The sequence below is a fragment of the Streptomyces sp. NPDC060049 genome, from assembly GCF_042736715.1.
Lineage (GTDB): Bacteria > Actinomycetota > Actinomycetes > Streptomycetales > Streptomycetaceae > Streptomyces.
Genome location: NZ_JBHWVV010000001.1, coordinates 1 through 57671, shown reverse-complemented (window position 1 = coordinate 57671; position 57671 = coordinate 1). Strand labels below are relative to the sequence as shown.

At 72.5% G+C, this 57671-nt stretch carries 48 protein-coding genes (1 of these 48 running past the window's edge); 32 read left to right on the top strand and 16 right to left on the bottom strand.

What is annotated here, in order from left to right; genetic code table 11:
* The 7 genes from ACFWBY_RS00240 to ACFWBY_RS00210 form a co-directional block, all read left to right on the top strand.
* Positions 1-276: the 3' end of an allantoate amidohydrolase gene (locus ACFWBY_RS00240; RefSeq protein WP_385338041.1), read on the top strand. The gene continues 951 nt to the left of window position 1, outside the view; the window shows 276 of its 1227 coding nt (coding positions 952-1227); its start codon lies beyond the left edge, outside the window; it ends in the stop codon at positions 274-276.
* Positions 267-1631, top strand: coding sequence for a formimidoylglutamate deiminase (locus tag ACFWBY_RS00235; RefSeq protein WP_385337911.1), 1365 nt, complete (start codon positions 267-269; stop codon positions 1629-1631). Before ACFWBY_RS00240 ends, ACFWBY_RS00235 begins: the two co-directional genes overlap by 10 nt.
* 125 nt (positions 1632-1756) lie before the next feature.
* Entirely contained in the window at positions 1757-2935 is a 1179-nt protein-coding gene (gene hutI / locus ACFWBY_RS00230; RefSeq protein WP_385337913.1) for an imidazolonepropionase, read from the top strand.
* Between the two features lie 175 nt (positions 2936-3110).
* Positions 3111-3788 (top strand): LPXTG cell wall anchor domain-containing protein, encoded by a 678-nt coding sequence (locus ACFWBY_RS00225; RefSeq protein WP_385337916.1) that lies wholly within the window; start codon positions 3111-3113, stop codon positions 3786-3788.
* A 17-nt stretch (positions 3789-3805) separates the two neighbouring features.
* Positions 3806-4861: a hypothetical protein gene (locus tag ACFWBY_RS00220; RefSeq protein ID WP_385337919.1), complete on the top strand. Its 1056-nt coding sequence runs from the start codon at positions 3806-3808 to the stop codon at positions 4859-4861.
* Positions 4858-6075 (top strand): hypothetical protein, encoded by a 1218-nt coding sequence (locus ACFWBY_RS00215; protein ID WP_385337921.1) that lies wholly within the window; start codon positions 4858-4860, stop codon positions 6073-6075. Before ACFWBY_RS00220 ends, ACFWBY_RS00215 begins: the two co-directional genes overlap by 4 nt.
* Positions 6076-6089: 14 nt before the next feature.
* Positions 6090-7313 carry a hypothetical protein gene (locus tag ACFWBY_RS00210; protein ID WP_385337924.1) on the top strand — a complete coding sequence of 408 codons (1224 nt, stop codon included), beginning with the start codon at positions 6090-6092 and terminating at the stop codon, positions 7311-7313.
* 75 nt (positions 7314-7388) lie between these two features.
* On the opposite strand, the gene ACFWBY_RS00205 is transcribed toward ACFWBY_RS00210, so the two are convergent.
* Positions 7389-8885, bottom strand: a complete 1497-nt coding sequence (locus tag ACFWBY_RS00205) for a peptide MFS transporter (RefSeq protein WP_385337927.1) — start codon at positions 8883-8885, stop codon at positions 7389-7391.
* Positions 8886-9375: 490 nt separating this feature from the next.
* On the opposite strand from ACFWBY_RS00205, the gene ACFWBY_RS00200 reads away from it, so the two are divergent.
* Together ACFWBY_RS00200 and ACFWBY_RS00195 are read left to right on the top strand one after the other, a co-directional pair.
* A complete protein-coding gene (locus ACFWBY_RS00200) occupies positions 9376-10053 on the top strand; it encodes a response regulator transcription factor (RefSeq protein ID WP_385226684.1) in 678 nt (225 codons plus the stop codon).
* 38 nt (positions 10054-10091) lie between these two features.
* A complete protein-coding gene (locus ACFWBY_RS00195; RefSeq protein WP_385337930.1) occupies positions 10092-11357 on the top strand; it encodes an ATP-binding protein in 1266 nt (421 codons plus the stop codon).
* 13 nt (positions 11358-11370) lie between these two features.
* Here ACFWBY_RS00195 and ACFWBY_RS00190 read toward each other — a convergent pair whose 3' ends face one another.
* Positions 11371-11904, bottom strand: a complete 534-nt coding sequence (locus ACFWBY_RS00190) for a GtrA family protein (protein WP_385337933.1) — start codon at positions 11902-11904, stop codon at positions 11371-11373.
* A 220-nt stretch (positions 11905-12124) separates the two neighbouring features.
* Here ACFWBY_RS00190 and ACFWBY_RS00185 point away from each other — a divergent pair, with 220 nt between their 5' ends.
* The 4 genes from ACFWBY_RS00185 (at position 12125) to ACFWBY_RS00170 (ending at position 16202) form a co-directional block, all read left to right on the top strand.
* Positions 12125-13243 (top strand): 5-(carboxyamino)imidazole ribonucleotide synthase, encoded by a 1119-nt coding sequence (locus ACFWBY_RS00185; RefSeq protein ID WP_385338043.1) that lies wholly within the window; start codon positions 12125-12127, stop codon positions 13241-13243.
* Positions 13240-13776 (top strand): 5-(carboxyamino)imidazole ribonucleotide mutase, encoded by a 537-nt coding sequence (purE, locus tag ACFWBY_RS00180; protein WP_385337936.1) that lies wholly within the window; start codon positions 13240-13242, stop codon positions 13774-13776. Before ACFWBY_RS00185 ends, purE begins: the two co-directional genes overlap by 4 nt.
* Positions 13773-14975 (top strand): dipeptidase, encoded by a 1203-nt coding sequence (locus ACFWBY_RS00175; RefSeq protein WP_385337938.1) that lies wholly within the window; start codon positions 13773-13775, stop codon positions 14973-14975. The genes purE and ACFWBY_RS00175 overlap by 4 nt, the downstream gene beginning before the upstream one ends.
* Positions 14976-15122: 147 nt before the next feature.
* Positions 15123-16202: a membrane dipeptidase gene (locus ACFWBY_RS00170; RefSeq protein WP_385337941.1), complete on the top strand. Its 1080-nt coding sequence runs from the start codon at positions 15123-15125 to the stop codon at positions 16200-16202.
* Between the two features lie 29 nt (positions 16203-16231).
* Here the strand turns inward: ACFWBY_RS00170 and ACFWBY_RS00165 are convergent, their stop codons facing one another.
* Both ACFWBY_RS00165 and ACFWBY_RS00160 read right to left on the bottom strand, forming a co-directional pair.
* Positions 16232-17560, bottom strand: coding sequence for a glycosyltransferase 87 family protein (locus ACFWBY_RS00165; RefSeq protein ID WP_385337944.1), 1329 nt, complete (start codon positions 17558-17560; stop codon positions 16232-16234).
* Between the two features lie 173 nt (positions 17561-17733).
* The gene (locus ACFWBY_RS00160; protein ID WP_385337947.1) at positions 17734-19077 is read right to left on the bottom strand and encodes a UDP-glucose dehydrogenase family protein; all 1344 of its coding nucleotides are present in this window, start codon (positions 19075-19077) and stop codon (positions 17734-17736) included.
* A gap of 226 nt (positions 19078-19303) precedes the next feature.
* Here ACFWBY_RS00160 and ACFWBY_RS00155 point away from each other — a divergent pair, with 226 nt between their 5' ends.
* Positions 19304-20476 (top strand): acyl-CoA dehydrogenase family protein, encoded by a 1173-nt coding sequence (locus tag ACFWBY_RS00155; protein WP_385337950.1) that lies wholly within the window; start codon positions 19304-19306, stop codon positions 20474-20476.
* A gap of 113 nt (positions 20477-20589) precedes the next feature.
* Positions 20590-21672, top strand: a complete 1083-nt coding sequence (locus tag ACFWBY_RS00150; RefSeq protein WP_385337953.1) for a sugar phosphate nucleotidyltransferase — start codon at positions 20590-20592, stop codon at positions 21670-21672.
* Positions 21673-21765: 93 nt separating this feature from the next.
* On the opposite strand, the gene ACFWBY_RS00145 is transcribed toward ACFWBY_RS00150, so the two are convergent.
* Positions 21766-23124 carry an LCP family protein gene (locus tag ACFWBY_RS00145; protein WP_385337956.1) on the bottom strand — a complete coding sequence of 453 codons (1359 nt, stop codon included), beginning with the start codon at positions 23122-23124 and terminating at the stop codon, positions 21766-21768.
* A 151-nt stretch (positions 23125-23275) separates the two neighbouring features.
* Between ACFWBY_RS00145 and ACFWBY_RS00140 the strand changes: the two genes are divergently transcribed.
* Positions 23276-23815, top strand: a complete 540-nt coding sequence (locus ACFWBY_RS00140) for an acyl-CoA thioesterase (protein ID WP_385337959.1) — start codon at positions 23276-23278, stop codon at positions 23813-23815.
* Positions 23816-23840: 25 nt separating this feature from the next.
* On the opposite strand, the gene ACFWBY_RS00135 is transcribed toward ACFWBY_RS00140, so the two are convergent.
* Positions 23841-25340: an LCP family protein gene (locus ACFWBY_RS00135; protein ID WP_385337962.1), complete on the bottom strand. Its 1500-nt coding sequence runs from the start codon at positions 25338-25340 to the stop codon at positions 23841-23843.
* A 175-nt stretch (positions 25341-25515) separates the two neighbouring features.
* Between ACFWBY_RS00135 and ACFWBY_RS00130 the strand changes: the two genes are divergently transcribed.
* A complete protein-coding gene (locus ACFWBY_RS00130; RefSeq protein WP_385337965.1) occupies positions 25516-26556 on the top strand; it encodes a glycosyltransferase family 2 protein in 1041 nt (346 codons plus the stop codon).
* Positions 26557-26644: 88 nt separating this feature from the next.
* Here the strand turns inward: ACFWBY_RS00130 and ACFWBY_RS00125 are convergent, their stop codons facing one another.
* The 4 genes from ACFWBY_RS00125 to ACFWBY_RS00110 all read right to left on the bottom strand — a co-directional run bounded on the left by ACFWBY_RS00125 (position 26645) and on the right by ACFWBY_RS00110 (position 32514).
* The gene (locus ACFWBY_RS00125) at positions 26645-28321 is read right to left on the bottom strand and encodes an LCP family protein (RefSeq protein ID WP_385337968.1); all 1677 of its coding nucleotides are present in this window, start codon (positions 28319-28321) and stop codon (positions 26645-26647) included.
* A 96-nt stretch (positions 28322-28417) separates the two neighbouring features.
* Positions 28418-30151 (bottom strand): LCP family protein, encoded by a 1734-nt coding sequence (locus ACFWBY_RS00120; protein WP_385337971.1) that lies wholly within the window; start codon positions 30149-30151, stop codon positions 28418-28420.
* A 222-nt stretch (positions 30152-30373) separates the two neighbouring features.
* Positions 30374-31603 (bottom strand): LCP family protein, encoded by a 1230-nt coding sequence (locus ACFWBY_RS00115; protein WP_385337974.1) that lies wholly within the window; start codon positions 31601-31603, stop codon positions 30374-30376.
* A gap of 161 nt (positions 31604-31764) precedes the next feature.
* Positions 31765-32514, bottom strand: coding sequence for a TIGR03089 family protein (locus tag ACFWBY_RS00110; RefSeq protein ID WP_385337977.1), 750 nt, complete (start codon positions 32512-32514; stop codon positions 31765-31767).
* A 139-nt stretch (positions 32515-32653) separates the two neighbouring features.
* Here ACFWBY_RS00110 and ACFWBY_RS00105 point away from each other — a divergent pair, with 139 nt between their 5' ends.
* Complete coding sequence (locus ACFWBY_RS00105; RefSeq protein ID WP_385337980.1) at positions 32654-34042, top strand: peptidoglycan recognition protein; 1389 nt, start codon at positions 32654-32656, stop codon at positions 34040-34042.
* 334 nt (positions 34043-34376) lie between these two features.
* Positions 34377-35441 carry a DNA-3-methyladenine glycosylase family protein gene (locus ACFWBY_RS00100; RefSeq protein WP_385337983.1) on the top strand — a complete coding sequence of 355 codons (1065 nt, stop codon included), beginning with the start codon at positions 34377-34379 and terminating at the stop codon, positions 35439-35441.
* Between the two features lie 52 nt (positions 35442-35493).
* Here ACFWBY_RS00100 and ACFWBY_RS00095 read toward each other — a convergent pair whose 3' ends face one another.
* From ACFWBY_RS00095 to ACFWBY_RS00085, 3 genes are read right to left on the bottom strand one after another with little or no spacing between them, the layout of a single operon-like run.
* Positions 35494-36813, bottom strand: coding sequence for a coenzyme F420-0:L-glutamate ligase (locus tag ACFWBY_RS00095; protein ID WP_385337986.1), 1320 nt, complete (start codon positions 36811-36813; stop codon positions 35494-35496).
* Positions 36810-37769 (bottom strand): 2-phospho-L-lactate transferase, encoded by a 960-nt coding sequence (gene cofD, locus ACFWBY_RS00090; RefSeq protein WP_385337989.1) that lies wholly within the window; start codon positions 37767-37769, stop codon positions 36810-36812. The genes ACFWBY_RS00095 and cofD overlap by 4 nt, the downstream gene beginning before the upstream one ends.
* Positions 37770-37812: 43 nt before the next feature.
* Positions 37813-38352: a cysteine dioxygenase gene (locus ACFWBY_RS00085; protein ID WP_385337992.1), complete on the bottom strand. Its 540-nt coding sequence runs from the start codon at positions 38350-38352 to the stop codon at positions 37813-37815.
* A 658-nt stretch (positions 38353-39010) separates the two neighbouring features.
* On the opposite strand from ACFWBY_RS00085, the gene ACFWBY_RS00080 reads away from it, so the two are divergent.
* From ACFWBY_RS00080 to ACFWBY_RS00065, 4 genes are all read left to right on the top strand, one after another.
* A complete protein-coding gene (locus ACFWBY_RS00080; RefSeq protein WP_112450237.1) occupies positions 39011-39274 on the top strand; it encodes a WhiB family transcriptional regulator in 264 nt (87 codons plus the stop codon).
* Between the two features lie 288 nt (positions 39275-39562).
* Positions 39563-43264, top strand: a complete 3702-nt coding sequence (locus ACFWBY_RS00075) for a glycosyltransferase family 2 protein (protein WP_385337996.1) — start codon at positions 39563-39565, stop codon at positions 43262-43264.
* Complete coding sequence (locus ACFWBY_RS00070) at positions 43261-44748, top strand: DUF5719 family protein (protein WP_385337999.1); 1488 nt, start codon at positions 43261-43263, stop codon at positions 44746-44748. Before ACFWBY_RS00075 ends, ACFWBY_RS00070 begins: the two co-directional genes overlap by 4 nt.
* Positions 44749-44841: 93 nt before the next feature.
* Positions 44842-45255 (top strand): hypothetical protein, encoded by a 414-nt coding sequence (locus tag ACFWBY_RS00065; protein WP_385338002.1) that lies wholly within the window; start codon positions 44842-44844, stop codon positions 45253-45255.
* 12 nt (positions 45256-45267) lie between these two features.
* Here the strand turns inward: ACFWBY_RS00065 and ACFWBY_RS00060 are convergent, their stop codons facing one another.
* On the bottom strand, positions 45268-45765 hold the full coding sequence (locus ACFWBY_RS00060; protein ID WP_385338005.1) for a metallopeptidase family protein: 498 nt from the start codon (positions 45763-45765) through the stop codon (positions 45268-45270).
* A 70-nt stretch (positions 45766-45835) separates the two neighbouring features.
* On the opposite strand from ACFWBY_RS00060, the gene ACFWBY_RS00055 reads away from it, so the two are divergent.
* The 6 genes from ACFWBY_RS00055 (at position 45836) to ACFWBY_RS00030 (ending at position 51611) form a co-directional block, all read left to right on the top strand.
* A complete protein-coding gene (locus tag ACFWBY_RS00055; RefSeq protein ID WP_385338008.1) occupies positions 45836-46258 on the top strand; it encodes a DUF3499 domain-containing protein in 423 nt (140 codons plus the stop codon).
* A 78-nt stretch (positions 46259-46336) separates the two neighbouring features.
* A complete protein-coding gene (locus ACFWBY_RS00050; RefSeq protein ID WP_385338011.1) occupies positions 46337-47707 on the top strand; it encodes a phosphomannomutase/phosphoglucomutase in 1371 nt (456 codons plus the stop codon).
* Between the two features lie 250 nt (positions 47708-47957).
* Positions 47958-48146, top strand: coding sequence for a Trm112 family protein (locus tag ACFWBY_RS00045; RefSeq protein ID WP_385338014.1), 189 nt, complete (start codon positions 47958-47960; stop codon positions 48144-48146).
* An 81-nt stretch (positions 48147-48227) separates the two neighbouring features.
* Entirely contained in the window at positions 48228-49361 is a 1134-nt protein-coding gene (locus tag ACFWBY_RS00040) for an SIS domain-containing protein (protein ID WP_385338017.1), read from the top strand.
* Between the two features lie 39 nt (positions 49362-49400).
* A complete protein-coding gene (manA, locus tag ACFWBY_RS00035; protein WP_385338020.1) occupies positions 49401-50573 on the top strand; it encodes a mannose-6-phosphate isomerase, class I in 1173 nt (390 codons plus the stop codon).
* Positions 50574-50666: 93 nt separating this feature from the next.
* Positions 50667-51611, top strand: a complete 945-nt coding sequence (locus tag ACFWBY_RS00030) for a cation diffusion facilitator family transporter (protein ID WP_385338023.1) — start codon at positions 50667-50669, stop codon at positions 51609-51611.
* A 68-nt stretch (positions 51612-51679) separates the two neighbouring features.
* Here ACFWBY_RS00030 and lepB read toward each other — a convergent pair whose 3' ends face one another.
* Entirely contained in the window at positions 51680-52360 is a 681-nt protein-coding gene (gene lepB / locus ACFWBY_RS00025) for a signal peptidase I (protein ID WP_385338026.1), read from the bottom strand.
* Positions 52361-52796: 436 nt separating this feature from the next.
* Here lepB and ahcY point away from each other — a divergent pair, with 436 nt between their 5' ends.
* Positions 52797-54248, top strand: a complete 1452-nt coding sequence (ahcY, locus tag ACFWBY_RS00020) for an adenosylhomocysteinase (protein ID WP_385409605.1) — start codon at positions 52797-52799, stop codon at positions 54246-54248.
* Positions 54249-54338: 90 nt separating this feature from the next.
* Complete coding sequence (locus ACFWBY_RS00015) at positions 54339-54962, top strand: hypothetical protein (RefSeq protein ID WP_385345182.1); 624 nt, start codon at positions 54339-54341, stop codon at positions 54960-54962.
* 193 nt (positions 54963-55155) lie between these two features.
* Here ACFWBY_RS00015 and ACFWBY_RS00010 read toward each other — a convergent pair whose 3' ends face one another.
* The gene (locus ACFWBY_RS00010) at positions 55156-56070 is read right to left on the bottom strand and encodes an RDD family protein (protein ID WP_385345184.1); all 915 of its coding nucleotides are present in this window, start codon (positions 56068-56070) and stop codon (positions 55156-55158) included.
* A 125-nt stretch (positions 56071-56195) separates the two neighbouring features.
* Here ACFWBY_RS00010 and ACFWBY_RS00005 point away from each other — a divergent pair, with 125 nt between their 5' ends.
* The gene (locus ACFWBY_RS00005) at positions 56196-57203 is read left to right on the top strand and encodes a stage II sporulation protein M (protein ID WP_385345187.1); all 1008 of its coding nucleotides are present in this window, start codon (positions 56196-56198) and stop codon (positions 57201-57203) included.
* Positions 57204-57671: the final 468 nt, after the last annotated feature.

Below are 57671 nucleotides of genomic sequence, written 5' to 3'. Positions count from 1 at the left end.
CTGGACATCGTCCGGGAGTCCTTCACCCCGGTCGTGGAGTTCGAGCACGCCCTGCGGGACGAGCTGAACCGGATCCTGGGCGGGGAGCTCCCCGTCCTCGGCACCGGCGCGGGACACGACGCCGGAATCCTCTCGGCGGCCGTCCCGACCGCGATGCTGTTCGTACGGAACCCCACCGGCGTCTCCCACTCCCCGCGGGAGTCCGCCGACGAGGACGACTGCGTCGCAGGCGTCCTCGCCCTCGCCGACGTACTGGAAGGCCTCGCGTGCCGCTGAAGACGTACTGGCTGGAGCACGCCTGGCTCGGCACCCATGTCGAGCCGGGCGTCGCCCTGGACGTGTCCACGAGCGGCTCCGCCGCGGGAGCGAACGACGGGCGGATCGCCGCCCTGCGGACCGGGACCCCCACCCCGCCCCCGGGCGCGGAGGTCCTGCGGGGCCTGACCGTCCCCGGCCTCGCCAACGCGCACAGCCACGCCTTCCACCGGGCCCTGCGCTCCACCGTGCAGGTCGGCTCCGGGACGTTCTGGACCTGGCGCGACTTCATGTACAAGGTCGCCCAAAACCTCACCCCCGAGAGCTACTTCGACCTCGCCCGCGCCGTCTACGCCGAAATGGCCCTGGCCGGCGTCACGGCCGTCGGAGAGTTCCACTACGTCCACCACGCCCCCGGCGGAGTCCCCTACGCCGATCCCAACGCCATGGGCGAGGCCCTGATCGAGGCCGCCGCCGCGGCCGGCATCCGGATCACGCTCCTGGACACGGCGTACCTCTCGGCGGGCTTCGGCGAGGCGCCCAACCCCCACCAGCTCCGCTTCTCCGACGGCACCGCGGACGCCTGGGCCGAGCGGGTGTCCGCCCTCAAGCCCCGCGAACACGCCCTGATCGGCGCCGCGATCCACTCCGTCCGCGCCGTGCCCGCCGGACAGCTCGCCACCGTGGCCGGCTGGGCCGAGGAGCGCCGGGCCCCGCTGCACGTCCACCTCTCGGAGCAGACCGCCGAGAACGACGCCTGCCAGGCCGCCCACGGGCGTACGCCGACGCAGCTGCTCGCCGACCACGGCGTGCTCGGCCCGCGCACCACCGGCGTGCACAACACGCACCTGACCGACGCCGACATCGCCCTCCTCGGCTCCACCACCACCGGCACCTGCATGTGCCCCACCACCGAACGCGACCTCGCCGACGGCATCGGCCCGGCCACCCGCCTCCAGCGCGCGGGCAGCCCCCTCTCGCTGGGCAGCGACAGCCACGCCGTCATCGACCTGCTCGAAGAGGCCCGCGCGATGGAGCTCAACGAGCGGCTCCGCAGCCGTACGCGCGGCCACTGGACGGCGAACGCCCTGCTGAGCGCGGCCACCGCCGACGGCCACGCGGCCCTGGGCCGACCCGACGCGGGGCGGCTGGAGGCGGGCGCGCTCGCGGACTTCACCACGATCGCCCTGGACTCCGTACGCACGGCCGGTCCGCTGCCGAGGCTCGGTGCCGAGACGGCCGTCTTCGCCGCCACGGCGTCGGACATCCGCCACACCGTGGTCGGCGGCCGCCACATCGTCCGAGACGGCCACCACACCCTCGTCCCGGACGTGCCGTCGGCCCTGGCAGAGTCCATCGAGGCCCTCCGCGCCTGACGTTGCCCTTCCCCCACCCCGAAAGATCCAGCCCCGCCGGCGTTCGAGGCGCGGGGTCTGGGGCTGAGCCCCAGGAAACGGCGAAAGGGCGGGGTGGGGCAAGGAACCCTCTGAGAGGAACCCCCATGACCACCACCGTCATCACCAACATCGGCAGCCTCGTCACCAACGACCCCGCCCTCGGCGACGGCACCCCCCTCGGCCTGATCGGGAACGCGGCTGTCGTCGTCGAGGACGACAAGATTGCCTGGGTCGGCCCCGCCGACAAGGCCCCCGCCGCCGACGCCGCGTACGACGCGCACGGCCGCGCCGTCATCCCCGGCTTCGTCGACTCCCACTCCCACCTGGTCTTCGCGGGTGACCGCACCGCCGAGTTCAACGCGCGCATGTCCGGCCGCGCCTACTCCGCCGGCGGCATCCGCACCACCGTCGCCGCCACCCGCGCCGCCTCCGACGCCGAGCTGGAGGCCAACCTGGTGCGCCACCTCGACGAGGCCCGCCGCCAGGGCACCACCACCTTCGAGACCAAGTCGGGCTACGGCCTGACCGTCGCCGACGAGGCCCGCGCCCTGCGCATCGCCGCCGCGCACACCGAGGAGGTCACCTACCTCGGTGCGCACATCGTCTCCCCGGACTACGCGGACGACCCGGCCGGCTACGTGGACCTGGTCACCGGCGAGATGCTGGCCGCCTGCGCCCCGTACGCCCGCTGGGTGGACGTCTTCTGCGAGAAGGGCGCCTTCGACGGGGAGCAGGCCCGCGCGATCCTGACGGCCGGCGCGGCCGCCGGGCTGATCCCGCGCGTCCACGCCAACCAGCTCTCCCACGGCCCCGGCGTGCAGCTCGCCGTGGAGCTGGAGGCCGCTTCCGCCGACCACTGCACCCACCTCACCGACGCCGACGTGGACGCCCTCGCGCAGGCCGCGTCGACCACGGTGGCCACCCTGCTGCCCGGCGCCGAGTTCTCCACGCGCGCCCAGTGGCCCGACGCGCGCAGGCTCATCGACGCGGGCGCGACCGTCGCCCTGTCCACGGACTGCAACCCGGGCTCCTCCTACACGAGTTCGATGCCGTTCTGCATCGCGCTCGCCGTCCGCGACATGCGGATGACCCCCGACGAGGCCCTGTGGTCCGCCACCGCCGGCGGCGCCCGCGCGCTGCGCCGCGGCGACATCGGCGCCGTCACCGCCGGGGCCCGCGCGGACCTGGTCCTGCTCGACGCCCCCAGCCACGTCCACCTCGCCTACCGGCCCGGCGTCCCGCTGGTCTCCGCCGTCTGGCAGAAGGGCCGCAAGACGCTCTGAACCCCCCGGGCCACCGGGGAACGGGACAGCGCCGGCGTGATCCGCGGCCCCTCGGCGGGCCGCCGATCCGGCGCTGTCCTTTGTCTTCCCTCCGTAAGGCCCCGGGCGTACCTTGACCCCCAAATCTGATGTGCCGTCAGTAACTTGTGGCCCAAGGTTCGAGGGGAAGACGAAGGTGTCCGACCGGAAACGCTCCACCGCGCTCGCGCTGGCCTCCGCGCTGGCGGGAACGGCGGTCCTGCTGGCCGCCCCCGCGGCCCAAGCCGCCGTGATCGACGTCCAGTACGACTGCAAGACCCCCATCGGGGACAAGTCGGCGGTCTCGCCCATCGACATCAAGGCCGTCAAGGAGGGCAGCGGCTACAAGCTGACGATGACCTTCCAGAAGGGCGTCTCCTCCAGCCCCATCGAGCTCGGCAAGGGCGCGATGACCCCCAGTGCCGTCATCCTCGTCGACGGCGCGGAGAAGGCTTCCGTCCCGGTCTCCGGCCCGCCCAACCCCGAGGCCGTGCCCGCCGAGACGCCCATCAAGATCACCGACCTGTCGGGCACCTACACGCCCAAGAAGAGCGGCAAGGTCACCTTCACCGCGGGTGTCCTCACGATCAAGGCCATGGGCACGACGACCACCTGCACGCCCGGCAACAGCCCCAAGGCATCCCTCGAGATGGACGTGGAGGGCCCCGCGGGCGCCGCCGCGCAGTCCGGCTCCGCCCCCACCGACGGCACGCTCCCGCAGACCGGCCCCGAGGACTCCGCCATCGCGCTGGGCACCCTCGGCGCCACCGTGCTGCTCTCCGGCGCCGCCGGCGTGCTCTGGCTGACCCGGCGCGGCCAGCGGGCCCGGTCCTGAACGGAGCACCCCCGGTCATGTGCGCGCTCAGCGCTCCCGGCGCCCCCGGCCGGCCCACCCGCCGCGGCCCCGGCGCGCCCCGGCGGTCCGGCGCGCTCCTGCTCGCCGCCGTCGCCGCCACCCTGCTCCACGGAGCGGCGGCCTCCCCGGCCGCCGCCGACGAGCCCGGCTGGACGGCCGCGCCCGTCGCCGGCGGCGCGCCCGCGGCGGCGTCCCGGCCCGGGGCCCGCCCGTACTTCTACCTCGCGGGCACCTCCGGCACGGTGCTGGAGGACCGCCTCGCCCTGGACAACACCAGCGACCAGGAGCACACCGTCACCCTGCGCGGGGCCGACGCCTACAACACGGCGGGCGGTGCCTTCGCGGTGCGCCCCGCCAAGGAGTCCACGGGCGCGGGCCTGTGGATCGCCTTCGGCCCGGGCGCCACGGTCAAGGTCCCGGCGCACACCCGCGCGGTGGTCCCCTTCACCGTCACCGTGCCGGCCGGCTCGCCGCCCGGCGACCACCCGGCCGCCGTCGTCGCCACCGAGGCCGGACGCGAGGTGGGCGTACGGGTCCACCTGCGGGTCGGCGGCCCGGCGCTGGCGGCGCTCACCGTCGAGGACGTCGCCGTACGCGGCAAGGGCGCGTCCGCGCGGGTGGCCTACACCCTGGTCAACCGGGGCAACGTGGCCCTCGCACCCGAGCTCTCCCTCCGCGCGGAGGGCACCTTCGGCGAGGTCGCGGGCCGCAGCGCCCGCACCCTGCCCGTCGAGGTGCTGCCCGGCCAGCGGGTGGAGCTGAGCGAACCCTGGCCCGGCGCACCGGTCTTCGACCGGGTCGCCCTGACCCTCACCGTCACCGCCCCCGGCGGCGCCCGCGCCACGGGGAGCACCTCGGCGTGGTTCGTGCCCTGGGGGATCGCGGGCCGGACCGGGGTGGGGCTGCTCGGCCTTGGCGCAACCGCGGGCATCGCGCTGCTGCTCGTACGCAAACGGCGGATACGGGCCGACGACCGGCACGGGCCGCCGAAGCACGGGAGCCCCGAACACGCCGCAGCACCGGACCACGAGTTGACGGGAGCATCCAGGTGAGCGCCAGAGCCGGTGGGAGTCGCGGCGGCAAGGTCAGGGCCCTCGCCGCGGCGGGACGCGCGGCGCTGGCAGGACTCGCGGTGTGCGCCCTGGCGCTGTCCGCGGCGCCCCCGGCCGCCGCGGACGACGCCAAGCCCGCCGTGGCGCTCTCGCTGAAGGAGGCCGTCAAGGGCACCGAGCTGTCCGTCACCGGTACAGGTTGGCGGCCCAAGACCATGGTGATGCTGCTGGTCTGCGGTCAGAACATGATCGGCGGCACCAACAGCTGCGCCAACGCCGACGGCATCGCCGTCTCGGTCGCCGACGACGGGCACTTCTCCGCCCAGCTCCCGGTGGTCGCCCCGCCCAAGCCCTGCCCCTGCGTCGTCAACGTCACCTCCGTCAACGGGGACCAGTCCACCGTCGCCGCCCCGCTGAAGATCACCGACCACCCGGTGGCCGAGCTGCCCGCCGAGGGCGGCACCGCCCGCCTCGCGATGCTCACCGGTGTCCGGCTCAAGGGCGAGGACGGGGTGCTGACCTGGTTCGGAGCCCCGCCGGAGCGCACGTTCACGGTGACCGTCGGCAATCTGGGCTCCGCGCCGGTCAAGGACCCGGTCTTCCAGCTCGGCACCGCCCACGGGGTGTTCGCGCCGATCTGGGAGGAGGTCCGCTGGAAGGGCACGATCGCGCCCGGCGGCAAGGCGGAGATCGCCCTTCCCGCAGCCCTGTCCGCGGGCGCCCACGGCGACTACACGCTCTCCCTCAAGTACGGCGAGACGGTCGTGGCCACGCAGCCCTGGGGCGTGGACCGCCCGTACGGGGTGCTGCTGTTCTGGGGCCTGCTCCTCGTCGTGATCCCGGCCGCGGTCTTCCGGATCGGCATGGCCGTCGTCGACAAGGTCCGCCCGCGCGAGCCCGCCGGCGGCCGCCACCGGGGCCCCCGGCTGCCCGACGCGGCGGCGGTGACCGCCCGGCTGCCCAGGATCCCGGCCGTACGGGGTCCCGCGCGCGGTTCCCTGCGAGGTCCCGGCCCGGCCCGGCCCGAGCCGGCGGGCGAACCCCCTCAGACCACCACGGCGGTACTGCCGTGGTTCACCCCGGACAGCGCGCCGGGGACCACCGCACCATCCGAATCACCAGCACCAGAGGCACCAGAGGCACCACAGGCACGACAGGCACCACAGGCGTCCGCACCGTCTGAGAACAGTCCGACGACGAAAGGACCATCGTGAGGACCCAACGGAGGGTGAGCGCGGCCGCGGTCGCGCTGCTGTTCGGCGGCGCGGGCATCCTGCTGGCGGCTGGCCCCGCCCAGGCGGCCGACGTCTCCTACAAGGTGGAATGCGTTCCGCCGGCGGGCGGTGGCGGCCCGGTCCAGGGCACGACCACGGCCTCGGTCACGGCCCCGGCCACGGCCAAGGTGGGTGACGAGATAGAGGTGGTCTGGAAGACCGTCAAGCCGGCCTCCAACAACACCGACCTGATGGACCTGCCCAAGGACAGCATCAAGCCGATCGGCTACGCGAAGGTCGCCGGCGCGCAGAGCGGCGAGCTGAAGATGGAGGGGACGCGGACCAACCCGCCGATCCCCAAGAAGTCGCCGATGACCATCTCCGACATGAAGGCCAAGCTCAAGCTGACCAAAGCCGGGGACGTCACCATCTCACCCGGCAAGTACGACGTGGACTTCAGCGGCCTGCTCACCCACTGCACTCCGCAGGAGCCCGCCGGAGTCGGCGTCACCATCAAGGTCACCGAGGGCGGCGGCTCCACCACCGGTACCCCGTCGACCACGGGCAGCACCACCAGCGGTGGCGGCGGCGGCCAGAGCGACTTCCCGGGCAAGCCCGTCGAGGTCGCCTACGACTGCGGCAGCTTCCTTCCCGGGGGCATCAAGACGCCGGTGACGATCAACGCCAAGAAGAACGGCGGCACCTACGACCTGACGGTCAAGACCGCGAAGGGCGCGATGAAGAGCCCGGCGCCGCTGCCGGCGGGGGCCCTCAAGCCCTCGATGAACATCAAGATCGGTGGTGGTGACAGCGGCATGGTCAAGGTCTCCGGCCCTGCCAACGCGGCGCCGATCGGAGCGGGCGACCCGGTCACGCTCAGCGACATGACCGGTACCTACAAGCCGGGCAAGACCGGAAAGGCGACGCTGAGCCCGGACCAGCTGACGATCGACGTCGTCATGGCCCCCGGAGCCACCCCGATCGTGGTGCCCTGCACCGCGACCACCACCGGCGTCTCCCTGGAGCTCGACACCACCGCCCAGGAGGGCGGCGCCGGCTCGCCCGGCGCCACGGGCAACACCTCCACGGGCAGCGCCTCCTCGGGCAACCTCGCCGAGACCGGCGCCGAGGACGAGGGCGGCATCAAGGCCCTGGCCCTGATCGCCGGCACGGTGATCCTGCTCGGCGCGGCCGTGTTCACCTTCACCCCTTGGCGCCGCCTGCGCGGCACGAGGTAACGGTTACCCGGACGAACGGCAGCGGCCCGGCACACCGTGCGGTGTGCCGGGCCGCTGCCCGCGTCAGGGGGTGCGTCAGTGCACGCCACCCATGAGCGGCTGGACCTTCTTGCGGTACATGTAGATCGCGATGCCGGCGAGGACGGCGAGCACGCCCTGGGTGGCGAACCAGCCCTGGGTGTCCGTCGGGGCGCCGAGCAGCTGGAGCAGCGCGATGGTCGAGTCACCCGCGGTGACCGCGAGGAAGAAGACACCCATCATCTGGGAGGCGTACTTCTGCGGCGCCAGCTTGGTGGTCAGCGACAGGCCGACGGGGGAGAGGGTGAGCTCACCGACGGTCTGGATGAAGTAGACGCCGACCAGCCACATCGGGCTGACCTTCGTGTCGCCGGTGGCCAGACCCTGGGCCATCATCATGACGCCGAAGGAGACACCGATCATGACCAGCGCGAAGGAGAACTTCGCGAGGGTGGTGGGCTCCTTGGAGCGGCGGGCCAGGGCGATCCACAGCATGGCGAACAGGGGCGCGAGCGCCATCACGAACAGCGGGTTCAGCGACTGGAACCAGCTCTCCGGGAAGTTGAAGCCGAACAGCGTGCTGTCCGTGCTGTCCTTCGCGAACAGGGCCAGCGTGGAGCCGGTCTGGTCGTAGATCGCCCAGAAGATCGCGGCGGCGGCGAAGAACCAGACGTACGCCGACATGCGGGAGCGCTCGACGCTGGAGAGGTCCTTGTCGCGCTTGATCCGCAGGATCGCCCAGGCCGGAAGGATCAGGCCGGCGATGGTCAGCGGCCACAGGGCGTAGTTGATCGTGAAGATTCCGGCCAGGCCGATGATCGCGTAGGCGGCGGCGGCGACGCCGAGCCAGATCAGGCCCTTCTTGAGGACGGAGGACTTCTCGGCGGCGCTCAGCGGGCTCGGAACCGTGTTCGAGACCGGGTTCAGGTGGCGGAAGCCGAAGAAGTAGAAGGCGAGGCCCACGGCCATGCCGACACCGGCCATGGCGAAGCCCAGGTGCCAGTTGACCTTCTGGCCGACCCAGCCGATGGTCAGCGGGGCGAAGAAGGCACCGAGGTTGATGCCCATGTAGAAGATCGTGAAGCCACCGTCACGACGGGGGTCGTTCTTGTCGGTGTACAGCTGGCCGACCATCGTGGAGATGTTGGCCTTGAGCACACCGGAACCGGCGGCGATGAGCGCCAGGCCGATGAAGAACGAGACGGTCGAGGGCACGGCCAGCAGGAAGTGACCCGTCATGATCACGACGCCGGCGACGGCCACGGCCTTGCGGGCACCCAACACGCGGTCGCCGAGCCAGCCGCCCGGGAGGGCGAGCAGGTAGACCATCGCGTTGTAGACGGAGTAGATCGCGACCGCGGTCGCGTCGTTCATCCCGAGACCGCCGTCGGCCACGTTGGTGGCCAGGAAGAGCACGAGGAGCGCGCGCATGCCGTAGAAGCTGTAGCGCTCCCACATCTCCGTCATGAAGAGGAAGGCGAGGCCGCTGGGGTGGCCGAGGAAGGTCTTCTCGGTAGACGGGTCCGCCGAGTCCTTCGTCAGGCTGGAAGCCATGGTCGATCCTTGCTTGCTCGGGACGCGCGGCTTCGTGAGCTCAACGGCGCCCGGTGAGGAGTGGCCGGTACCGGCGGAGGCTGTCCCGACCCCACGCCCGGGGGTCTCGCTCCGTCGGAGCGGGACGAGGGAACATCCGTCACCGGGATCCACGCCCCGTCGCGCTTCTTCGCGCGCAGGGCCCGGCCCATAGGTCATTCACTGTCATCCGGCCCGGAACGGGCGTGCGATAACAATGCCTGTCCGATCAGGACAGAAATAGAGACTTTCGGCTTGTTCTGGCGCGAAAGTCCCTGAGGTAGTGCATGGGGCGTCTCGACACCATACGACACGACAGTGCCGCATATGAAAGTACTTGAGAGATGGATCACAAGGTGAGGGTGGAACCATCTGGGTACATTCGAAGGTGGGTAGTAGTTTATAAGCCCAGTTCGGAAGGGGTCTGCAGGCAGGCCTCTTCTTTCCCCCCGTGCGGACTACCATCACCCACATGACGCGTGTACTGCTCGCCGAGGACGACGCATCCATCTCGGAACCCCTGGCCCGCGCCCTGCGCCGGGAAGGGTACGAGGTCGAGGTCCGGGAAGACGGCCCCACGGCCCTGGACGCGGGACTGCAGGGCGGCGTCGACCTCGTCGTCCTGGACCTGGGCCTGCCGGGCATGGACGGCCTGGAGGTCGCCCGCCGCCTGCGCGCCGAGGGCCACGGCTTCCCCATCCTGGTCCTGACCGCCCGCGCCGACGAGGTCGACACGGTCGTCGGCCTGGACGCGGGCGCCGACGACTACGTGACCAAGCCCTTCCGCCTCGCCGAACTGCTCGCCCGGGTCCGGGCCCTGCTGCGCCGCGGCGCCACCGAGGCCGCCCAGGCCCCCGCCACCCACGGGGTGCGGATCGACGTCGAGTCGCACCGCGCGTGGATGGGCGAGGAGGAGCTCCAGCTCACGGCCAAGGAGTTCGACCTCCTGCGGGTCCTCGTCCGCGACGCGGGCCGGGTCGTCACCCGCGACCAGCTGATGCGCGAGGTCTGGGACACCACCTGGTGGTCCTCCACCAAAACCCTCGACATGCACATCTCCTGGCTCCGCAAGAAGCTCGGCGACGACGCCGCCAACCCCCGCTACATCGCCACCGTCCGGGGCGTCGGCTTCCGCTTCGAGAAGAGCTGAGCCGCTTTCCCCGCCCCCTCTGGGGCATCCTCTAAGCCATGCGCCGCCGTCTGATCAACTCCACGCTCGCCGTGGTGCTCGTCGTCATCGCCGTCTTCGGCGTCTCCCTCGTCATCGTGGAGACCCGCACCATCACCAGCAGCGCCCAGGACCGCATCGAGTCCGAGGCGCTGCGGCTGGTGGGCATCGTCGAGGGCAGCGTCCTCGAGAAGCGGCCCGTCGACGCCGAGGCACTCGCCGAGCAGCTCGACAGCGGCCGGTACGCGCGGATCACGATCCCCGGCCGCCCGACCGTCGAGATCGGCCCGAGGACCGACGACAGCGTCATCCGGGGCACGGCGCGCGGCGAACAGGGCGAGGTCGTGGTCGTCGAGGAACCCCGCTCCACCGTCACCAAGGAGGTCGGGCGGACCCTGGCCGTGGTCGGCGCCGTCGCGCTGCTCGCCGTCGTGGCGGCCGTCCTGCTCGCCGTACGCCAGGCCAACCGCCTCGCCTCCCCGCTCACCGACCTCGCCGAGACGGCCGAGCGCCTGGGATCGGGCGACCCGCGCCCCCGGCACAAGCGGTACGGGGTCCCCGAGCTGGACCGGGTCGCGGACGTACTGGACTCCAGCGCCGAGCGGATCGGGCGGATGCTCACCGCCGAGCGGCGCCTGGCCGCGGACGCCTCGCACCAGCTGCGGACCCCGCTGACGGCCCTGTCGATGCGGCTGGAGGAGATCACGGTCACCGACGACCTGGAGACCGTCCGGGAAGAGGCCACGATCGCCCTCACCCAGGTGGAGCGGCTCACCGACGTCGTGGAGCGGCTCCTGACGAACTCCCGCGACCCCCGTACGGGCTCGGCGGTCCCCTTCGACCTCGACGAGGTCGTCAAACAGCAGCTGGAGGAGTGGCGCCCCGCCTACCGCAGCGCCGGCCGGGCCGTCGTGCGCTCCGGCAAGACCGGGATCCGGGCCGTCGGTACCCCGGGCGCGGTCTCGCAGGTGCTCGCGACCCTCGTGGAGAACTCCCTCATGCACGGGGGCGGCACCGTGGCGCTACGGACCCGCGTGATCGGGAACCAGGCCGTCCTGGAGGTCACCGACGAGGGGCCCGGGGTCCCGGCGGACCTCGGCAACCGGATCTTCGAGCGGGCCATCAGCGGCCGGAACTCCACCGGCATCGGCCTCGCGGTGGCCCGGGACCTCGCCGAGGCGGACGGCGGCCGCCTGGAACTGCTCCAGACGCAGCCACCGGTGTTCGCGCTGTTCCTCAGCCGGACCGCGCCCGACCGCACCGAACCCGAGCAGACGGTCCGCTGACCGGCCGGCCGGGTCAGTTCGCGGCGGCTTCCGGGGTCCGCGCCGGGGCCTGGACCTGGCCGTCGCGCTGCTCGACGACCAGTGAGGCCGCGGCCTGCGCGGGCAGGGCCTTGAAGACCCAGGTCCGGTAGGACCAGAAGCGGAACACGGTGGCGATGGCGATGCCCGAGAACTTGAAGAAGTTCGAGGCCAGCGGGCCGTCCCAGTGGAAGCCGTAGGTGGCCGCGAACAGGATGCCGTTCTCGATGACCAGCCCGATCGCGCTGAAGGCGATGAAGAGCGACAGCTCCCGGGTGCGCCCGGCCCCGGTGTGGTCGGCGCGGTCCCGGTAGGCGAAGTAGCGGAAGCCCAGGTAGTTCGTGGTGATGGCGACCAAAGTGGCTATCACGCTCGCGCGCACCACCTGGAGGTCCGTGACGTGGCGGATCAGGTTGAAGACGCCCAGGTTGACCAGGACCCCCAGCCCGCCGACGGCACCGAACCTCGCGACCTCGCGCGCGAGCCCGCGCACGCGGTCGAGGACAGATCCGTTCTCCGGCTCGCTCATATGAGGCTTCAGTCCTGTCCCTCGGGCCCCCCGTATGAGGCGTCACGCGTTCTTCTGCGGTTCGCCCATGTTAAGTGTCGCCCCGTTGGTACGTCTGCGCCTTCGGACACCGTGCGACACACGGCACACTCGCCCGCCCGCACCGGGTACCGGCCAGGGCGTGTCCGGATGGCGGAATACCGCCGGATACTCTGGTGGGGTGACGTTCCCGGTAGTCGGCATGGTCGGCGGCGGACAGCTCGCCCGCATGACCCACGAGGCGGGTATCCCCCTCGGCATCAGATTCAAGCTCCTCAGTGACACCCCACAGGACTCGGCGGCCCAGGTCGTGAGCGACGTCGTCATCGGCGACTATCGCGACTTGGAGACCCTGCGCGCCTTCGCGCGCGGCTGTGACGTGATCACCTTCGACCACGAGCACGTGCCCATCGAGCACCTGCGGGCCCTGGAAGCCGACGGCGTCCCCGTCCGCCCGGGGCCCGACGCGTTGGTGCACGCCGCGGACAAGGGGGTGATGCGCGCCAAGCTCGACGAGATCGGCGCGCCCAGCCCCCGCCACCGGATCGTGAGCGATCCGGCGGACGCGGCTGCCTTCGCGCAGGAGGTCGGCGGCTTCCCCGTCATCCTCAAGACGGTGCGCGGCGGGTACGACGGCAAGGGCGTGTGGTTCGTCCGCACGCCCGAGGACGCCGAGGCTCCGTTCAAGGCGGGCGTCCCGGTCCTGGCCGAGGAGAAGGTGGACTACGTCCGCGAGCTCGCGGCCAACATCGTGCGCTCCCCGCACGGCCAGGCGGTTGCCTATCCCGTCGTGGAGTCCGTCCAGGTGGACGGCGTCTGCGACACGGTGATCGCCCCCGCGCCGAACCTCTCCGAGGAGCTGGCGGGCGAGGCCCAGGCACTGGCCCTGCGCATCGCCAAGGAACTGGGGGTCACCGGCCACCTGGCCGTGGAGCTCTTCGAGACCACCGACGGCCGGATCCTGGTCAACGAACTGGCCATGCGCCCGCACAACAGCGGCCACTGGACCCAGGACGGCGCCGTCACCTCCCAGTTCGCCAACCACGTGCGGGCCGTCCTGGACCTCCCCCTCGGCGACCCGCGCCCCCGCGCCCGCTGGACGGTCATGGCGAACGTCCTGGGCGGGGACTACCCCGACATGTACGCGGCGTACCTGCACTGCATGGCCCACGACCCGCAGCTGAAGATCCACATGTACGGCAAGGACGTGAAACACGGCCGCAAGGTCGGCCACGTCAACACCTACGGCGACGACCTGGACGATGTGCTGGAGCGAGCACGTCACGCAGCCGGCTATCTCAGAGGAACCATCACCGCATGAGCACCTCCGCAGCAGCTCCCGTCATCGGCATCGTCATGGGCTCGGACTCCGACTGGCCCGTCATGGAGGCGGCCGCCCAGGCCCTCGACGAGTTCGAGATCCCCTACGAGGTCGACGTGGTCTCCGCCCACCGGATGCCGCGCGAGATGATCGCGTACGGCGAGCGGGCCGACGGGCGCGGCCTGAAGGCGATCATCGCGGGCGCGGGCGGTGCCGCCCACCTGCCCGGCATGCTCGCCTCCGTCACCCCGCTGCCGGTCATCGGCGTACCGGTCCCGCTGAAGTACCTCGACGGCATGGACTCGCTCATGTCGATCGTCCAGATGCCCGCCGGGGTTCCCGTCGCCACCGTCTCGGTCGCCGGAGCCCGCAACGCCGGGCTGCTCGCCGTACGGATGCTGGCCGCCCACGACACGGAGCTGCTGGCCCGCATGCGCGAGTTCCAGCAGGACCTGAACGACCAGGCCACCGAGAAGGGCAAGCGGCTGCGTACGAAGGTCGCCGGCCAGGAGTCCTTCGGATTCGGCAAGTGAGCGCTGTCGCGGCGAGCACCGCCCGCCACCTGGACGAGGCGCGCGAGCTGCTCGCCGAGTACCCGGTGGTCGACGGACACAACGACCTGCCCTGGGCGCTGCGCCAGACCGTGCGCTACGACCTGGACCGGCGGGACATCGGCCGCGACCAGACGGGGCACCTGCACACCGACATCCCCCGGCTGCGCGCCGGCGGGGTCGGCGCGCAGTTCTGGTCGGTCTACGTGCGCTCCGACTACGCGGGCGACGAGGCGGTCAGCGCCACCCTGGAGCAGATCGACGCCGTCGCCCAGCTGATCGACCGTTACCCGCGCGACCTGGTGCGGGCCCTGACGGCCGACGACATGGAGGCGGCCCGCGCGGACGGCCGGATCGCCTCCCTGATGGGCGCCGAGGGCGGGCACTCCATCAACAACTCGCTCGCCACGCTGCGCGCGCTGCACCAGCTCGGCGTGCGGTACATGACGCTCACGCACAACGACACCATCGACTGGGCGGACTCGGCGACCGACGAGCCCCGGCACGGCGGCCTGAGCGACTTCGGCCGCGAGGTCGTCCGCGAGATGAACCGCGTCGGCATGCTCGTCGACCTCTCGCACGTCGCCGAGACGACGATGCGCGACGCGCTCGCCGTCTCGGCCGCGCCGGTCGTCTTCTCGCACTCCTCCGCCCGCGCGGTCTGCGACCACGTGCGCAACATCCCCGACGACGTGCTGGCGCTGCTGCCGGCCAACGGCGGGGTCGCGATGGCCACCTTCGTGCCGAAGTTCATCCTCCCGGCGGCCGTCGAGTGGACCCTGGCCGCCGACGAGAACCTGCGGGCGCACGGCTACCACCACCTCGACACCACCCCGGCGGCGATGGACCTGCACCGGGCCTTCGAGGCGGGGCGCCCGCGCCCGGTGGCCACGGCCGCCACGGTCGCCGACCACCTGGACCACATGCGCGAGGTGGCCGGCGTCGACCACATCGGCATCGGCGGGGACTACGACGGCACCGCCTTCACCCCGTCCGGGCTCGACGACGTGGCCGGGTACCCCAACCTGGTCGCCGAGCTGCTGGCGCGCCGCTGGTCGAAGGCAGACCTGGCCAAGCTGACCTGGTCCAACGCCGTACGGGTGCTGCGCGACGCCGAAGCGGTGGCGCGCGAGCAGTCGGCGGCCCGGGGCCCGTCCAACGCGGTTCTCGCCGGCGCCTGACCGGCCCGCCCGGCGGCTGTGGGACCCGGCGACGTGCCGGTTACACCCGAACGCCCCATCCGCCGGGCGCCTGCCGCGTCCCACGTGTCACGGTGGCCACATTCCCCTGCTTCTCTCCCCGCTTGCGCCGAGACCGGAGCGAACGTCATGGCCGACCTGCAGGATGAACCGCAAACGAGCCCGGCGACCCCCGTGGGCCCGGGCTCCCTCGGAGCCGAGGACACTCCCGCCACCTTGATGCCGGGCGCCCTGGACCGGGCCGTCGCGCTGCTGTCCGTCCATCCCGTCGCGGACGGCTGCAACACGCTCGTCAACACCTTGCGCCAGAGCCCGTACCACGACATCGACACCCCCGACACGGGCGTCGACACCGACATCCCGCGGCTGCGCGCCGGGGGAGTGGGCGCCCAGTTCTGGTCCCTGCTGACGCCCCGCGAGGCCGCGGTCGCCGACCAGGTGGTGTCCGACACCCTCGAACAGATCGACGTGGCGCTGGCCTTGATCGGCCGTTACCCCGACAGCCTCTGCCTCGCGCTGAACGCCGACGACCTGGCGGACGCCCGCAACCGGGGCCGCATCGCCTCGTTCCTCGGCCCCGTACCCGGCCGTACGCTGACGGACTCGCTCGGCGCGCTGCGCGCCTTCCACGCGCTGGGCGTACGGATCCTCGCGCCGGCCGGAGCCGCTTGGGCCATGGAGGGCCTGACGGCCTTCGGCCACGAGGTGGTGCGCGAGACGAACCGGCTGGCGATCCTGCTCGACCTCACCGGGTGCCCGCCGACGGCGGCCTGCCAGCTGGCCGCGGCCTCCAAGGCGCCGGTGATCATCTCGCACACGGCGGCGGCCGCGCTCAATCCGCACCCGGACAACGTCACCGACGAGGTGCTGCTCGCACTGCGCGGGGCGGACGGCCTGGCGATGGTCACCTTCGACACCGCGCTGACCGGGGACTCCCTGCACGCGGTGGCCGACCACGTGGAGCACGTACGAGCCGTCGCGGGCCCGCACTGCGTGGGCCTGGGCGCCGGCTTCGGCGCCGAGCCGGGCGTCCCGAGGCCGGCGGGCCTGACCGATCCCTCGGGCTATCCGCGGCTGATCGCCGAACTACTGGATCGGGGCTGGACCGAGACCGACCTGGCCCTGTTGACCTGGGGCAACGCCCAGCGGGTGGTGCGCGACGCGGAGTTCACCGCGCGCGCCGCTCAGCACCGTAGGACGAATTCCTAGCGCTGTGACCGGGCCACGGCACTAGGGGCTCAGACGCGCGCCGGTACCCCGGACTGGACCGCCGGGGCGGGCGCGGCCCCGGCCGGGGCAGAGACGCTGGCCTTCCACAGGCGCACGCAGGACCAGACGGCGGCGTAGCCCAGCAGGCCGTTGCGCACGCACAGCAGGGCGGTGCCGAGGCCGGTGCCCGGGAGGATCTGCGAGCCGTAGGTCAGCGGGTAGATCGCCGTGCTCAGCGCGGTGGCGGCGACGATCAGCCAGGCCACCGGCCGCTGCGTGGTGTGCCGGCAGGTCAGGCAGACGGCGGCGAGGCCGACCAGCCAGATCAGGTACTGCGGGCTGAGGACGCGGCTGGTGATGGTGAAGACGAGGATCGCGCACAGCGCCGCGTCCAGCGGGGTGGCGGTCGACCAGCGCCTGGCCTTCACGCGCCACAGCAGCAGCCAGCCGAATCCGGCGACGGTGAGCGCGACGGAGAGCACGGCGACGCTGGAGACGTACGGTCCCAGGTACTCGTAGGCGCCGTAACGGACTTCGATCTTCCCGGACCAGGCGCCGACGAGCTTGCCGAACATCAGGGCCGAGCCGCCCAGCGACTCGACCTGGATGCCGCGGTTGCCCTGGTTGCCCAGGAAGCCGAGGGTGTCGCGGAAGAACACCGCGAGCACGGCGAGCAGCACGGCCGCGGCCGCCACCGCCGAGAGGACCGCGTCGCGGGTGGTCCTGCCGCGCGGGGTGCCGATCAGGGTGAGCAGCGGCCACACCTTGACCAGGGCGCCGACGCCGGCGAGGACGCCGCCGAGCTTGCGGCGGAAGCGCAGGCACAGCAGCGAGCCGACGGCGAGCAGGGTGACCTGCAGGTCGTAGCGCCCGAAGGGCAGTGACAGCAGCAGCGGCAGCGTGGTCAGCCACAGCACGGCGCCGGCCATGCTGCCGTCGCTGCGGCGGGCGGCGCGGACCAGGCCCACGGCGATGAGCGCGTCGCACACCACGGTCAGGGCGACGAAGGCCTGGAAGTAGCTGAGGAACGGCAGCAGGTCGGGCGACAGGAAGATCGCCGCGGCGGCCGGCGGGTACTGCCACATGACGTCGTCGTGGGGCATCGTCCCCGTCACGAGGACGTCGTACCAGTTGTTGTACGTCTGGGTGATCTCCACGCGCACCGAGGACGTGCCGTGCAGGTTCACCACGAGGAGGACCACCATCAGGGTCCTGGTGGCCAGCCAGAAGGCCGCCATGGCCAGGTGGCCGGCGCGCCCCCGCAGGGCCGAGTCGATGGGTCCCCGCCCGGCACGCGGGGCCGGCCCCGCTGCGCCTGCGGTGGGGCGGACAGGGCTGCTCGTGCTCGTACTGGTCATCGGCCGTGAGTCTAGCGATCCCCCGCGCACGGCCCGCCCGGCTATGGCCAACAATCCGGTGACGACATCCGGGGCGTGGCATTCCACAACGATGCGGACCGTGCGGGCGTACGGCGGGGGGCGGTCCCGGGCGGTCCCGGGCGGTCCCGGGCGGTCGGGGTCGGGCGGGACGGTCAGGCGCGGGGGCGGCCCATGGCCCGGTAGGTCCAGCCGGCGGCGCGCCAGCGGGCCGGGTCGAGGGCGTTGCGGCCGTCGAGGAGGAGCCGGTCGGTGACGACCTCGCCGAGGTCGGCCGGGTCCAGGTCGCGGAACTCGCGCCATTCGGTGAGGTGCAGGACGACTTCGGCGCCGCGGGCGGCTTCGAGGGCGGAGTCGGCGTAGCCGAGGGTGGGGAAGACGCGGCGGGCGTTGTCCATGCCCTTGGGGTCGTAGACGGTGACCTGGCCGCCCTGGAGGTGGATCTGGCCGGCGACGTTCAGGGCGGGGGAGTCGCGGACGTCGTCGGAGTCCGGCTTGAAGGTGGCGCCCAGCACCGCGACGCGCTTGCCGAGGAACGAGCCGCCGACCGCGTCGCGGGCCAGCTCGACCATGTGGCCGCGGCGGCGCATGTTGATGGAGTCGACCTCGCGCAGGAAGGTCAGGGCCTGGTCGGCGCCGAGCTCACCCGCCCGCGCCATGAAGGCGCGGATGTCCTTGGGGAGGCAGCCGCCGCCGAAGCCGATGCCGGCGCGCAGGAACTTCGCGCCGATGCGCTCGTCGTAGCCGATGGCCTCGGCCAGCTTCACCACGTCGCCGCCGGCGGCCTCGCAGACCTCGGCCATCGCGTTGATGAAGGAGATCTTCGTGGCGAGGAAGGAGTTGGCGGCGGTCTTGACGAGCTCGGCGGTGGGGAAGTCGGTGACGACCAGCGGGGTGCCCTCGCCCATGGGTGTCGCGTAGACCTCCCGCAGGAGCTTCTCGGCGCGCTCGCCGTCGACGCCGATGACGATCCGGTCGGGGTGCAGGGTGTCCTGGACGGCGAAGCCCTCGCGCAGGAACTCCGGGTTCCAGGCGAGCTCGATCTCCTCGCCGGCCGGGGCGAGCGCGGTCAGCTTGGCGGCGAGGCGCTCGGCGGACCCGACGGGCACGGTGGACTTGCCGACGACCAGGGCGGGCCGGGTCAGGTGCGGGGCGAGCGACTCCATGGCGGAATCGACGTAACTCATGTCGCAGGCGTACTCGCCGTGCTTCTGCGGGGTGTTCACACAGACGAAGTGGACGTCGCCGAAGGCGCCGACCTCCTCCCACGAGGTGGTGAAGCGCAGCCGGCCGGTGGAGCCCGGCAGCCCGGCGACGTGCGCGCCGAGCAGCTCCTCCAGTCCCGGTTCGTACATGGGCACGCGGCCGGCGGCCAGCATCGCGATCTTCTCCGGCACCACGTCCAGCCCGAGCACCTCGAACCCCAGCTCGGCCATGGCCGCGGCGTGCGTCGCGCCGAGGTATCCGGTGCCGATCACAGTGATCTTGAGGGGGGCCATGGGTGCTCCTGGAGGTGCGGGGCCGTTTGCGGCAACCGAGCATAGTCGCGCGCGGCGCCGGGGATGCATTCCGGCGGCGGCCCGGGCCCGGGCCGGTCCGCGGGACGGACGCCCCAGCTGTCACGCAACTCACGTGCGACGCCCATGTCGCGGTCGGCGGCCGGACACTAAGCTTGGGTTACTTAACGGTAGTTAGCATCACGCACCACCTGGGGAGTGAGAAATCTTGGCGGGTTCTGCCGACTTCGACCTGTACCGCCCGGCCGAGGAGCACGACATGCTCCGCGAGTCCGTCCGCGCGCTCGCCGAGGCGAAGATCATGCCCTTCGCCGCCGCGGTCGACGAGGAGTCCCGCTTCCCGCAGGAGGCACTCGACGCCCTGGTCGCCAGCGACCTGCACGCCGTCCACGTGCCCGAGACCTACGGCGGCGCGGGCGCCGACGCCCTCGCCACCGTGATCGTGATCGAGGAGGTGGCCCGCGTCTGCGCCTCCTCCTCCCTGATCCCGGCCGTCAACAAGCTCGGCTCGCTCCCGGTGATCCTCTCCGGCTCCGAGGAGCTCAAGGCCAAGTACCTCGGCCCCCTCGCCAAGGGCGACGCGATGTTCTCGTACGCGCTCTCCGAGCCGGACGCGGGCTCCGACGCCGCGGGCATGAAGACCCGCGCCGTGCGCGACGGGGACTTCTGGGTGCTCAACGGCGTCAAGCGCTGGATCACCAACGCGGGCGTCTCCGAGTACTACACGGTCATGGCCGTCACCGACCCGGAGAAGCGCTCCAAGGGCATCTCCGCCTTCGTCGTCGAGAAGTCGGACGAGGGCGTCTCCTTCGGCGCGCCCGAGAAGAAGCTCGGCATCAAGGGCTCCCCGACGCGCGAGGTCTACCTCGACAACGTCCGCATCCCCGCCGACCGCATGATCGGCGCCGAGGGCACCGGATTCGCCACCGCGATGAAGACCCTCGACCACACCCGCATCACCATCGCCGCCCAGGCGCTCGGCATCGCCCAGGGCGCCCTGGACTACGCCAAGGGCTACGTCCAGGAGCGCAAGCAGTTCGGCAAGCCGATCGGCGACTTCCAGGGCGTGCAGTTCATGCTCGCGGACATGGCCATGAAGATCGAGGCCGCCCGCCAGCTGACCTACGCGGCGGCCGCCAAGTCGGAGCGCGTCTCCGCCGGCGGCGAGAAGGAGGACCTCACCTTCTTCGGCGCCGCGGCCAAGTGCTTCGCCTCGGACGTGGCCATGGAGGTCACCACCGACGCGGTCCAGCTGCTCGGCGGCTACGGCTACACGCGGGACTACCCGGTGGAGCGAATGATGCGCGATGCGAAGATCACGCAGATTTACGAAGGAACGAACCAGGTTCAGCGGATCGTGATGGCGCGGAACCTGCCGTAACGGGCAGTGTCGCCCGGGGTGGCCCCGACAAGGGCCGCCTCGGGCCCTTGGGGGTCCCCCGGATGGGCTAGCTTTGGACCTCGTACGCCCGGAACCGGTTGGGGAGAAAGCTCATGACGGAAGCGATCCTGCTGGTCGGCGGGCAGGGGACGCGTCTGCGCCCCGTCACCGTGAACACCCCCAAGCCGATGGTTCCGGCGGCCGGTGTTCCGTTCCTCGCGCACCAGATAGCCAGGGCCGCCGCCGCCGGTGTGACACACATCGTGATGGCCACCTGCTACCTCGCCGAGGTCTTCGAGCCCTACTTCGGGGACGGCGCCGCCTTCGGCCTCACCCTCGAATACGTCGTCGAGGACGAGCCCCTGGGCACCGGCGGCGCCATCCGCAACGCCGCCGAGCGACTGACGGGCGGCCCGGACGACCCGGTCCTCGTCTTCAACGGCGACATCCTCACCGGTCTGGACATCGCCGGCCTGGTCGAGTCGCACCGGGCGGCCGACGCGGACGTCTCCCTGCACCTGGTGCGGGTCGCCGACCCGCGCGCCTTCGGCCTGGTCCCCACCGACTCCCGGGGGCGGGTGCTGGCCTTCACCGAGAAGCCGCAGACCCCCGAGGAGATCACCACCGACCAGATCAACGCCGGCTGCTACGTGTTCCGCCGCAGCGTGATCGACTCCATCCCGGCCGGCCGCTCCGTCTCCGTCGAGCGCGAGACCTTCCCCGGCCTGCTCGCCTCCGGCGCCAGGGTGCAGGGCGTCACCGAGAACACGTACTGGCTGGACCTCGGCAAGCCCGAGTCCTTCGTCCAGGCCTCGGCCGACCTCGTACGCGGCGTCGTCTCCTCCCCGGCCGTCCCCGGCCCCCGCGGCGAGGCCCTGGTCCTCCCGGGCGCCGAGGTGGCGGCGTGCGCGGTGCTCTCGGGCGGAACCGTCGTCGGGGCGGGCGCCCGCATCGGAGCCGGAGCGGTCGTCGACGGCTCCATCGTGCTCGACGGCGCGAGCGTGGGCCCGGACACCCGGGTGAGCGCCAGCCTGATCGGCGAGGGCGCCTCCGTCGGGCCGCGGACCGTGCTGGACTGCGCCGTCGTCGGCGACGGAGCCGTCGTCGGGGCGGACAACGAGCTGCGCGCCGGAGTGCGGGTGTGGTGCGGGGCCGAGGTGCCGGCCGCCGCGGTCCGCTTCTCCTCGGACCGCTGACGGCTCCGGCCGACTGCTGACGGGCGCTCCGCCGACTGCTGACGGCCGCTCCGCCGGCCGCTGCGGGCCGGCGCCGCGCTCCACCGTCCGCGGTCAGTTCCCGCGGACGGTGACCTTCTCGTCCTTCTGGATCTGCTGGACCAGCTGCTGCACCTTCGCCTTGTCCCAGACGAGGTTGCCGCCGCGCTGCCCGGAGATCGGCATGTTCATCGAGACGCCGTCACCGCCGCTGATCCCCTTCATCGCGAAGAACATCCGCCCCATGTCCCACAGCGACATGTCCTTGTCCACGATCAGTGTGTCCAGGCCCGCGCCCAGCACCGGATACAGCGAGAACGGGTTCAGGAGCGTCGACGGGGTGGCCGCCTGGCTCGCCAGCGCCGACAGGAACTTCTGCTGGTTCTTGGTCCGCTGCAGGTCCGACTCGGCGAAGGCGTAGCGGGTGCGTACGTAGGCCAGCGACTGCTCGCCGTTCAGCGTCTGCGTGCCCTCCTTGAAGTCGGCCCCCGACTTCTCGTCCTTGAACCCCTTCTCGATGTTCAGCTCCACCCCGCCCAGCGCGTCCACGATGTTCGCGAAGCCGGCGAAGCCGATCTCCGCGTAGTGGTCGATGCGCAGGCCGGTGTTGAACTCCACCGTCCGCACCAGCAGCTCGGGGCCGTCCTCGGCGTACGCCGCGTTCAGCTTGGTCCGCTTGCCGGTGCCCGCGAACTTCTTGCCCGACTCCGAGCCGACGAAGGAGGGGATCTCCACGTCCGAGTCGCGCGGCAGGGAGACCATCGTGTTCCCGCTGGAGCACTTGGCCAGGATCATCATCGAGTCGGTCCGCTTGCCCTCGGCGGAACCCGTGTGGAGCTTCTTCTTCTCCTCGGCGGACATGCCCTCGCGGCTGTCGGAGCCCACGATCAGGTAGGTCGTGCAGTCGCCCTCCTTCGGGCGCTCGATGACCTTGGAGAGGTCCACCTCGCGGCGCACGTTGGAGTCGGCCCAGAAGTAGGTGCCGATGCCCGTCACGATCAGGCCCGAGAGCAGCACGATGGAGCCGACCCGGATCCGCTTGCGCCAGTCCGGGGCCCCTCCCGCCGGTCTGCCCGGTCCACGCCTGCCCGGCCCGGCCGGCGGCCGCGGCGGACCGCCCTGGCCGCCGCCGGGGCTGCCGTAGACCTGGCCGGTGTTGTAACCGCTGTCGTAGCCGCCGCTGTCGTGGCGCGAGCCGTCCTGCTGCCCCGGTACGTACGCGGGCCGCGCGCCCGGACCGGGAGCGACCGGCGGCCGCGCGGGCCCGCGCGGGGGCTGGGAGGGCTGCTGCCCGGGCACCGGCGGGCCGGGCCGCTGGACGTGCCGCATCCGCCGTGCGCCCTCCGGCTGCGCCTGGCCGCTGCCGCGTCCGTACCCGTCATCGCGGCGGCCGCGCTCGCCCTGCCCGCCGCTCAACCCGTCCCAGTCACTCATGCGCCCTAGAATGCCTGGCCGTGCCGCCCGCGGAACAGCCCGGGAGGGTGTTCGTACCGGTGCTGTTGCAGAGCTGATGCCCCGGCGCCGCCTTGAGGGGGCCCGCGCCTTCTCCCGCGGTGATCCGGGAGCCACCGCCTAAGGTGGCTGTATGACACAGATACCCGGCGAGCCGGCGGGGAAGACGATCTCGGCTTCCCGCACCACCCTCAGCCACATCATGACCGCCAACGACACCAACCTCCTCGGCACCGTGCACGGCGGCGTGATCATGAAGCTGGTCGACGACGCCGCCGGCGCCGTGGCGGGCCGCCACTCCGGCGGCCCGGCCGTCACCGCGTCCATGGACGAGATGGCCTTCCTCGCCCCGGTCAGGGTCGGCGACCTCGTGCACGTGAAGGCCCAGTGCAACTGGACGGGCCGCTCCTCCATGGAGATCGGCGTACGCGTCCTCGCGGAGCGGTGGAACGAGTCGACCCCCGCCACCCAGGTGGGCAGCGCCTACCTCGTCTTCACCGCCGTCGACTCCGAGGGCAAGCCCCGCCAGGTTCCGCCGGTCCTCCCGGAGACCGAACAGGACGAGCGGCGCTACCAGGAGGCCCAGATCCGCCGCACCCACCGCCTCGCCCGCCGCCGCGCGATCATGGAGCTGCGCGAACAGCGGGCCGCCCAGGGCTTCGACGAGCTCTGAGCGACCCGGGGGCCACCGCCCGCGGCTACTGCGCGCAGACCACCTGGTCCCCGGTGACCACACCGAATTCGCCCTGGTGCGGCTCCTCCGCGCGCACCGGCACCACCTTGCGGTAGTCGGCGCCCGCGATCACCACGACGGTCCGTCCCTGCCCCGGCACGGCCCGCAGCACGCTGCCGGGCAGCGCGGTGGACACCGTACGGGCCGAGCGGTCCCAGCGCGGGTCGTACGTGATCACCGTGCGCTTGACCTCACGGCTCGCGCCGTTGCCCGGCGCCCGCGTGGTGTCGAAACCGGTGGCGCGCAACGCCGAGTCCACCCGGGTGCCCAGCCCGTCGATCCTGGTGCCGTTCTCGACCTGTACCCGGACCTGCTGCGGGGCCACGTCCACCGGCAGGGCGGGCTGCGGGCGCACGGGCCGGCCGGCGGAGGGCGCCGGGGCCAGCGGGCGGTCGTCGCGCAGCGCCTCGAAGAGCTTCGCGGCCTTCGCCTCGTCCCACTTCACGGTGGAGCCGATGCCCTTGACCGGGTAGGAGGCGTTGCCGATGGGCACCGAGGCGAACTCCGAGGAGGAGGGGGTGAAGTCGCGCATCGCCTGCCCGAGCGCGAGCATCTGCTGCGAGCCGAAGCCCTTGTCGGCGCGGACCGAGCCGAGGAGGGTGGAGCTGACCTCCTTGAACTTGACCGGGTTGAGCAGTACCCCGCTGCCGGTGGCCTGTTTGATCAGGGCGGCGACGAACCGCTGCTGGCGCTGCATGCGGCCGATGTCCGAGGCCCCGTCGACATGGCGCGAGCGCACGTACTGCAAGGCCTGGCCGCCGGTGAGGCGGTGGGTGCCGGGGAGCAGGTCGAGGCCGGTGTTGGAGTCGTGCATGGTCTTGGCGGTGCAGATGTCCACGCCGCCCATCGCGTCGACCGTCTTGATGAAGCTGGTGAAGTCGACCTCCAGGTAGTGGTCGATCTTCACGCGGGTCATGCTCTCGACGGTGCGCACGGTCAGGTTCGGCCCGCCCTCGGCATAGGCGGCGTTGAGCTTCACTGGGTGGGCCCCGTGCTGCTTGCCGCCGGCCTCGTCCAGGTGCGGGGGCAGTTGCACGTAGCTGTCGCGGGGCAGGCTGACCACGCTCGCCCGGCTCCGGTCCGCCGAGAGGTGCACGAGCATGACGGTGTCGGTGCAGTGGCAGGGCGCCCCGCCGAGGCGGTACTCGCGCTTCTCCTCCGCGGTGATCTTGTCGCGGCCGTCGGTGCCGACGAGCAGGAAGTTCACCCCGTGTCCTGCCTGCGGGCGGTTCTTCATGTCCTTGAAGGGGTCCACCCGCTGGATTCCGGTGTCCAGTCCGGTCATCACCGCGTGCCCCAGGGCGCCGGAGCCCAGGACGACCACCGACAGCCCGGCCGCGAGCCGGACCCCCCAGCGGGGCTTGTCCGCCCGGCGTCTGACCGGACCGCCGGACCGCGGCGCGCGCTGCGTCGGCCGGGCGGGCCGGGCGGGCAGGGGTCGGGTGGGACGGTGCGGCTGGGGCACGGGGGACACCTCCGCGGGGCAGCAGGGCAGTGGGTCGGAACTCACCGCACATTCGGCTGATTCGTCAGAACAGTAGGTCCATACGATCAGCCTCTGTCCGTACCGCTCATCCGGCGCGCACCTGGTTCCCCCGTACGCGGTAACGTGACACCGATACCCGACCTCGAAGGACCACATGCCCGCCCAGCAGCCCGCAGTCTCGGTGATCATGCCGGTACTCAACGAAGAGCGCCATCTGCGCGACTCGGTCCGTCACATCCTCGGCCAGGAGTACGGGGGTGAGATGGAGGTGGTGATCGCGCTCGGGCCGTCCACGGACCGTACCGACGAGATCGCCGCCGAGCTGGTACGCGAGACCGCGTCCAACAAGAACGCCCGCGTCCACACCGTGCCGAATCCCACCGGCCGCACCCCCGCCGCCCTCAACGCGGCCATCGGAGCCTCGCGCCATCCGATCGTGGTGCGCGTGGACGGCCACGGCATGCTCTCCCAGAACTACATCGCCACCGCGGTCCGCCTCCTGGAGGAGACCGGGGCGCAGAACGTCGGCGGCATCATGCACGCCGAGGGCGAGAACGCCTGGGAGGACGCCGTCGCCGCCGCGATGACCTCGCGGATCGGCGTCGGCAACGCGGCCTTCCACACCGGCGGCAAGGCCGGCCCGGCCGACACCGTGTACCTCGGGGTGTTCCGCCGCGAGGCGCTGGAGAAGGCCGGCGGCTACAACGTGGAGTTCATCCGTGCCCAGGACTGGGAGCTGAACTTCCGCATCCGCGAGGCCGGCGGGCTCATCTGGTTCTCGCCGGAGCTGAAGGTCCAGTACCGCCCGCGGCCCTCGGTGCGGGCGCTCGCCAAGCAGTACAAGGACTACGGGCGCTGGCGCCACGTGGTGGCCCGGTACCACGCGGGCTCCATCAACCTGCGCTACCTCGCGGCTCCGGCCGCCGTCTGCGCGATCGCCGCGGGCGTGGTCGTCGGCGCGGTCGTCACCCCCTGGGCCTTCGTCCTCCCGGCCGGCTACCTCGCGGCGATCACCGCCGGGTCCGTCCCGGCCGGCAAGGGCCTCTCGGTCGCGGCCCGGCTGCGGATCCCCCTCGCCCTGGCGACCATGCACGTGTGCTGGGGCTACGGCTTCCTGACCAGCCCGCGCTCGCTCGCCGCCAAGGTCATCGCGAGCCGCCGCCCGTCGGTGAGCCGGGACCCGGCCGGGCTCTGAGCTCCGGGCACGCGGAGCGCGTACGCGAAAGGGGTGACCCGGTCCGGGCGGACCGGGTCACCCCTTTCGCATGACCGCGCCGTCTCGGCTACCAGCGGTATGGCTTGTAGATGTCCATGCAGCTGGTGTCCGTGCCGTTGAGCACCTCGGCCGACTCCGGGACCGCGCCGGCCTCGGGCGCGGGCGCCTGCGGGTAGACGTTGCCCTCACGCCAGTCCGCGCCCACCACGACGGTGATCTTGGCTACCGCGGCCGACTTCTGCACCGATCCGCCCGGGATCCCGAGCGCCGCCGCCACGCTCTGCGCGTCGGCCGCCTGGGCGTCCGTCGCGTAGCGGACGACCGTGGTCTTCTCCGGGGTGAGCGTGCTGTCCGCCTTGGCGAGCGCGAACCCCTTGGAGACCAGCTGGCCCATGACGGCCGTGGCCCGCTTGCCGACCGGGGCCGCCCCGACCCCCGTGCCGTTGACCACGTTCACGGCGATCTTCGCCGGGTCGGTCTGCGGGGCCTTGGAGGGCTCGGTGGCCGGCGCGGAGGGGGAACCGCCCGGGCTCGGCTGGCCGCTCTCGGCCGGAGCGGCCGGGTCGCCGTTGGCGTCCATGGCGACGTCCTTGCGGAGCATCGTCCACATCTTCTCGGCGTCCGCGGTGTTGACGACCAGCCGGTTCTTGTCCCCCGGGGCTTCCAGCAGCGGGATCGTGGTCATCGTGATGCGGTTGACCGGTACGTCCTTGAGCGCGAGGGCGAGGTCGAGGAGCTTCTTGACCGACCCGATCTCCTCCGACACCTCCAGCGACTTCGTCGCCGCCTCCGCCAGGCTCGTCAGGCGCGGGATGTCGGTGAAGGCGTTCTGGCCCTTGAGCCCGCGCATCATCGAGTTCATGTACATGTGCTGCGCCTTGGCCCGGCCCATGTCACTTCCGAAGGCGTGCCGGGTGCGCAGCCACTGGAGCGCCTGCTCGCCCTGGACCCTGGTCGTGCCCGCCTTCAGCTTGAGGCCGGAACCGCCCGTCCCCGAACCCGGCTCCGAAGTGTCGAAGACGTTCTGGTTGACGCAGACGTCGACGCCGCCGATCGCGTCGGCCATCCTCACGACACCGGAGAAGTCGATCGTCATCCAGTGGTCGATGTAGACGTTGGTCAGCTTCTCCCAGGTGGCCAGGGTGCAGCCGGCGCCCCCGCGTCCGAGGCTCTGGTCGATCGTCGCCCTGATGGCCTTGGACTTCTTGCCCGTCTTGGGATCGGTGCACTCCGGGATCTCCACGATGGTGTCGCGCGGAACGGAGGTGACCGAGGCGTTCTTCCGGTCGGCCGAGACGTGGATCAGCATCTGCACGTCGGCCCGCGCGGGCGAGTCGACGGTGTCCCAGCCCCCGCCGAGTTCCAGGTTCTCCGGCTTGTCGCGGCTGTCGGAGCCGAGCATCAGGATGTTGATCGGCCGCCGGCCGGAGGCGTCGGCCTCGCCTTTGGCCACCCCGGTGTCGCCGCTCAGGCGCTGGCCGCTGCGGATGTTGGCGTTGAGGTGGCGGTAGTAGAGGTAACCCGCGGCCGCCGTCCCGAGTATGAGCAGCGCCATGGCGAAGGCGATCCGGCGCAGTACGCGCCGCCGTCGGCTCCGGGTCGGGCGCTTGCCGCCGCCGCGGCGGCGGTGGCCGGAGCCGGACCGCGGCGCGGGCACGGCGGCGCCCGTCCCCGTACCGCCGCCGGGTATGGCGTCGCCGGACCGGGCCGACGCTCCCTCCCCTTGCACGCTGCTGTGCCTCACACGTACCCCCCTCAAGATCATTTCTGTATGATGCCGGTCCGGTCCGTCCGGAACGTCATCGCGCGGCCGCGGGCGCCACGGGGGCGGCCCGGCGCGTTACTTGGCGCAGACGGCCTTGTCCGCCTCGACCCGCTGCACGCCCTCGGGCGCCTTCTGCGGGGCCGTCAGCGAAACCCCCGCCCCCTTGAAGTCCGCGCCGAGCGTCAGCTTCATCGGCGTTTTCGGCCCGGCGTCGGCCGTGCCCATCTTCAGTGCCGTCGCGGGCAGCCCCATCATGTCCGCCAGCGTCCGTGCCTGGTCCGCCTGGTTGGGCGCGTACTCCAGCTGGGTGGTCTCCACCTTGGCGGGCGCGTTGCCCAAGTTGCTGGACTTCGGCACCCCCTTGGTGTTCTGGAGCCAGTTCAGCGTGCCCGAGGCCGACCCCGCGGGGCCGCCGCCGTTGTAGACGTCGACGCGAACGTCCTTGGCCGGCGCGCGGGCGCCCTGTAGCAGCGCGTCCATTTTGGCCTGCGCGTCGGCGGCGGCCGCGTCCTTCGCGGCCTGCTCCTTCTGCTCGACCTCCGTGAGCGAGACGTCCCCGCGGATCATCTGCAGCAGCGGATCGGCCTGCGCCGGATTGACCACGACGGTGGACTTGACCTTCTCCGCCGGATTGTCGAGCACCGGAAGCGTGGTGAAGGTGATGTTCTTGAGATCGATGTTCTTCAACTCGCCCGCGAGTTCGGTGAGTTTGTCGATCGACCCTATGCCGGAGTCCACGCTCAGCGACTTGGTGGCCGCCTCGGCGAGGGAGAAGAACTTCTGCGGACTCGTCAGCGTCTGCTTCGACTTCATCTCGCGCATCATCGAGCTCAGGAACTGCTGCTGGGTCTTGATGCGGTCGAGGTCGCTCTCGTTGCCGAAGGCGTGCCGCGTCCGTACGAAGGCCAGCGCCTGCTCGCCCTCCAGCCGGTGCTCGCCCGCGGACAGCTTGAGCTGGGAGTCCTTGTCGTCGACGGCCTTCTCCACGCAGACCGGTACCCCGCCCACCGCCGTGCTCAGGTTCTTCACCGCGTTGAAGTCGGCCATCATGAAGTGGTCGACCTGGACCCCGGTGAGCTCCTTGACCGTGCGCATCGTGCAGCCGGGGTCGCGCCCCGCCTGCCCGAGGCTGGTGTTGAAACGGACCCCGCGCTCGGCGGCGATGTTCTTCACCGAGCCGTCCGGCTGCTTCGTCGGACAGGCCGGCACGTTGGTGATCAGATCGCGCGGGATCGACAGCGCGGTGGCGTTGGAGCGGTCCTTGGCGACGTGGAAGAGGATCGTGGTGTCGGCGTGGCCGACGCTGCCCGCGTCCCCGTACCCCTCGTTGCCCGCACCGCTTCGCTTGTCGGTGCCGATGACCAGGATGTTGATCGCCTGGTCCTTCTTGAAGCCGCCGCTCGTACCGGCGTCACCGACGTCGGTCACCGTGAGGTTGCCGTTCAGGTGGTCGTAGTAGAGGTACGCCGCCACCGAGCCGCCGACCAGCAGGAACGCCAGGGTCCCGCCGGTCGCGACGAGGATCTTCTTGCGGCGTCCGCCGCCGTCCTTGCGCGAACGGCCACCGCGCCGGCCTCCGCCGGGAGGGCCTTCGCCGCGGCGCGGTCCGGGAACGGCCGGGGAGGGGGAGGCGGGGGATCCGGGAGCGGCGGGAGCCCTGCGGGGCGTCGCGCGGGGCGCGGGGCGCCGGGAGGACGCTTGCGCAGCGGAATGGTCCAGTCGCAGTTCGTAGTTGCCGGTGCGGGGGTTGAGCACCCACTGGTCTGCGGGGTCGATCTCGTCGGCCCGTCCACGGCTTTGCGCATCCACGGTTTGCTCGAATCCTCCGTCGGTGCTTCGCGACGCGCCTCCCCAGGACGCCCGGTCTACGATCCGGCTGCTGGCGCGCGGCCTCTGTGCTGGCCGGGCGCCGGATCGCTCACCTTATCCGGACAGCTCCGTCGCAAACCATGCTGGTGATGCATTCCACGCCCTTACAACGGGGCAATCACCCCAACAAGCTCGGCTCGGTCACCGGCTTTTGGGATTGCTTTACCGGCAATCGGCAATGCCCGCCGTCGTACCGGTGAAAGTGGGGACGGGCGTGGGGCCGTCCGTGGTTCCCCGGCCCTCCGCGGGTTCCCGCGCGGCGTCCGGGTCGTCGCCGTCTCCGTCGCCCTGCCCCGCCGGCTCGCTCTCGGGCTGGGGCGTGGGGGAGGGCGGGGCTATGGTCAGCGGCTCGTCCGCCGACAGCCGCCGGAACAGCTGGCCCGCGTCCGGCTCCCGCAGCTCGTCCCGGTTCGGGTCGCCGGCGTACGGCTTGCGCGGCACGGTGAGGAACTTGACCTGGTCCGTCGGGATGTCGCGCACCCCCCGGACGAGTTCGTACAGCCCCCGCAGCGAGGCGAGCCCGGGGTCCGTGGTCACCGAGGATGTCGCCGCGTCCAGCAGCGGGTACAGCCGCCCGGGATTGAGCAGCACGCCGTTGCTCTGCACCTTCTTCACGAGCGACCCGAGGAAGAGCTGCTGGCGCTCCATCCGCTCGGTGTCGCTGCCGTTGCCCAGGCTGTAGCGGGCCCGTACGAAGCCCAGCGCCTGCTCGCCCTGGAGGGTCTGCCGGCCGGCCGGCAGCCTCAGCTTCGCCTCCGTGTCGTCCATGGGCCGCTTCAGGCAGACCTCCACCCCGCCGATGGCGTCCACCATCTTCTTGAAGCCGCTGAAGTCCACCACCATGTGGTGATCGATCCGGATCCCGGTCAGCTTCTCGACCGTACGGATCGTGCAGGCGGTCCCACCCCACTGGAACGCCCAGTTGAACTGGGCGAACTGCTCGCTGGTGCGTCTGCCGTCCTTCATCAGGCACGCCGGTATCTGCGTCATCAGGTCCCGGGGCACCGACACCGCCGTCGCGCTCTTCCGGTCCGCCGGCAGGTGCAGCAGGATCGTGGTGTCCGAGCGCTGCGAGCCCTGGTCCTGCCCGTAGCGGGCGTTGCCCGCGCCGGTGCGCGAGTCCGAGCCGATCAGCAGGATGTTCTGGGTCCCGCCCGCCTGGTGTGCCGGGCGCTCCTTCTCGTAGCGCCGCAGCTCGGCGGCGGCGGAGGTGTCCTCGACGATGTTCCCGTCGAGCTTGGTGTAGACCCACCAGCCGGCGCCCGTTCCGGCGAGGACCAGCAGGGCCATCCCGAGTCCGGTCCAGCGCAGCAGGCGGCGCCGGCGGCTCTGCGGAGGCTTGGTGCCTCCGGCCGCTCCGGTGCCGCCCGGTATGCCCGCGCTGTCCCTCACTCGTGTCCGTCCCCTCGTACCGGCGGGCCGCACGGGTGGGTACGGCCTGTGCCGATCCTGCCCCCGGGCGCTCTCCGCGGCCCGGGGGCACGGCCCTGTCTAGAGCCATACGGGTGACAGATCGCCCGTATCCGACGTTGGGTGCAGTGGGTGACGGCCGACTACGCGCTGTGAGTGACGCGCTCGCTCTCGATCCTCTGGGCCAGGGCCTCGGCCGACAGCCGGTCCGCGTTGCGGCACAGCACCACGGAGCCGCCCGTCGCCAGGGCCGCGTACAGCCCCGCCGAGAGCCCTTCCCAGCTGTCGTAGCCCAGCGGGGACAGCGTGCGCGAGCCCTCGCCGAGGCCGCGCCCGGCGGCGTCCGTGCGGGCCCGCTCCACGATCCCCGCGTACGAGAGCTCCTCGCCGCCCACCACCAGCCCCGGCCCGTCCGCGTCCACCGGCTGGAAGGGGGCGAACCGGTCGCCCTGCCCCGGGACCTCCACGGCGTAGTCCGCGAACCCGGCCGGCGGCTGCGGGAAGCGCCCGCCCAGCGGCCTCAGTGCGAGCGCGACCCGCTCTCCGGAGCACGCGGCGGCCTCCTGGAGGGTGTCCGGCCCGCTCACCACGAGGTCGGCGCCGGCCGGGTCCCCGCCCACCTCGGCGACGACCCCGATGGAGGCGCAGGCGAGCAGCCACACGGCGCTCTGCCAGTGCGCCGGCAGCAGCAGGGCGAGCCGGTCGCCGGGCTCGGCGCCCAGGTCGCCCTGGAGCAGATTGGCGGTCTTGGCCACCCAATTGGCGAAGGTGGCGACGGACAATTCGACGCGCTCGCCGGTGGCGTCGTCGTAAAAGGTGACGAGCGGGCGGCCGGGATCGCCGGCGAGCGCGGATCGCAGCAGGTCGGCAGGGGTGCGGTCAGTGGCGTTCACGGATCAGAGCCTACGCGGGCCCCTCCGCCGTACGGCGGCAGCGCGATCCCCCGTACGGCGGACGGGTACCGCCCTCCCGGCGGACGGGGCGTCAGTTCTCGGATGGCGCCCGCTTCCAGGAGTCCCCAGCATCTTTTCCATGCGTGGATTCCTTGCTTCCTCGATCGGCGTCGCGACGGCTGCCGCACTGGCCCTGCCGCTCGCGCTCCCCACTACGGCCCTGGCCACTCCGTCGATGGGCTCGGCCCCCGTGACCCCCGCCGGGTCCACCCAGTCGCTGCCGCTCGTCCCCGTGGGACCCGCGGCGGACCGCTCCCCGGGGGTCCCCGGCATGAGCACCTCGCCCCGGCTGCCCGAGACCCAGGGCCTCGCCGCGCGGGGGGTCGAGACCTTCTCGCTCGTCGGCGTCGTCTGGGACGACGCGGGTACCGAGCTCCACGGCCGCGTCCAGGTCCGCACCCGCTCCGCGGCCACCGCGGACTGGTCCGAGTGGCAGGACGTCGAAACCCACAACAGCGAACACGGCTCCGACCCGGACACGAGCGAACGCGGCTCCGGCCGGGTCCGGGGCAGCACCGCCCCGCTGTGGGTCGGCGAGTCCGACGGCGTCGAGGTCCGCGTCCAGGCCGAACGGGACGGGCGCGCGCAGGGCGGCAAGCTTCCGACGGGCCTGCGGATCGAACTCGTCGACCCGGGGAACTCCGGCCGGCCCGCCACGGACGGCAAGAACGGCACGTCACAGCCGGTCGACGACAAGGGCGAGCTCCTGCCCGAGATGACGATGGAGATGGCGCAGTCCTCCTCCGCCAACCTTCCGATGGCCGCCCTCGGCGCCGACGAGATCGTCCCGCTCGACAAGGCGGACTCCACCGCCGACGCGGTCCTCGCCGACGGCACCCTGGAGGCCGCCGCCCGCCCGTACATCGGCCCGCGCCCGGGAATCGTCACCCGCAAGGGCTGGGGCGCCGACGAGAGCCTGCGCGAGAAGGCCTTCGTCTACACGAACACCGTCAAGGCCGCCTTCGTCCACCACACCGCCTCCGGCAACAACTACGCCTGCAAGGACGCCCCGGCCGTTCTGCGCAGCCTGTACCGCTACCACGTCGTCAGCAGCGGCTGGCGGGACATCGGCTACAACTTCGCCGTCGACAAGTGCGGCAGGGTGTACGAGGGCCGGGCGGGCGGAGTCGCCAAGCCGGTGCTCGGCGCGCACACCATGGGCTTCAACACCGACAGCATGGGCATCGCGGTGATCGGCACGTACTCCAAGACGGCCCCGCCGAAGACCGCGGTCGACGCGGTGGCCCGCCTCACGGCCTGGAAGCTGGGCCTCTTCGGAGCGGACCCCCGCGCGAAGACCACGCTCCGCTCGGGCGGCGGCAACCTCTACGCCAAGGGCAGTAACGTCCGGATGAACGTCATCTCGGGCCACCGCGACGGCTTCGCCACCGAATGCCCGGGCCGCCTCCTCTACGGCCAGCTCCCCCCCACCCGCACCACATCGGCCAAACTCCAGGGCCGCCCGTAACCAGCTCCCCGCCCACCAGCACCCCCAGCCCCGCCGGCGTCCGAGGCGCGGGCCTGGGCGGAGCCCGGGAAGCACCCGCAGCTCCGTCGGCGTCCGAGGCGCGGGTCGGGGCGGAGCCCGGGAAGCGCCCAGCCCTGTCGGCGTCCGAGGCGCGAGCCTGGGCGGAGCCTGGGGAACGCCACCCCAGCCCCGTCGGCGTCCGGGGCGCGGGCCTGGGCGGAGCCCGGGAAGCAGCCCCAGCCCCGCCGGCGTTTGAGGCGCCGGTCCGGGCGGAGCCCGGGGAACGGTGGAAGGGCGGGTAGGGGACGAGCCCCGCAGGGCTACGCTCAGAGGCATGGCCGGCCGCTTCGACCCCCTCACCCGCACCGCGATCCGCGGCGGCCGCACAGCCGTACCCCCGGCGACCGGAGCGGGCCCCGGCCAGGCCCCAGGTCAAGGCGCGGGCCCAGCCCAAGGCACAGGCACAGGCCCGGGCCCGGGCCCGGGCCCGGGCCCGAAGACCCGTACATGGACCCCCCAGGGCCCCGTGGACCTGGGCCTCACGCTCGGCCCCCTCAGACGCGGCCCCGGCGACCCCACCTACCGCACCACCCCGGGAGCGGTCTGGCGCGCCAGCCGCACCCCGGCCGGCCCCGCCACCCTCCGGGTCGCGGTGCACCGGGGTGCCGGCGAGGTGACCGCGGACGCCTGGGGCCCCGGCGCCGACTGGATCCTCGGCGGGCTGCCCGCACTGCTCGGCGCCGACGACGACCCCGCCGCCTTCGTCCCCCGCCACCGCCTCCTGCACGCCAGCCACCGCCGTCGGCCCGGCCTGCGCCTGACCCGTACGGGTCTGGTCCTGGAGTCCCTGATCCCGGTGATCCTGGAGCAGAAGGTCACCGCCGACGAGGCCTACCGCGCCTGGCGCCGCCTCGTACGGCAGTACGGCGAGCCCGCTCCCGGCCCTGACCAGGGCCTCTACGTCATGCCCGACGCCCGCACCTGGGCGATGGTCCCCTCCTGGGACTGGCACAGGGCCGGCGTCGACTCCAAGCGCTCAGCCACCATCGTCCGGGCCGCCCGCGTGGCCGCCCGCCTGGAGGAGGCCGCCGCCATGGACCCGGCCGCGGCCACCGCACGCCTGGAGGTGATCCCCGGCATCGGCCCGTGGACCTCGGCCGAGACCGTCCAGCGCAGCAACGGAGCCGCCGACGCCGTCACCACGGGCGACCTGCACCTGCCGGGCATCGTCGGCTTCGCCCTGGCCGGGGACCGCGACGCCGACGACGCCGCCATGCTGGAGCTCCTCGCCCCGTACGCCGGCCAGCGCCACCGCGCGGCCCGCCTCATCCTCCTGGCCGGAGCGGCCCCACCCCGCCGCGCCCCCCGGATGCCCCGGAGCGACATCGGCACGTTCTGAAGCCGGCCTCGTGCCGGAGGCGCCCCGGGCCGTGCCGTCGGGGAGCAGCCGGTCAGCGGACCTCGACGAAGTCCTCCGCGTCCCGGACCGGCCGCTGCGCCGGTGCGAGGGCCGCGTGCCCCACGGCCACCGCGCCCATCGGATCCCAGTCCTCGGGCAGCCCGAGGACCTTGCGCACCACGTCCCGGCAGAACATCGTCGAGGACACCCAGGCCGATCCCAGCCGTTCGCCGGCGAGCGCGACCAGGAAGTTCTGTACGCCCGCGCCCATGGAGACGACGAACATCTCGCGCTCCGCCGCGTCCCGCCGCGCGTGCCCGTAGTCGTGCGCGCCGTCCGTGACCAGGCACGGCACGACCAGGTACGGGGCGTTGCGCAGGACGTCGCCCCGCCGGACCCGCTTCGTGACGGACTCCTCGGACTTGCCGTCACGCCGCAGGTCCGCGATCCACGCGTCCCGCATCGCGTCCAGCAGTTCCCGTCGCGCGCCCTCGGACTCCAGCAGCACGAACCGCCACGGCGTCGTGTGGTGCGGCGCCGGGGCCGTCACGGCCGCGGCGACCGCCCGGCGGACCGCGCCCGGGTCCACCGGCTCGGAGGTGAAGGCCCGTACGGTCCGCCGCTGCGTCACGGCTTCCCGTACCGCCTCCGACGTGCCCAGCCGGAACATGTCGTCGGCCGGCGGGCGCACCAGGTCCGCCGCCGAGGACCCCTCGCCCAGTACGTGCGCCAGACCGCGCACGACCGCCACGGGAAGCCCCTCCGCCTTGCCCTTGACCAGGTCGCCGGCGGCGGCCAGCTCGTCGGCGGTCGCGACGACCGTGGCGCTCAGCGGGTTCCCGTGGCTGTCGGTGCCACCCCGCAGGTCGTCCAGGACCCGGACGCCGGCCGAACCGATCGCCACGTCCGTGAGTCCGGTGCGCCACGGCCGCCCGAAGGTGTCCGTGACGATGACGCCCACGTCCACGGACAGCAGTTCCCGCAGCCCCGCCCGGATCGCGGCGGCCGAGGCGTCGGGGTCCTCGGGCAGCAGCAGGACGGTGCCGGCGGCGGTGTTCGAGGCGTCGACGCCCGCCGCCGCCATGACCAGCCCCTGGCGGTTCTCCACGATCCGCAGCGGCCCCCGGCGCGCGACGACCCGTACGGTCTCGGCGTCTATCGCGGCCTCGCGCGAGTCGGCGCGGACGATCCTGCCCTCCGCCTTGGAGACGATCTTCGAGGTGACGAGCAGGACGTCGCCGTCGCGCAGCCCCGGTCCGGCGGCCGCGATCAGCGCCGCCAGATCGTCGCCGGGCCGTACCTCCGGGATCCCGCCGAGGGCCCGCACCTCGTAGGAGGGGCCGTGCCCGCGAGGAGCGTGCGGGGCGGTCACCGGGAGGCCTCCGCCAGTTCCAGCGCGGCCCGGGCCATGTCCGCCGTGGCGGCCAGGTCGGTCATCATCAGCGGCACCGCACGGCAGGTGATGCCGGCGGCCTCCACCTCGGCGACGGCGTCCGCGTCGGCGGTGTCGACGAGCCAGCCGTCGAGCAGTCCGGTGCCGTAGTGCAGTGCCACCGCGGCGGCGGTGGACTCGACGCCGACGGCGGCCAGCACCTTGTCGGCCATGCCGCGCACGGGCGCGCCCCCGACGATGGGGGAGAGGCCGACGACGGGCGCCGCCGCGGCGGCCACGGCCTCGCGGATGCCGGGCACGGCGAGGATGGTCCCCACCGAGACCACCGGGTTCGACGGCGGGAAGACGATCACGTCGGCGGCCGCGATGGCCTCCAGGACGCCGGGAGCGGGCTTGGCCTGCTCGGCGCCCACGGGGACGACGGCCTCGGCGTCGACCGAGGCGCGCATCCGGACCCAGTACTCCTGGAAGTGGATGACCTTGCGCTCGCCGGTGTCGGCCTCGGTGATCGCGACGTGGGTCTCGACCCGGTCGTCGGACATGGGGAGCAGGCGGACGCCGGGCTGCCAGCGGTCGCAGAGGGCTTCGGTGACGGCGCTGAGCGGGTAGCCCGCACCGAGCATCTGGGTACGGACGATGTGGGTGGCGAAGTCGCGGTCGCCGAGGCCGAACCAGGTGGGTCCGACCCCGTACGCCGCGAGTTCCTCCTTGACGGTGAAGGACTCGTCGGTGCGGCCCCAGCCCTGGTCCTCGTTGATGCCACCGCCGAGGGTGTACATCACCGTGTCCAGATCGGGGCAGACCTTGAGCCCGAACAGGTGAATGTCGTCACCGGTGTTGCCGATGACCGTGATGTCCGCGTCGGGAACCGCGGCCTTGAGTCCGCGGAGGAAACGGGCGCCGCCGATACCGCCGGCCAGAACAACAATGCGCATGCTGCGCAGTCTGTCAGGCCGCCCGGAGCGGGCGGCGCTCCGGTCAGGCCGAGAGGGAGCCGGTCCGGGCCGGGGAGCAGTTGTGCATCGGCATCTCGGTCAGCCCGGGGAAGTACACGTGCAGGCTGACGGCCCCGTCGAGGGTGTCGTTGACGACCTCGTGGGCGTAGCCGGGGGCGAAGACCCGCTGGGAGCCGGCGCCGAGGGAGAGCGGACCGCGGGCGGTGTGCTCGGTGAGCTCGCCGTCCAGGACGGTCAGCACGCCGGAGGAGGCGCCGTGGTCGTGGAGGCCGCTGCCCTGGCCGGGGACCCAGCTGAGCAGCCAGACCTCGTAGCCGGGGCCGGTGCGCAGCCGGTGGTACCAGCGGGTGGTGGCGTCGTACCGGACCAGGTGCTCCCACGCGGAGCGGTCGCGGGCGATGGAGCGGGCGAGGCCCACGAACTCGGCGACGGTGGCCGGGTGCTCGGGGGCGGGCTGCAGGAGGTGCTGGACGGAGAGGATGTCGCCGGCGATCTGGAGGTCGCTCTCGACCATCGCGGGGGCGGTGGCGGGGGTGGCGTTCAGGGTGCTGGTGCTGTTCATCGGGGGGTTCCTCGACGGATGTCAGTCGTGCGGCGGTTGCTGGGGGCCGGGCTGGAGCTCAGAGGAGCCGTAGCTCCGGAGGCATCAACAGCTGCAACAGCAACAGCGAACCTGGACAGCGCGCAGGAACCCACGAATGGGGGTCCGGGTGGCGGCTGAGGGCGCTGACATGGCAACAAGGAGACCGGGTGTGGGGTACGACTGTCAACCCAATGTCCGATTTGTTGGAAAAGTTTCACCTCATCCGGTTACTGCGCCCGGAGAAAGGTTTGTGCAATCGACGTCGGGGCAAGTGGCGCTGCAAGTCGCGCAGCAATCCCGTGCGGCCCGGTCTCAAACCTCTCAAGAGGTGCGTTGTCGCTTCGTGGCTGAAATGTGATCTTGGCCGCTTCTCGGGCCGGATCGGAACCCCACCGCAGAGTGACGCGTCGACTACGAGGGAGGGCCACCTCAAGCGGTGCCTGCGGCATGTGTCATGGTTTTTGGCGATATGAACACTTTCTGCATAGGCTTGGTTCCGCAGAGTGAATAAGGGGCCCAATAGCAGATCTCGGCTTGACTGCGCCGGAGCCGCGCACTTGTAATTTCACTCGTGTCGTTAAGTAGCGATGAGTAACGACATCATCACGGGGACGCACAGACAGAGCGAGGGGCGCACATGACCGAGCTGGTTCAGGAACTGCTGGTCGAGGAGGCGGACGAAGAGCTCGGATGGCAGGAGCGAGCTCTCTGCGCCCAGACCGACCCCGAGTCCTTCTTTCCCGAGAAGGGCGGCTCGACCCGCGAGGCCAAGAAGGTGTGCCTCGCCTGCGAAGTCCGATCCGAATGCCTTGAGTACGCCCTCGCCAACGACGAGCGATTCGGCATCTGGGGCGGCCTTTCCGAACGCGAGCGCCGGCGCCTGAAGAAGGCCGCCGTCTGAAGCGCTCCCGGCGCGCACGCACCGGCGCCCGAGGCACGACGCACGGCACGGCCCATGACATATCCGGCGGCATAACCGACGGCATACCCGCCCGTGCACCCCGCAGTGCACACAGCGGCACAAATCGCAGTACAACGAACAGCACGACGAGCAGAGCAAACGGTCCGCCTCCCGCACCTTCCCCGCAGGAGGCGGACCGCTGTGTTCCCAGCCGTTAGTGTGGGGCGCTGTCCAGCAGCCTCCGAGGGCACACACCCCCGGACCCCCGGCCGGAGGGCCCGTACCGCGATGTCCCTGCACAGCCAGTCGAGCGCCTCCTACCAGGCTGCCGCCGCCCCAGAGTTCCCCCGGCACGTCGTCACCGCGGTCCTCGTCGCCCACGACGGCTCCCGCTGGCTGCCCCGGACCCTCGCCGGTCTCCTCGGCCAGGAACGCCCCGCCCAGAACCACATCGCCGCCGACACCGGCAGCGCCGACGACTCCGCGCGCCTGCTCGGCGAGGCCCTGGGCGAAGACCGCGTCCTGCACCTCGCCCGCCGCACCGGCTTCGGCGCCGCCGTCGACGAGGCCGCCCGCACCGCCGGGACGCTGACCCCCGAGGAACTCCCGTACCTCAAGCGCCCCTCCGGCTGGGACCCCGCCAGCCGCACCTGGCGCGACGACACCTACGACCTGCCCGACCTGCCCCACGGCGAACCCGTGCAGTGGCTCTGGCTGCTCCACGACGACTGCGCACCCGAGCCCGACGCACTCGCCGAACTGCTCCGCGTCGCCGAGGACAACCCCGACGCCGCCGTCATCGGCCCCAAACTGCGCGGCTGGTACGACAAGAAGCAGCTCCTCGAAGTCGGCGTCACCATCGCCCGCAGCGGCCGCCGCTGGACCGGACTCGACCGCCGCGAACAGGACCAGGGCCAGCACGACCAGGTCCAGCCCGTCCTGTCCGTCTCCACCGCGGGCATGCTGGTGCGCCGCGACGTCTACGACGCCCTCGGCGGCTTCGACAGACGCCTGCCCCTCATGCGCGACGACGTCGACCTGTGCTGGCGGGCCCAGAGCGCCGGCCACGGCGTCCTCATCGCCCCCGACGCCGTCCTGCGGCACGCCGAGGCCTCCGCCCGCGAACGCCGCACCGTCGACTGCGCCGGCCGGACGAGCGCCAGCCCGCACCGTGTCGACAAGGCCGGCGCCGTCTACACGATGCTGGCCAACAGCTCCGGCCGCGCCCTGCCGTACGTCCTGCTGCGCGTCCTCGTCGGCACCGTGCTGCGCACCCTCGCCTACCTCGTCGGCAAGGCCCCCGGACAAGCCGTCGACGAGTTCACCGGCCTCCTCGCCACCCTCCTGCGCCCCGGCCGCGTCCTCGCCGCCCGCAAGGCCCGGCGACGCCCCGCCGTCCCCGCGAAGGAACTGCGCCCGCTCTTCCCGCCGCCCGGCGCCACCCTGCGCGCCAACGCCGAACACCTCGCCGGCTACTTCGGCTCCGACGGCGACACCGAGAACAGCAACGCGGGCCGGCACGGCGGAGCCGTCGAATCGGGCCCCGGCGGCGACGACGCCGACTACCTGCACATCGAGCAGTTCGCGCGGATCAGGCGGATCGCCCGCAAGCCCGCGCCCGTCCTGTTCGCCCTCCTCCTGCTCGTCTCCGTGATCGCCTGCCGCTCCCTGCTCGGCGGCGGCTCCCTCATGGGCGGCGCCCTGCTCCCCGCCCCCGGCGGCGGGCTCGAACTGTGGCGCGCCTACACCGACGACTGGCAGCCCGTCGGCACCGGCTCGACCACCGGCGCACCGCCCTACCTCGCCGTCCTCGGAGCCCTCTCCACCCTCCTCCTCGGCTCCACCAACGCCGCCCTGACCCTGCTGCTCGTCTGCTCGGTCCCGCTCGCCGGACTCACCGCCTACTTCGCCTCCCGCCCGCTGGTGGAGTCCCGGCTGCTGCGCGCCTGGGCGGCCGTCGCCTACGCCTTCCTCCCCGCCGTCACCGGAGCCCTCGCCGGCGGCCGCCTCGGCACCGCCGTCCTCGCGATCCTGCTGCCGCTCATCGCGCGCTCCGCCGTCGCCGCCTTCGGCCTCGGCGCACCCGAGGGCACGGGGGGCAGCTGGCGCGCGACCTGGACCCACACCCTCCTGCTCACCCTGGCCACCGCCTTCACCCCCGTCGTCTGGCCGCTCGCCGCCGTCCTCGGAGCCGCCGCGCTCGTCCTGCGCCGCGCGCACTGGAAGACGTACGGCCCCCGCCTGCTCGCGACGCTCGCCGTCCCGCTCCTCGTCCTCGCGCCCTGGTCGCTCGGACTGCTCACGCACCCCGCCCGCTTCCTTCGCGAGGCCGGACTGGCCTACGGAGCCGGCTCGGCCGGCGCCCTGGACCTCCTCGGCATCAGCCCCGGCGGACCCCGGACCGCCGGCGGGCTGATCCTGATCGGCATCGTCCTCGCCGCCCTGGCCGCACTGCTGCGCACCGACCGGAAGTTCGCCGTCCGCACGGCCTGGGCCGCCGCGCTCGCCGCGCTCCTCCTCGCCGTCGTCGTCAACCGCACCGCCTGGGCCGGCCCCGCCACCCTCGTCTACGGACTCGCCCTCCTGGCCGCCGCCGTCCTCGGCGCCGACGGGGCCAAGGAACGCGTCGCCGCCCGCAGCTTCGGCTGGCGCCAGCCGCTCGCCGCGCTGATCGCGCTCGCCGCGGCCGTCGGCCCGGTCATCGGCGCCGTCGCCTGGATGCTCAGCGGAGCCGCCGGACCGCTGGAGCGCCGCGACCCCGTCCAGGTACCCGCCTTCGTCGCCGAGGAGAGCGGCACCCGCGACCAGGCCCGCACCCTCGTCATCGGCGCCACCTCGCCGGCCGCGCTCTCCTACAGCCTGGTACGGGGCTCCGGCGGCCGCCTCGGCGACGCCGAGGTCGCCGCACAGGCCGACCGCGACACCCGCCTCGACAAGGTCGTCTCCAGCCTCGTCGCCGGCTCCGGCGCCGACCAGACCGACCAGCTCGGCGGCTTCGCCATCCGCTACGTCCTGGTCCGCGACGGAGCCCCGCCGCAGATCGGCCGCGTCCTCGACGCCACCCCTGGCCTGAGCCGCCTCAGCAAGCTCGAGGGCAGCGCACTGTGGCGCGTCGACCGCCAGGTCGCCCGCGTCGTCATCGTCCCCGCCAAGCCCGGCGAGGCCCCCATCCCCGTCGCCTCCGGACCCGTCGAGGCCCACACCAAGATCCCGGCGGGCGAGGCGGACGGTGCCGGCCGCGTCCTGCGCGTCGCGGACAGGGCCGCCCCCGGCTGGCAGGCCACCCTCGACGGCAAGCCGCTCAAGCCGAAGACGCTGGACGGCTGGGCCCAGGGATTCGAGCTCCCCGCCGAGGGCGGCCGCCTCGACCTCGTACACGAGGACGCCCTCACCCGGACCGCCTGGCACTGGGCGCAGGGCCTGCTCGCCCTCGTCCTGCTCGTGATGGCCCTGCCGGGCCGCCGCGCCAGCCTCGACGACGACCTGCCCGACGAGGAGGCCGCGCCCGCCGAGGAGGCAGGGGCCGGCCGCCGCGCCCGCCGGCTGCGCGAGCAGGCCGAGGCGCAGACCGAGGCCCCCGCCGAGGCGGCCGTCTCCGCCGACCCGTACGCGCAGATCCCGGGGCAGCAGTCGTACGGGGAGCAGCAGTACGGGCAGGACGCGTACGCCTACCAGCAGGGCTACGGCGACCAGGGCGGCTACGCCTACGGGCAGCAGGAGCCGCAGCACCAGCAGCCCCCGACCCAGGAGCCCCAGGCCCCGGACTACCCGTACGAGCAGCAGCAGCCCCAGCAGTACGACCAGCAGCCCTACCAGGACGAGCAGCCGTACCAGGAGCAGCAGCAGTACCCGTACCCGTACCCGCCGTACGAGCCCCCGCGGCCGACGCACGAGCCGTACGAGTCCTACGAATACGACACCTACGGACAGCACGACGGCCAGCGGGACGGGCAGCACGCCCCGCGTCCGGACGGGAGCCCCCAGCAGTGAAGCAGCGCGTACCCCTGACGCTCGCCGCCGTCACGGCGGCGCTGGCCGCCGTCACCGGCCTCGCCGCCCTCACCGCGCCCGCCGCCGGCCCGGCGGCCGCGGCCCCGGCCGGCAACGCGGCGGCCCGGATGCCCGTGGAGCGGTCCCTCCTCGTCTGCCCCGCGCCCAGCACCTCCGACATCGCCGAGACCCTGTACACGGCGCTGACCCCGGGCGCGCCCGCCGCCGGCGGCAAGGGCTCCGCCCGGCTGCTCGGGGCGACCAAGGAGGCCAAGCCGGTACTGGAGCTCAAGGAGCCCGGCAAGCCCGTCGGCGCCAAGGCCTCCGGCGCCGAGGCCCCCGCGCTCATCGGCAGCGCCGACGGGTTCCTCGCCCCCGGCTGGAGCGCGCAGCAGACCACGGTGGTCTCGGTCGGCCGCACCCGCGGCGTGCTCGGCGTCGGCTGCGCCGCGCCCGGCACCGACTTCTGGTTCCCCGGGGTGAGCACCGCCAAGGGCCGCGAGGACTACGTCCACGTGACCAACCCCGACGACACGGCCGCCGTGGTGGACATCAAGCTGTTCGGCCCCGACGGCGCGGTCAAGGCCGAGGCGGGCACCAGCGAGAACATCCGGATCGACCCCAAGTCCAGCAAGGCGATCTCCCTGTCCTCCCTGGCCCCCGGCGCGCAGCTCGCGGACGTCACCGCCCACGTGACGACCCGTGCGGGCCGGGTCGGAGCCACCGCACAGGCGGGCGAGGAGGGCGTCGGCTCCGACTGGCTGCCCGCCTCCGTCGACCCGGCGGGCACGCTGGTCCTGCCCGGGATCCCGGCGGACGCCACCTCCGTACGGCTGGTCGCGTTCGCGCCGGGCGAGGAGGACGCCGACGTCAAGATCCGGCTGGCCGGGCCGAACGGCTCGATCAGCCCGGCGGGCAACGAGCAGCTGCACGTGAAGGCCGGCATGACCGCGAGCGCCGACCTCAAGGACGTCACCCGCGGCGAGCCGGGCTCGCTGGTGCTGTCCCCGGCCGAGGGCAAGAAGGCCGTACCGGTGGTCGCGGCGGTGCGCATCGTCCGTGGCGGCGGTGCCAAGCAGGACATCGGCTTCGTCCCGGCGGCCGCCCCGGTGGGCACGCGGGCGACCGTCGCCGACAACCGCACCGAGGAGAACGCGACGGTGCTGTCGCTGACCGCGGCCTCCGAAGCCGACGCGAAGGTCAAGGTGACGGCCTCACCGGGCACGGACGGCGGCGAGGCCGCCTCCCAGGAGGTCACGGTCAAGGCGGGCACCACGCAGAACCTGACGCTGGCCCCGGCCGGCGGCAAGGGCGCCTACGCCCTCACGGTGGAAACCCTCTCGGGCGGCCCGGTCCACGCGGCCCGCACCCTGACCCTGCCGCGCGACGGCATCCCGATGTTCACCGTCCAGACCCTCTCGGACGACCGCTCCACGGTCTCGGTCCCCCAGGCCACCCAGGACCTGTCGGTCCTCACGGACTAGGTGCTCCGGCCCCGACCGCCCGCCCGGGGCCGGCACCACCGCCCCGACACCACCGCCAAGGGGGACGTGCGCGCACCCGCGTACCGTGTCGGGATGAGCTTCGAAGACATATGGGCCGAGGTCATGGCCGGCGCCACCCGCTTCGGCCACCGCCGGCACGTCCACCTGACCTGGCTCGCCGTCCGCCGCCACGGCGTCCCCGCCGCGGCCGTCCTCGTCGCCGAAGGCATCCAGCGCACGGCCACCGCCGCCGGCGCCCCGCAGAAGTACCACGCGACGATGACCCGGGCCTGGGTCGAACTGGTCGGCCACCACGCGGCCCAGGACCCCGCCGCGGACGCGGACGCGGCCGGCTTCGACGCCTTCGCGCTCCGCCACCCGGACCTGCTCGACAAGGACCTGCTGTCCCGCTTCTACCGCCCCGCCACCTTGGACACGGCCGCGGCCAGAACCACCTGGGTCGAGCCCGACCTCGCACCCTTCCCCCGCCGGGAGGGGCCGGCCTGAGGGAAGTCCTCCTCAGTCCTGCCCGTACCTCGGATCCACGGTCTCGGGCGACAGCCCCAGCAGCTCCGCGACCTGCTCCACCACGATCTCGTGCACGAGCAGCGCCTTCTCGTCCCGCGACTTCGTCCGGATCTCCACCGGCCGGCGGAACACCAGGATCCGGGCCGGCCGCCCGTCCCCCGCCTCCGCCAGGGCGCCCAGCGGCACCGCCTCGTCGTTCCACCCGGCGTCCGCCCCGCCCGGCGGGCCGGGGACGTCGCCGACGAGGAACTCCACGTCCGCCAGTTGCGGCCAGCGCCGTTCCAGCCGCTCCACGGAGTCCCGTACGAGGTCGCCGAAGAGCTCCGAGCGGCTCGCCGACAGCGGCACCTGCGGCGGGGCCACCGGCCCGCGCATCCCCCGTCCGTGGCGGTCGCGCCGCCGTGCCCGCGGCTCACCGGCCCCGGAGGCGCCGGGAGGGGAAGCGGGGGGCGGGGAGGGAGGAGGGGGAGGCAGAGTGCTGTCCGTCACCCCCGCAGCGTAGCCCGCACACCCCCGCCGGGGCGGGGGTGATCGGCCGACACGGGAGGGCGCCGGGCGGGTGAGTCGTCGCGGCCCGGTCAAGAGTGCGGTACCGTCCAACGTCGTGAGCCTTGTACGTCGCTGTTCGCGCACCGCGTGCGGCCGCCCTGCCGTCGCGACTCTGACGTACGTCTACGCCGATTCGACCGCAGTTCTCGGCCCGCTCGCCACCTACGCCGAACCCCACTGCTACGACCTGTGCGCCGAGCACTCGGAGCGCCTGACCGCCCCGCGCGGCTGGGACGTCGTACGCCTCACGGACGGTTCCGCACCCTCCCGCCCCACCGGCGACGACCTCGAAGCCCTCGCCAACGCCGTACGGGAAGCCGCCCGGCCCCCCGAGCGCACGGCCGAGGCCGGCGGCCGCGCAGGCCAGGGCGGCCACAGCGGAGGCGAGACCCGCCGCGGACACCTGCGCGTCCTGCGCTCACCGGACTCCTGACACTCAGATCGTCCGATAAGAGACCCGGTCCCCACGGTAGGTTTGCCCCACCGCACATCACCTTCAGGAGGGCAGGCAGTGGCCATCGATCTTTCGAACATCGTCAAGGCTTACGACGTACGAGGTGTCGTACCGGACGAGTGGGACGAGCCGCTGGCCGAACTGTTCGGTGCCGCGTTCGTCGAGGTCACCGGAGCGACCGCGATCGTCATCGGTCACGACATGCGCCCCTCGTCGCCCGCCCTGTCCGCCGCCTTCGCGCGCGGCGCGTCCGCCCGCGGCGTCGACGTCACCCTGATCGGGCTGTGCTCCACCGACCAGCTGTACTACGCCTCCGGCAAGCTGAACCTGCCCGGCGCGATGTTCACGGCCTCGCACAACCCGGCCCGGTACAACGGCATCAAGCTCTGCCGCGCCGGCGCCGCCCCCGTGGGCCAGGACACCGGCCTCTCCGCCATCCGCGAGCTCGTCGAGCGCTGGAGCGAGGAGGGCGCCCCCGAGGTCCCCGCCGGCACCGCCCCGGGCACCATCACCGAGCAGGACACGCTCACCGGCTACGCCGACCACCTCAAGGGCCTGGTCGACCTCACCGCGATCCGCCCGCTCAAGGTCGTCGTCGACGCCGGCAACGGCATGGGCGGCCACACCGTCCCCACCGTCTTCGAGGGCCTCCCGCTGGACCTCGTCCCCATGTACTTCGAACTGGACGGGACCTTCCCCAACCACGAGGCCAACCCCCTCGACCCGAAGAACATCGTCGACCTCCAGGCCCGCGTGAAGGCCGAGGGCGCCGACCTCGGCATCGCCTTCGACGGCGACGCCGACCGCTGCTTCATCGTCGACGAGCGCGGCGCCGGCGTCTCCCCCTCCGCCATCACCGCCCTGGTCGCCGCCCGCGAGCTGGCGCGCAACGGCGGCACCGGCACCGTGATCCACAACCTGATCACCTCCTGGTCCGTCCCCGAGGTCGTCCGCGAGAACGGCGGCACCCCGGTCCGCACCCGCGTCGGCCACTCCTTCATCAAGGAGGAGATGGCCAAGTCCGGCGCCATCTTCGGCGGCGAGCACTCGGCGCACTACTACTTCAAGGACTTCTGGAACGCGGACACCGGCATGCTCGCCGCGCTCCACGTCCTCGCGGCCCTCGGCGGCCAGGACGGCCCGCTCTCCGCCCTGGTCTCCTCTTACGACCGCTACGCGGGCTCCGGCGAGATCAACTCCACGGTCGCCGACCAGGCGGGCCGCCTCGCCGCGGTGAAGGCGACCTACGGCGCCCGCGAGGACGTCACCCTCGACGAACTGGACGGCCTCACCGCGACCAGCGCCGACTGGTGGTTCAACGTCCGCGCCTCCAACACCGAGCCGCTGCTGCGCCTCAACGTCGAGGCCCGCGACTCCGCGACCCTCGACAAAATCCGCGACGAGATCCTGGCCCTCATCCGCGCCTGAGGCCGCCCACCGGATCCGCGCCCGAGGCCGCACACCGGCGAACCCGGCCCGCAGGCGTTCGAGGCGCGGGTCCGGGCGCCGAGCCCCCGGCCTCGGCGCCGCACCCCTCCCGGTCCCGCCGCCTCCGCTCGAGGCGGCGGGACACCGGAGCGGAGCGCCACCGGCGCCCACGGCACCTCCGGCCCGCACCGCAGGCGACTCGGCGGTACGCTGACCTGGCCCAATCCGCATCCCCGAAGGGAACCGCCCCATGCCGCTCGAAGCCGGCCTCCTGGAGATCCTCGCCTGCCCCGCCTGCCACTCGCCCCTCGAGGACAAGTCGGCCGACGCGGACAACCCCGAGCTGATCTGCACCGGAGGCCAGGACTGCGGTCTCGCCTACCCGGTCCGTGACGGCATCCCGGTGCTCCTCGTGGACGAGGCGCGCCGCCCCGCCTGAGCCTGCCACCGCCACCCCGCGCAAAAGCTGAGACTGGTTCCGACGCAGGTTCCGTCACCGATACAGCCCGGAGGCCGCCACATGCTCGACGAGTCGCTCCTCGACGCACCTGACGATCTCGCCCGCGCCGACCGCCGAGGCCTGCTCCGCGGCGCCGCCGAGGCCGGAGCCCGGGTGCGCACCGCCGCCCGGCACGCCGCCGAGGCGGGCCTCGGCGAGCTGCGGCCCGACGGCCGTCCCCGGGCGGTCCTCATCGCCGGACCCGGCACGGCCGCCACCGGGGTCGCCGACCTGCTCGGCGCGCTCGCCGGAGCCTCGGCGCCCGTCATCCGGCTGCACCCGACCGGCGTCGCACACGCCTCCGGCGCACTGCGCTGGGCGCTGCCCGGCTGGGCCGGCCCCGTCGACCTGCTGCTCATCGCCACCACCGACGGCACCGAGCCCGGCCTCGCCGTCCTCGCCGAACAGGCCTACCGGCGCGGCTCCACCGTCGTCGCCGTCGCACCCGAGCGCTCACCGCTGAGCGAGGCGATCGACGGCGCGCACGGGCTCCTCGTACCGATGGCGAAGGCCCCGTACCAGGAGTACGACGAATCGGCCGCGGCCGGCCCCGGCGCCCTGTGGGCCCTGCTCACCCCGCTGCTGGTGCTCCTCGACAAGGTCGGCCTGATCGCCGCCGCCCCCGACACCCTCCAGCTCGTCGCCGACCGGCTCGACCGCACGGCCGAACGCTGCGGACCCGCCATCGCCACCTACTCCAACCCGGCCAAGACGCTCGCGTCCGAGCTCGCCGACTCCCTGCCGCTCATCTGGAGCGAGGGAGCCGCCGCCGGCCCCGCCGGCCGCCGCTTCGCCGCCACCCTCGCCGAGCTCGCCGGCCGGCCCGCACTCGCCGCCGACCTCCCCGAGGCGCTCCCGGCCCACGGAGTCCTGCTCGCCGGCGACTTCGCCGCCGGAGCCGACCCCGACGACTTCTTCCGCGACCGCGTGGAAGAACCGCAGGCGCTTCGCGCGCGCGTCGTACTGCTGCGCGACCGGCCCGCGGGCGGACTGACAGCCGCCCCTGCCGCACGAGAGCTCGCCCTCAGCCACGACACGGCCATCAGCGAGCTCGAACCGGAGGAGGGCACGGAGCTGGAACAGCTCGCGGAACTCCTCGCCGTCACGGATTTCGCCACCGCCTACCTGGCGCTGGCCTCCGGGGGACACAGCTGAGACGCATACCCGCATCTCTCTCACCCAGGAAGACGACCGATGGACCGCCTCACTAACACGATCCGCCCCTACGCCTGGGGCTCGACCACCGCGATCCCCGCGCTCCTCGGAGTCGCCCCCACCGGTGAACCCCAGGCCGAGCTGTGGATGGGCGCCCACCCCGGCGCCCCCTCCCGCCTCGATCGCGGAGCGGGCGAGACCGCCCTGTCGGACGTCATCGCAGCCGACCCCGAGGCCGAACTCGGAGTCGCAGCCGTCGCCAAGTTCGGCCCCAGGCTGCCCTTCCTCTTCAAGGTCCTCGCCGCCGGCGCCCCGCTCTCCCTCCAGGTCCACCCCGACCTCGCCCAGGCCAGGGCCGGGTTCGAGGACGAAGAGCGGCGCGGCGTCCCGATCGACGCGCCGCAGCGCAACTACAAGGACGCCAACCACAAGCCCGAGCTGGTCTGCGCCCTCACCCCCTTCGACGGCCTGTGCGGATTCCGCCCGCCCCTCGAAGCCGCCGGACTGCTCGAAGGCCTGGGAGTCGACTCCCTCAAGCCCTACGCCGACCTCCTGCGGGCCCACCCCGAGGAGGACGCCCTGCGCGAGGTGCTCACCGCCGTCCTGACCGCCGACCGCACCGAGATGGCCCGTACGGTCACCGAGGCCGCGGCCGCCGCCCAGCGGCTCGGGGGCCCGTACGCCCCGTACACCGAACTCGTCCACCACTACCCGGGCGACCCGGGCGTCATCGCCGCCATGCTCCTCAACCACGTGCAACTCCAGCCCGGCGAAGCCATGTTCCTCGGCGCCGGCATTCCGCACGCCTACATCGACGGCCTCGGCGTCGAGCTCATGGCCAACTCCGACAACGTCCTGCGCTGCGGACTCACCCCCAAGCACGTCGACGTTCCGGAGCTGCTGAAGGTCACCCTCTTCGAGCCGGGCGACCCGGGCGTCCTGCGCCCCGAGGGCAACGGCGAGGAGGTCTACGAGACCCCCATCGACGAGTTCCGGCTCTCCCGCTTCGTCCTGGCCCCCGGCGCAGCCCCCCGGCCCCTGCCGGACGCCACCCCGCAGATCCTGCTGTGCACGGCGGGCTCCCCGAAGGCGGCCTCCCGCAAGTCCGGCGAACTGGCCCTGGCCCCGGGGGAGTCGGTCTTCGTCCCGGCCGGCGAGAAGGCCGAACTGTCCGGTTCCGGCACCGTCTTCCGTGCCACCGTCGTGGTCTGACGTACCGTCCCTGCCCGTGGCTGTGAGAATCTGCGGGCGTAGCGCGGTGCCCCGGACAGGGGCGCCGCACCGAGGAAGGGACACTTCGCAACCATGAGCGCGTCGGGCGGTACCAAGGCGATCGTGGCGGCACTCGCCGCCAATCTGGCCATCGCTGTAGCCAAGTTCGTGGCCTTCGTCTTCAGCGGCTCCTCGTCGATGCTCGCGGAAAGCGTCCACTCGCTGGCCGACTCCGGAAACCAGGGCCTGCTGCTGCTCGGCGGCAAGAAGGCCCAGCGCGAGGCGACGCCGCAACACCCCTTCGGGTACGGGCGCGAGCGCTACATCTACGCGTTCCTCGTCTCCATCGTGCTGTTCACCGTCGGCGGCATGTTCGCCATCTACGAGGGCTACGAGAAGATCAAGGAACCGCACGCGATCGAGAACTGGTACTGGCCGATCGGCGTGCTCGTCTTCGCGATCATCGCTGAGTCCTTCTCCTTCCGCACCGCGATCAAGGAGTCGAACCAGATCCGCGGCAGCCTCTCCTGGGGCCAGTTCATCAAGCGCGCCAAGGCCCCCGAGCTCCCCGTCGTCCTCCTGGAGGACCTCGGCGCGCTCGTCGGCCTGGTCCTCGCCCTCGCGGGCGTCGGCATCGCGCTCGCGACCGGCAACGGCGTCTGGGACGGCATCGGCACCCTGTGCATCGGCGTCCTGCTCATCATCATCGCCGTGATCCTCGCCGGCGAGACCAAGTCCCTGCTGCTCGGCGAGGCCGCCGGCACCGAGGACGTCGAGAAGATCAAGGCCGCCGTCGTCGACGGCGACGTGGTGACCGGCGTCATCCACATGCGCACCCTGCACCTCGGCCCCGAGGAGCTGCTGGTCGCCGCGAAGATCGCCGTCCAGAGCGACGACACGGCGACCGAGGTGGCCAATGCCATCAACGCCGCCGAGGCCCGCATCCGCGCGGCCGTCCCGATCGCCCGGGTGATCTACCTGGAGCCGGACATCTTCAACGCCGAGGCCGCCGCGAAGGGCGCGAACCCCGGCCAGTGACCGGGCGCCGCCCGGCACACCGAGGCCCCCCTGCGACGACGCAGGGGGGCCTCGGTGCGTCCCGGGGCTCAGCCGGACGCGGCCTCGTACGACCACGTCACGTGTCCGGGGCCGTCCGGCGGCGCGTTCCGCGCGGCCTTCGCCGCCCGTCGACGCGCCACCAGCGAGGCGATGCCGAGCCCGCCTCCGCCGAGGAAGACCGGTATGCCCAGAGAGCCGAGCCCCGCGAGGACCAGCACGTCGGCCGGCATATCGGTCGGGACCCCCCGAACGGCCGACAGCGGCAGGGTTCCGTCGTTCCCGTCGTTGACCGCCATCACGAGGGAGTCCAGGGAGTCCAACCGGTTGTCGCCCAACAGGTACATCCGGCCCTCGGGCACCGTCACGTCGAAGGGAGCCATCGCCGGCGCGGCCGGGTCCCTCAGGTACGGCTCGACGAGGGGCTGCCCGTTCAGCGTCAGCGTGGAGTTCCCCTCGGCCCAGGACAGGTGGTCCCCGCCCAGCGCGACCACCCGCTTGAAGACATGCCCGTCGACCGGCCACGAAGCCGGCGGCGTGGCGAGCACGGCGTCCCCGCGCCGGACCTCCTGCGGGCTGACCCGCCCGAACCAGACCTCGTCCCCGGGGGAGTAGGTCGGCTCCATCGAACGCCCCGGGATCCACTCGTGCGCGTACTCGTCCGCGAGGAAGAACCGTACCCCCGCGCCCGCCCCCACGAAGAGCCCCGCGCCGAGCGCCAGAAGCACCACCGCCCAGATCCCCCTTCGCCGCCCTGACCTGCGCTGACCCCGCCCCATACCCGTACCTTCCGCCAACCGCCCGTAACCGACCGGCGCAGCGTACGCAGCGCCCGGGAGGTCCGCTCGGTCAGGTACCCCGATACCAACCTCGGGCTTCCCGTTCGAAGAACACCGCGACACCGCCGACGGCAAGGCCCTGAGTGTTCTGTCGGCCAACCCCCCTGCGCGAGGCGGCTTTCCCCCAGCCGTCCGAGCCCCGATCCGCCGATCGGTGTAGATTCGTCATCAGTGTCAGGCGTCGCTGCTGATGGCGGTCGGGCGGTCCACAGGACCGGCCGAGGGGAGAGAGGACCCCCGACGGACTGAGCGCCATGTGCGCCGCCCGCACGGACGGTGCGCGGCTCAGCCGTACCCAACCTCTCGATCCACGAGGAGCAGCATCCACATGACTGCCGCATTCACCGACTTCAAGGTCGCGGACCTCTCCCTCGCCGTCTTCGGGCGCAAGGAGATCACCCTGGCCGAGCACGAGATGCCCGGCCTGATGTCCATCCGCCGCGAGTACGCGGCCGCCCAGCCCCTGGCCGGCGCCCGCGTCACCGGCTCCCTGCACATGACCGTGCAGACGGCCGTCCTGATCGAGACGCTCGTCGCGCTCGGCGCGGACGTCCGCTGGGCCTCCTGCAACATCTTCTCCACCCAGGACCACGCGGCCGCCGCCATCGCGGTCGGCCCGAACGGCACCGTGGACGACCCGCAGGGCATCCCGGTCTTCGCCTGGAAGGGCGAGACGCTGGAGGAGTACTGGTGGTGCACCGAGCAGGCGCTGACCTGGCCGAACACCCCCACCGGCGGCCCGAACATGATCCTCGACGACGGTGGCGACGCCACCCTCCTCGTCCACAAGGGCGTCGAGTTCGAGAAGGTCGGCGCGGCCCCGGACCCCTCCACGGCTGACTCCGAGGAGTACGGCCACATCCTGACGCTCCTCAACCGCACCCTGGGCGAGGCCCCGCAGAAGTGGACGCAGCTCGCGTCCGAGATCCGCGGCGTCACCGAGGAGACCACCACCGGCGTCCACCGCCTGTACGAGATGATGGCCGAGGGCACCCTGCTCTTCCCGGCGATCAACGTGAACGACGCCGTGACGAAGTCGAAGTTCGACAACAAGTACGGCTGCCGCCACTCGCTGATCGACGGCATCAACCGCGCCACGGACGTCCTGATCGGCGGCAAGGTCGCGGTCGTCTGCGGTTACGGCGACGTCGGCAAGGGCTGCGCCGAGTCGCTGCGCGGCCAGGGCGCGCGCGTGATCGTCACCGAGATCGACCCGATCTGCGCGCTGCAGGCCGCGATGGACGGCTACCAGGTCGCCACCCTCGACGACGTCGTGGAGATCGCGGACCTCTTCATCACGACGACCGGCAACAAGGACATCATCATGGCCTCGGACATGGCCAAGATGAAGCACCAGGCGATCGTGGGCAACATCGGCCACTTCGACAACGAGATCGACATGGCGGGCCTCGCCAAGATCGAGGGCATCGTCAAGGACGAGGTCAAGCCGCAGGTCCACACGTGGAAGTTCCCCGACGGCAAGGTCCTGATCGTGCTCTCCGAGGGCCGTCTGCTGAACCTGGGCAACGCCACGGGCCACCCGTCCTTCGTGATGTCGAACTCCTTCGCGGACCAGACCCTGGCCCAGATCGAGCTCTTCACGAAGCCGGCCGAGTACCCCACCGGCGTCTACGTGCTCCCCAAGCACCTCGACGAGAAGGTGGCCCGCCTGCACCTCGACGCCCTCGGCGTCCGCCTGACGACCCTGCGCCAGGAGCAGGCCGACTACATCGGCGTCAAGGTCGAGGGCCCGTACAAGCCGGACCACTACCGCTACTGATCCCCGCGGATCCGCAGCACCCACGAGCAGGCCCCCGGCACCCGTGCCGGGGGCCTGCCCCGTACCCGCCCGAGACCCAGGAAGACGCCCATGCCCCGCGGCCGCTACTCGCTCCACGACCCGCACGACCACACCCCCCTCGGCGAGGAGCACTTCCACTGCGCGCCGGGCCCCTCCGGCTGGCGCTACGTCTCCCAGCTCACCGCCCCCGACGGCGGCCACCGCGGCTCCGTCGACCTGGCCGTCGACGAACTGGGCCGCCCCATCCGCCTCGAGGTCAACGCCTCCAGCTGGCAGGTCCGCGGCGCAGCCATCGACGGCGTGACCTGGGTCCGCACCGACCCCGCCGGAGCCGAGGCGACCGAGGGCAACGTCCGGGGCGCCGCCGGCTTCACCGGCACCTCCCCGGCCTTCCTCGTCGCCACGGCCCGCCTGCTCCGCCTCACCCCCGGCGCCCCCGAGACCCGCGTCCGCCTCGTCGCCCTGACGGACCCCGTCCTGGCGGCCCGTACGGTCGACCAGGCCTGGGCCCTCCTGCGCCGAGCGGAACACCCCACCGACAGCGGCCCACTCCTGGTCGACGAATACCGGGTCAGCGCCCTGGACACCGGCGAGGTCCACACCGTGCACATCGCCGGAGACGTCGTCCTCGCGGCCCCCGGCATCGAACTCGAACACCTGGAGACCCCGCCGTCGTCCTTCGAGACGGCTTAAACCGTCTAGTGCTGTGACCGGGAAGGTCCACCGGGTCGCGGCGCCCGGCACGGCACCTCGCGGCGTTGTCGGGCCACGGCGGTACGTCCGGTACGAGCCGTGGCCCTCCGTCCCGGGGGCACCTCCCAGCGGTAGCTGGGGGAGATGCACCGCACCGAACACCGCGACCCGGCACACCTTCCCGGCCACAGCACTAGGCAGGCGGAGCGAACCCCGTGGTCCGCGCCGGCCGCTCGGCCACGGGCGCGGCGGCGGGCACCACCGGCGCGAGGGGAACCACGGGCGGCACGACGGGTGCCACGGCCGGCATCACCACGGGAGCTGGCTGCCCGTACGGCGCGGGAGCCATGGGAGCGGGCTGCTGCCGAAAGGCCCGGGCGGCGTCCCGCGACTGGCGCTCGTGCACCACGGCCATCAAGAACGCGGCAGCCGGTACCCCGACCGGCGGCGGGGCCCCCGTACGCGCCACCAGGTCGTCAGCGAGCCGCACCGCCATCGCGGCGCCCACCTGCGGGTCCAGCTGGTTCATCCGGGTCAGGTACTGCCGTATCGCGAGCCACAGTCCGTCCGGCACCGCCGACAGGTCCAGCCCCCCGAACCGCCCGGCCAGCCACGGCGGCGGCGGAGGCACCGGCATCACCCGCGCCCCCGGCACCCGCTCACGGATGACGAGCGTCCCCGCGAACACGTCCCCGAGGCGCCGCCCCCGCTCCGATACCAGCGAAGCGATGCACGCCACGGACCCGAAGAACATCAGCAGCTCGACGACCCCGAAGGCCCCGCGCACGAGCGCGTGCCGGAAGCGGATCGGCCCGCCGTCATCGCGGACCACGCGCAGCCCGCAGGCGAGCTTGCCCAGCGACCGCCCGTGGCTCAGCGTCTCCACCGCGATCGGCACGCCGACCAGGATCAGCAGGAACGCCGCCACCGACACGGCCGCCTGTGCCGCCCCGTCCAGCGAGGCGATCGAGAAGGCCAGCCCGAGGGAGAGGAGCAGGTACCCGGCCACGTACACGACCAGGTCGAGCAGGATCGCCAGCGCGCGGCTCGGCAGTCTCGCCGGCCGCAGCCCCAGGACGACCGCGTCCCCCGTCACCAGATCGCTCACCGATGCACTCACCCTTCACGTGACCTGCCCCGCCCCTTTGGCAACCAGTCTGCCAAGCTGACCATAGAAGAAGCAGGAAAAATCAGGGGACCAGCAGGAACCAGGGGCAGGGGAGCGCCAACCACATGGATCTCGACGTCTTCGTGGCAGCCCACCAGGCCGAATGGGCCCGGTTGGAACAGCTCCTCGGCCGCGGCCGGCGCCTCACGGGAGCCGAGGCCGACGAACTCGTCGCGCTCTACCAGCGCACCGCCACCCACCTCTCCCTCATCCAGTCCAGCACGCCAGACCCGATGCTCACGGGCCGACTGACCCAGCTCGTGGCCCGGGCCCGGGCCACGGTGACGGGAGCCCGCCGGGGCGGCTGGCGCGACGCGGTCCGCTTCTTCACCACCGGCTTCCCGGCCGCCGTCTACGTCAGCCGCCGTTGGTGGATCCCCGCCGCGCTGCTTTCGACGGCCGTGGCCGTGATCATGGGCTGGTGGATAGCCACCCACCCCGAGGTCCAGGCTTCCATCGCGGCCCCCGAGGACCTCAAGGCGATGACGAAGCCGGGCGGTGGGTACGAGACGTACTACTCCAGCCACCCCGCGGCTTCCTTCGCGGCGCAGGTCTGGACGAACAACGCCCAGGCGGCCGCGATCTGCCTCGTCCTGGGCGGCTTCCTGGGCCTGCCGGTGCTGTACATCCTGTGGATCAACATGCAGAACCTCGGCGTCGGCATCGGGTTGATGGCCTCAGCCGATCGCCTCGACGTCTTCCTCGGTCTGATCCTTCCGCACGGCCTGCTCGAACTGACAGCGGTCTTCGTGGCCGCCGGCACCGGTCTGCGCCTGGGCTGGACGGTCATCGACCCCGGCCTGCGCACCCGCCGCGTGGCCCTGGCCGAACAGGGCCGCGCCGCCCTCGGCATGGCCATCGGCCTGGCGCTGGTCCTCTTCGTCTCGGGCCTGATCGAAGGCTTCGTCACCCCCTCCGGCCTGCCCACTTGGGCCCGCATCGCCATCGGGGTGGCCGCGGAGACGCTCTTCCTGCTGTACGTATACGTCCTGGGCGGCCGCGCGGCCCGCGGGGGCGAGGTCGGCGACGTGGAGCTCGCCGACCAGACCTCGACGGTCCCCACCGCGGCCTGATGTGCGCATGAGCATCCCGAGCTGCTAGTCTCCTCGTCGTCCCGCAAACACCGTTGACACGGCAGACGCGGGGAGGTAGATTCGAACGGTTGCCTCGAACTGGACAAGTTCGGCAGCGATGGTTTAACATCTCTCTCGCCCCTCAGGAATTGAATTCCGTGTGGGCACACTCGACTCTTCATTCAGAAATCCAAAGCCGGGAAATCCGATGGAAAACTTCTGATAGAGTCGGAATCGCCGGAAAGGGAAACGCGAAAGCGAAGAACTGGAAAGCGAAACCCGCTTCGACCGGGAATCGGACACGAAAGAGTCTGATAGAGTCGGAAACACAAGAACGAAGGAAGCGCCCGGAGGAAAACCCGCGAGGGTGAGTACAAAGGAAGCGTCCGTTCCTTGAGAACTCAACAGCGTGCCAAAAATCAACGCCAGAAGTTGATACCCCGTCCATTTCGGTGGATGAGGTTCCTT

What these genes read in the sequence shown, in the direction of transcription:
- ACFWBY_RS00065 (WP_385338002.1), top strand. Translation starts at nt 44,842, where the DNA reads ATGAGCTTCGAAGACATATGGGCCGAGGTCATGGCCGGCGCCACCCGC.
- ACFWBY_RS00075 (WP_385337996.1), top strand. Translation starts at nt 39,563, where the DNA reads ATGTCCCTGCACAGCCAGTCGAGCGCCTCCTACCAGGCTGCCGCCGCC.
- ACFWBY_RS00030 (WP_385338023.1), top strand. Translation starts at nt 50,667, where the DNA reads ATGAGCGCGTCGGGCGGTACCAAGGCGATCGTGGCGGCACTCGCCGCC.
- ACFWBY_RS00165 (WP_385337944.1), bottom strand. Translation starts at nt 17,560, where the DNA reads ATGACCAGTACGAGCACGAGCAGCCCTGTCCGCCCCACCGCAGGCGCA.
- ACFWBY_RS00045 (WP_385338014.1), top strand. Translation starts at nt 47,958, where the DNA reads ATGCCGCTCGAAGCCGGCCTCCTGGAGATCCTCGCCTGCCCCGCCTGC.
- ACFWBY_RS00005 (WP_385345187.1), top strand. Translation starts at nt 56,196, where the DNA reads ATGGATCTCGACGTCTTCGTGGCAGCCCACCAGGCCGAATGGGCCCGG.
- ACFWBY_RS00200 (WP_385226684.1), top strand. Translation starts at nt 9,376, where the DNA reads ATGACGCGTGTACTGCTCGCCGAGGACGACGCATCCATCTCGGAACCC.
- ACFWBY_RS00145 (WP_385337956.1), bottom strand. Translation starts at nt 23,124, where the DNA reads ATGAGTGACTGGGACGGGTTGAGCGGCGGGCAGGGCGAGCGCGGCCGC.
- ACFWBY_RS00170 (WP_385337941.1), top strand. Translation starts at nt 15,123, where the DNA reads ATGGCCGACCTGCAGGATGAACCGCAAACGAGCCCGGCGACCCCCGTG.
- ACFWBY_RS00140 (WP_385337959.1), top strand. Translation starts at nt 23,276, where the DNA reads ATGACACAGATACCCGGCGAGCCGGCGGGGAAGACGATCTCGGCTTCC.
- ACFWBY_RS00105 (WP_385337980.1), top strand. Translation starts at nt 32,654, where the DNA reads ATGCGTGGATTCCTTGCTTCCTCGATCGGCGTCGCGACGGCTGCCGCA.
- ACFWBY_RS00205 (WP_385337927.1), bottom strand. Translation starts at nt 8,885, where the DNA reads ATGGCTTCCAGCCTGACGAAGGACTCGGCGGACCCGTCTACCGAGAAG.
- cofD (WP_385337989.1), bottom strand. Translation starts at nt 37,769, where the DNA reads ATGCGCATTGTTGTTCTGGCCGGCGGTATCGGCGGCGCCCGTTTCCTC.
- ACFWBY_RS00185 (WP_385338043.1), top strand. Translation starts at nt 12,125, where the DNA reads ATGGTCGGCGGCGGACAGCTCGCCCGCATGACCCACGAGGCGGGTATC.
- hutI (WP_385337913.1), top strand. Translation starts at nt 1,757, where the DNA reads ATGACCACCACCGTCATCACCAACATCGGCAGCCTCGTCACCAACGAC.
- ACFWBY_RS00150 (WP_385337953.1), top strand. Translation starts at nt 20,590, where the DNA reads ATGACGGAAGCGATCCTGCTGGTCGGCGGGCAGGGGACGCGTCTGCGC.
- purE (WP_385337936.1), top strand. Translation starts at nt 13,240, where the DNA reads ATGAGCACCTCCGCAGCAGCTCCCGTCATCGGCATCGTCATGGGCTCG.
- ACFWBY_RS00100 (WP_385337983.1), top strand. Translation starts at nt 34,377, where the DNA reads ATGGCCGGCCGCTTCGACCCCCTCACCCGCACCGCGATCCGCGGCGGC.
- manA (WP_385338020.1), top strand. Translation starts at nt 49,401, where the DNA reads ATGGACCGCCTCACTAACACGATCCGCCCCTACGCCTGGGGCTCGACC.
- ACFWBY_RS00160 (WP_385337947.1), bottom strand. Translation starts at nt 19,077, where the DNA reads ATGGCCCCCCTCAAGATCACTGTGATCGGCACCGGATACCTCGGCGCG.
- ACFWBY_RS00085 (WP_385337992.1), bottom strand. Translation starts at nt 38,352, where the DNA reads ATGAACAGCACCAGCACCCTGAACGCCACCCCCGCCACCGCCCCCGCG.
- ACFWBY_RS00190 (WP_385337933.1), bottom strand. Translation starts at nt 11,904, where the DNA reads ATGAGCGAGCCGGAGAACGGATCTGTCCTCGACCGCGTGCGCGGGCTC.
- ACFWBY_RS00040 (WP_385338017.1), top strand. Translation starts at nt 48,228, where the DNA reads ATGCTCGACGAGTCGCTCCTCGACGCACCTGACGATCTCGCCCGCGCC.
- ahcY (WP_385409605.1), top strand. Translation starts at nt 52,797, where the DNA reads ATGACTGCCGCATTCACCGACTTCAAGGTCGCGGACCTCTCCCTCGCC.
- ACFWBY_RS00220 (WP_385337919.1), top strand. Translation starts at nt 3,806, where the DNA reads ATGTGCGCGCTCAGCGCTCCCGGCGCCCCCGGCCGGCCCACCCGCCGC.
- ACFWBY_RS00195 (WP_385337930.1), top strand. Translation starts at nt 10,092, where the DNA reads ATGCGCCGCCGTCTGATCAACTCCACGCTCGCCGTGGTGCTCGTCGTC.
- ACFWBY_RS00015 (WP_385345182.1), top strand. Translation starts at nt 54,339, where the DNA reads ATGCCCCGCGGCCGCTACTCGCTCCACGACCCGCACGACCACACCCCC.
- ACFWBY_RS00130 (WP_385337965.1), top strand. Translation starts at nt 25,516, where the DNA reads ATGCCCGCCCAGCAGCCCGCAGTCTCGGTGATCATGCCGGTACTCAAC.
- ACFWBY_RS00080 (WP_112450237.1), top strand. Translation starts at nt 39,011, where the DNA reads ATGACCGAGCTGGTTCAGGAACTGCTGGTCGAGGAGGCGGACGAAGAG.